A 57,671-nucleotide genomic window follows, 5' to 3' on the forward strand; every position below is an offset into this window, starting at 1 on the left:
TCGAAGGGGGACACTCCAGAATAAACTCATTATTGGACCTAAAGTTATAGGTTCTAAGTTGATACCTCGTGGGCTCTGCCCCGAGGTAGTTTATTTGCACTTAATTGACCCGGCTAGTTTTAGTGCTTCTGATGGCCTTGTACCTTGGATCAAAGCAAAAAAAACCTATACATTTCAGATAATATGACGACAACAAAAAGAATACTGAGAAGCGGTGATTTACAGCCCATCAAGTGTAATCAATATAGCATCAAACATTAATCGGACAGAAGGCTCAGCTAAATTCAAGGTGCATTTAAATACCGGACGCATAAAGGTAGAACACAATCCCGGTGTTGCATCCGATGAGAAGCTGATGAATATACCGGGCCCTGTAAATATCGAAACTGACATTGCGTAACAGTCAGTTAAACAGATTTAGGATTAAAACTCCGCCTTCATTTTAAGCTTGTTTAAAAGCAGCTCTGCTAATATTTGAAGTAAGTTTTTTGGCCTGAGGTATATGGCAATAAGGGTTAACAGAACTTTGGGAGGTAAAATGTTTTACAATCATCACTTTATTGGAGTACATTGAATCGGGAGGATTGGTGTAGGGCTGATCACACTGTTGATTGTATTCAATCTGCATGCCAGTCGCACCTCCTCTTATTTCTGTGAAGATCTATTGGATATCTTAAAAAAAGAGACTTACCCGGGGAGAAATTGAAAGGGAAGGGCACCAGGAATGAAAAGTTATTATTGAGAACGAACAAAACCGGTAGTGGTTTCTGTAATTTTTTAATCTGTTTATGGCTCAACGAGGAAAAGAACATACGCGCAGCCGGTACGATTTATGGGCACCTATCTATAATATTACGGAGTGGCCGATAGAGCGTCTTCTTTTCAGGGGCTGGCGAAAAGAAATTTGGGATCAGGTAACGGGCCCAAAAGTGCTTGAAATCGGTGTAGGGACGGGCAAAAATATCCCCTTTTATCCAAGGGATATTGATTTAAAGGGAATTGACCTTTCCCCGGGCATGCTCAAACGGGCCAAGCAATTGCTCGATAAAAAACAGCAGGATCGTGTGTCACTAAAAGAGATGGATGCCCAAGACCTTGATTTTCCAGACAACCATTTTGACGAAGCGGTTGCTACCTTCGTATTCTGTTCTGTTCCAGATCCGGTTCTTGGATTAAAAGAAGCCCTGCGCGTCACAAAGCCGGGCGGCAAACTTCACCTGCTGGAACACATGCGCGCTGATCAATCTTCGTTAGCATCTATAATGGATAAGCTGGATCCTCCTATCCATTACCTAATTGGCGTACATATTGCTCGTAGAACGGTTTCAAACGTTAAAAAGGTCGGGTGGGACATTGACACCGTCCGTGACTTAACATCCGCTGGAATTGTCAAAAAGATTGAAGCCACAAAGCCCGATTAACTGTTCAAATCTTCAGACAGCGGCAATTCACCCTAAAATGTACTTCCCTTTCCCGGACCATTGCTATATGTCAGAATTTTTCCATCGTTAGCTCTGCAATCGCTTTCACCAATGGCAATCCCAGTCCGTTGCCTGGTCTTTATTGGACATCTGTCTGATTAGCACAATAAAGGAAGGGATCTAAAATATTCAACTCCATATCTTCTTATGCTACACAATTGAGAAGAGGCTCAATTCATTTAATGCATGGTGACTGACGTCTTCTAAAGCAAGTAACCGAAATCCGAGAACATTGAGAGTAATAGTTGATGTAGGTGGGATTGAGTTTTTCAGTACGGATATATCCAGACAAATATAAAACCGCCCAATTTAAGCTTAGGCGGTGTTATCTGGTCGATTATTTTACCAACTTCAAATTTCGGACGTTCTATTTAGGGTGATTTATTTTCAAACTGTGCAAGTAACGCCGGTATTACAACCATGTTCAGTAAGGTTGAACTCAGTAATCCGCCGAGAATGACCTGTGCCATTGGTGACTGTATCTCGTTTCCCGGTTCTCCGGCGGCAAGTGCCAGCGGGATGAGGGCGAGTCCGGCTGTGAGGGCCGTCATCAGAATAGGATTCAGCCGCTCCATAGCTCCCTGTCGGATGGCCTGGATAAATTCCTTTCCTTCTTTCCTGAGCTGCTGATAGTGCGATACCATCAAAATACCGTTACGGGTGGCGATACCAAACAGCGTGATGAAGCCAACTAAAGAGGCAATGGAGATTATACCGCTGGTAAACAGCACGGTGTAAATGCCACCAATCAGGGCAAACGGAAGATTCACCATGACAAGCAAAGCTGTTTTCAGTGATCCAAACTCCAGGTATAAAAGCAGATAAATAGCTGCTATGGCCACAATACTCAGCAGTGAGATGGTCCGCGTTGCCTGGGCTTCGCTTTCAAACTGACCGCCATATTCCACAAAGTATCCCTGTGGGAAACTGACGTTTTGAGACACATTCTCTCGAATGTTATCGACGGTTCCCCTCAGATCTCTTCCCGCTACGTTGGCACTTACAACAATCTTACGCTGTACGTTTTCCCGGCTGATCGTATTGGGTCCGCTTCGTGATTGAACCGAGGCAAGTTCTGCAAGTGGTACAATTGTTCCATCGTCCAGGTTGAACGTGGCGTTTTGTACCGACTCAATACTGCCGCGATGGTCTTCATCAAAACGAACGAGCAGATCAAACATCTTGTCGCCCTCCAGAATTTGAGAAACTACCTCACCGGCAAATGCAACATCCACCATCTCAGCAAGCTGCTGCATGGTAATTCCATAACGGGCCAGCGTCCTGCGGTCGGGACGGATTTGAATCTGCGGCACATTTTGCTGTTGTTCTACCGAGAGATCCACCACACCGTTTACCGTTTCCATTTGTCCGCGGACTTCCTCAGCTAAAGCCCGAAGCCTGAACAGGTCGGTTCCAAAAATCTTCACCGCGATATTGGCACGGGTTCCTGAAAGCATATGATCAATCCGGTGACCAATTGGCTGGCCTATGGTAATGTTGGTACCGGGCACGATGCTTAGGTCTTCTCTTATCTCGGCCAGCACACCTTCTTTGGTCCGTCCCTCAGGTATACTCAGCTTAGCGTCAATTTCAGAAGCATTAACACCCTGGGCATGCTCATCGAGTTCTGCCCGACCGGTGCGGCGTGATGTCGACTCTATTGCCGGATGATCGAGCAGGATCTCTTCAATCCTTTTCCCGATTGCGTTTGATTCTGTAAGCGATGTGCCCGGAATAGTCACTGCACTTATCACCAAGGTACCTTCATTGAATTCCGGAAGAAATGATCGCCCCAGAAAAGGTAATATGACCAGTGTCCCGAGAAAAAGCACAAGCGTGGTGATAAGAACGGTTTTCTTAAATCGAAGCACCACGTTTAAAACATGATCGTAACCGGATTTAAGCTTCTTGGTAAACCAGCTCTCCTCCAATTTGCCTTTCGACGCCTGCCCTGGAAGCAGGTAATAACAGAGTGCCGGTGTGACCGTCATGGCAATGACCAGGGATGCTCCAATTGAAATGATATAGGCGAGTCCCAGGGGCTGCAGCATGCGCCCTTCAATACCACTCAAAAAGAAGAGCGGGATAAATACGATCATGATGATGAGCGTGGCATTGATAATGGACGACCGAATTTCCTTCGAGCCTTCAAACACGACATCTATGGCTTCTTTCTGCTCTGATGCAGGCAGTTTTGAATTTTCCCTAAGCCGCTTGAACACGTTTTCAACATCAATAATAGCATCATCCACAATCACCCCGATGGCAATGGCCATACCCCCAAGCGTCATCGTATTTATCGTGATATCAAAGAATTCAAGGACAAAGATTGAGAAGATTAATGCGAGCGGAATCGCGGTCAGAGAGATCAGGGTCGTGCGAAAGTTGCCCAGGAACAAAAACAGAATAATGACAACCAGGATAGCGCCATCGCGCAGCGCTTCAATTACATTCTCTATCGCCAGGTCAATAAAATCCGCCTGTCGGAACAGATGCGTGTTGATTTCAAACCCAGCCGGCAGACTGGATTCAATCTGAGCCAACGTTTCATCCACGCGGGAGGTGAGCTCAAGCGTATTGGCACCGGGCTGTTTTTGGATGGAGATTATGACGGCCGGTTCTGCATCCACAGACGCATCTCCAATCTTTTGAGCCGCCGCAATTTCTATGCTCGCCACATCACCTAAGGTGATTGGAATGTTATTGCGCTGGGTGATGACGGACTCTTCTAAATCTTCAACGGAATAAGCCCGTCCAATCCCACGAATAGTGTATTCCTGGCTATACTCCCTGAAAAAACCACCTGAGAAGTTCTCATTGGCCTGTTCCGTCGCCTGAAGCACCTGGTGTAGTGTGATATTGTACTGCTTGAGCTTGTCGGGACTGACGCGCACCTGGTACTGTTTCTGTCCGCCCCCAATGGGAATAACCTGTGCAACGCCGGGAATGGCCAGAAGTCGTCTTCTGATTTCCCAGTCGGCCGCCGATCTTACATCCAGTTCTGAATGAGAATCGCTATTTACACTCACAAGCATGATTTCACCCATAATCGACGAGATGGGCGCCATGATGGGTGGCGGCACCTCTTCCGGCAGACTTGTTGCCACCAGTTGCAATTTCTCGTTTACAATTTGGCGGGCCCTGAAAATATCGGTGTCCCATTCAAACTCAACCCAAACGATGGATATCCCCTTGGCCGTGGATGACCGAACCCGTCGAACACCGGTCGCCCCATTGACGGATGTCTCAACAGGTATCGTAACCAGCCGCTCTACTTCTTCCGGGGCCAGGCCGTGTGCTTCCGTCATGACGGTCACCGTGGGGGCGGTCAAGTCCGGAAATACATCTACCGGCATCCGGTCTACGATATAAATTCCGGCCGCCAGTATAACCACCGAACTGACCAATACGATCAGCCGGTACTTTAATGATCCTCTGATAATTGCATCTAACATCGTGTCATTCCTGGTCTTATAATTAATGGGAGTGTCCGTGAGAAGGTGCTTCAGAAGACAGTGACGCCAGTTTTACCTGGTATGCATTGGTTGTGACGATATGCTCGTCCTCATCGAGACCAGATGTGACTTCTACCCATCCACGGTTCCTGATGCCGGTCGTTATGGCACGCTTTTCAAAGGATTCACCTGCTACATGCACATACACGACGTAATTTCCTTCTTCTTCAATCAAAGCTGATTCAGGGATAGCAATCACGTTTTCTTTCTGTTCAGTATCAATCTCGGCTGTGACAAATAAACCGCTGTGCAACCCTTCCTGATTGTCGATTTCATAGACATATGACAGGGTTCTCGTTTGCGGATCTACCTGTTTGCCAGCACTTAGAAAGCGTCCGTTTACGTCATCCATCCCGTACATTCTATCACTCCCCTGCACATAAAAAACAGAGGCACCGGGATCCTGAATTGCCTGTCGCTCCGCAGCCGGAATGTGGACGCTCAGCCACATACTGCTCATATCTGCAATTTTCAGAAGCGGTTCACCGGCCTTAACCTGCATGCCCGGCTGAATGTATGATTCAAGTATTGTTCCTGAAATCGGGGCTTTCATTTGAAAACGGTAGGATGATTCAGAATCACCCATGGCATCGACTGTTGCTGTATCGATTTGCGCTATTTCATTAATAGTCTGAAACCGGGTCAGAGCCTGTCGAAATTCAATTCGGGCTTTCTCAAGTTCTATTTCCGGTATCGCTTCTTTTTCAAAAAGCCGCTGAGACCGTTCAAGGTTCTTCCTGGCTAACGAAAGCTGTGATTGAGCGTTGATAAACTGCTGGGCATAGTTTTCACCATCACTTGACTGAATGGATGGATTCAGCTGAATCAAAGACATTCCACGACGAACATCCTGTCCCTCCACCGGAAGACTTCGATTGGCACTGCTCAAGATGATCCCCGAAAACGGTGCAGAAACAACTACTTCCCTGCTTTGAACCGGCGTCAGTTCACCGTGGGCGTTTACCGTTTCTGAGAGCGTGTACCTGCTCACCTTCTGAGTTCCAAAAGGAATCGTCCACTGCTGTTCCTTTAGAAAAGAGATCAGGTTTGGATCTTCTTCTTCGTGGCCATGAGGCACCTCATCCGCAGACCTATAAACAGGGATACCCTCTACCTGCAGCGTATCTTCCACCATTCCCCGGATGATCATTGTGAGGTCGTACCGTCCCGCACGTTCAAAAATCACATCGGGTCCGTAAATTCCGGGTATTTGAACTTCCGTTTCTGTAAGTGATCCTTCAACACCGCGAGCGGAGCTAAAAACAAACTCCACTTCTGAATCTGATATAGGGCTGAAATCAGACAGACGGGTCAAATGAACAGCAAAGGTTGCCTCCCGGCCAACAATCAGCTCCGGATACTCCATGAACAGTTCGGTTTTATCTGTCCATTTAGTGATGACTCCTGCCCCTTCTAACTGAGACTCAGCATCATCGTGCTGATGAGCAGATTCACCGTCATGCGCGTGACCTTGATCCTGCTCCGTTTGTTGTGCCGTCTCTTCATGACTGTGATCACCATCATCACCATGACTGTGGCCATCAGGATCGGATCCACCGCCACACCCAGCCAGGAACAGGGATGTGCCAAGAAAGATAAATGTTATAAGCTGTTTCATTGCTTCAGAATTATTTAAAAGTGATTTTTACTATAGAGTGCTTGAGGCTGACCAAAAAGTGCGTCATCCCGCACTCGATTCGGGATCTCCATCCGTTGATATTGGCAGGAGATACCGGATCGGGGTCCGGTATGACTAAATGGATAACGTAATAGCACTATTAAAGTCATCGGATGAGTTTTTCGAAAAATCGAGTAATGACGGATCAATCTAGTATTCAAGGATGACTCATCCGATGACTCCCATTCGACAACTTACCGTTGACACGACACTAGTGGTCGTGATCATCATCCCCGTGAGAATGTGTCGAATCTTCATCATGGCTGTGCTCTTCTTCGTGGGTGTGATCGCCATCATCATCATGTGAATGTTCGGAGTCGGCATCCAGAGAATCGGCAGCACCACCGATTCGAATTGCATCACTATCACCGGATGTTGATTGCTGTGCGGGTGCCTCATGGGTGTGGTCGCCATCTTCTCCGTGGCTATGATCGTCCTGTTCAGATCCGCAACCGGCGATGAGAAATGACATGCTTATAAAAAGTGCTATAATTGATTTTTTCATTGGTCTGAGTTGTTTTGAGTTGAAAATATTTTTCCTGACGTAGCGGTATCGAGTGTGAAAAGAGCCTGGTGGTAATCAGCGTTGATGCGATACTGAAAACTTCGTCCATCAACATAGGCTTTGGTGGCATCCAGAAGTTCTACCAGGGTAAACCGGCCCTCCTGGTATGCGGCTCGTGACGTTTCCAACATATCCGGACTGAGCGGATCGCGCTGCATTTCCTGCCACTGCTCGTACAAATTCTGAACCCTCAGGTGGGCGATATCTACCTGGTTCCGAACTGTTTTTCTTTTAAGCTGAAGGGATGTTTCAACACTCCGATGTTCAGCCTCAGCCACAGCCACATTACCGCTATTCCTGTTGAAGATCGGAAGCTGTATGCCACCGCCAATCACAAAGCCTTCTGAGCCATCTGACTGATTTTTGTATCCAACATTTAGTTTCAGGTCCGGCAGGCGGTCCCGTTTTTCCACTTTAAACCTGAGTCCGAGTGCTTCAGCCTGCAACTGCATGGCCCGAAGGTCATACCGGTGCTCAAGGGCATACTGTCGTAGCATGCCGGGATCTTCCATAATAGGTTCGACGGGAAAATCTGGGTCAGCCTGAAATTCAATACCGGCATCATCTGATGAGGTTATCATGGAGGCAAGCTCCCTTCCAGCCTGCATCTTCTCCAGCTCCACCTCATTTCGCAAGCGCAGATAACGGTTTTTTTCAATGCTAAAACGCTGCACCTGGAGTCCTGATTCGGTGCCTTCTGAACGGCGGTCTCTGGCTGATTCCAGTACTTGGTTGATAACAACCAGTGCCTGGTCATAGACCTCGAGTTTATGCTGCAGGAACCAGTACTCGGTATAGAGGGATTTCACTTTTTGAATCAGTAGCGACCGATCATATTGATAGCTTAACCCTGCCGCTTCACTACTTTTGCCAGCGCTTTTATTTCTGAGAAACGGCTGGCCCAGCAGTTCGATTTGCTGCGAAATCTGGTAGGTTTTTTCCTCATAGTCGAGAGTACCGGCGTTGAGTTGTTCGCTGAAAATACTGATCTCAGGATTCATGTACGATTTGTACTGCTGAGCTGCTCCCTGTTTTCGGAGTTCTTCAAACTTAGCCAATTTCTGCTGGAGGCTGTTTTGTTCAAACTGCTCAACAACGTCCTCTAACGAAAGAGTTTGATTTTGGGAGTGACCTTGCAACGGTATCCAAAGAACTACCAGGTACAGTATCCACCACTTGGATGAAGTCATATGTAGGATGTATTAATAGTTATAAAGAACAAGTGAGATAGCTGAAAAGGATGGGCTATCTATCAGCGGGACAAAGTTATCCCAGGGGAGGGCCGCGAAGGGAGTTAGAAGAGACATGCCAGGACTTATATAAATCATCCGGCGGGGGTAAATCTAAGAAAAGTGGAATCGGGGTTTCTGAAATAGAAAGGCTGCTTAAACCTCCGGCAGCAGAAATAACGTCGCTGTAATCGAAAGACGTAATTGTGGTTTTTTGACTCATCGTGCCTACCAAATCAACCGATGCCGTTGGATGATGATGAGTGCCTATATCGTCAAAATTGCTGGTGTGATTATGGCCCTGAGAGTGATCACCAGAATGAGAATGCACGAATACATGGACATCACTATGGTCAGAAATATGATCAAAAACAGTGTGAATATGGGTGCCATTCCCAAACAGCACGCAAAGCATACTGGCTAAAATGAGTAGCTTGGCGGTAAGTTTAAATAATATGTTTTTTAGTTTTATGATCACTTCAAGAAAATACGTTTTGATTAAACCAGTACCAAAAAGTTAATAATGGATAATTTTTTTACGAATAGTTCGACACAGAATTTGAAGTGTAGATGTGTTATTTGATGACGGGGCTTAAGAACCGCGTCGTTTTTCAAGATGCATCGATCTCTTTGCCGAAAAGTTTCCTGCTTTTTTCTTAAATTTTTACTCGAAATCCTGTAGTTCTCTCAGAAAAACATTTCAAGCATATCTTGTCGGAATCATGTATAATCGATGAAGACTCGCGCGTCAAAAGCCCATTTAATTAATGACTTATGCACGGCTGCAGACTGCATTAAGCGTCACCAATAATGGAAGGAGGGATTACGCCACTGCAGAATAGTCTTGGCTGGCCTGTTACTCATTTTTAGCACTCTGATGAAAAGAGGTCACAGGTTGTTATTCTCCTTTTTTTATTCACTCCTCAATGCTAACTAACTATCTAAAAACTCGCACATGATGAAATCTCGAAAAAACTTTATTAAAGGATTAGCCGGAGCCCTCACGTTTGGCTGGTTATTTAGAGGCAGTGACACAACACAGGCCAACGATCTCAATAATGAATCTTCAGTGCTTAATAGTGATTCTAATAGCAACAGGATGTTCACAGAACCACTGCTGGGATCTGTTATGCTATTTGCCGGTAATTTTGCACCCCGTGGATGGGCATTTTGCAACGGTCAGCTGCTGTCGATATCTCAAAACCAGGCTCTGTTTTCACTATTAGGCACTCAATATGGTGGTGATGGGCGCATAACGTTTGGGCTTCCTGACCTTAGGGGGCGAGCACCTGTTGGAGCCGGACAAGGACCAGGATTAAGTAACTATCCGATAGGTAGTAAGGTCGGGAGTGAAACAACAACTCTAACTGTAAATAATTTACCGTCTCACACCCACAGCATCGTTTACTCATCGTCGCCAGGCACAAGCAGTTCACCCGTCGGTAATGTGCCGGCTGTAAACAGGGATGGAATTTTACATTATGGATCACTCGCTGATGCTGATATGAGCAGTTCCGGCGTCACAGATACCGGTGGTGATCAGTCGGTAAATAATATGCAGCCTGTTTTGGCTATGCATTACTGTATCGCGCTTCAGGGGGTTTATCCTTCCAGAAGCTAAAAATAAATTTCTTCCGCAATACCCTCATTCAGGTGACGAATTTGCAATTCCTGAGTTTTGAACGGTGTCACGGCGGAATAACCACAATTCATAACCGATTCGTTATGGCAAAAAGGTCTCTGCTAATCAGTTTATTCCTCCTATGTTTCGCATACGTTGATGTACGGGCACAATTTGAGATTCAGTTGTGGACCAGCAATGGTGATAACAAAATACAGCAGCTGGTTGAAGGCACTGCGTCGGGTTTGATTACGGACGGAACTATAACTCCATGGGGATTAGCTGTAGATCAGGCAGCCGGGAAGCTATATTGGAGCAGTGTCTTCGAAGGCACCATCAGCCGGGCAGATTTGGATGGGGGAAATATCGAAACGATCCTCTCCGGCCTGGACCTCCCGAGGGGTATTGCCCTGGATGAAATAACTAACACGCTGTTTTGGGCTGAAGGCGGAAGCTCGAGTCCCGGGATTAAAAGTGTAAACCTTGGTGAATCCCCGCTTGTAGTAACGGACATTAATACCTCTGATGTTGTCTCTCCTTACCATATGGCTGTGGATACAGAGCGCCAATATGTGTACTGGGTTGATAATGCATCAAACGTAAAACAGATCAACAGGATTAAATATGATGGGTCCGGTTTAGAGACGATTATCACCGATGTGTATGTAAAACAGGTGGCTGGTATTACACTGAATGCATCTGGCAGTACGCTCTACTGGAGCGATTTTGAGGATGATCTGATTTACAGTGCCAATGCGTCTTCCGAAGATCAAAACGTGCAAATAGTGCATGAGATTTCAGATGCCGCTACACCGTGGGCTATGGATGTTGATGCAGAGTCGGAATCTCTCTACTGGACCGACTATCTGAACAGCGCGATTTATCGAATCAACCTAAGCACGTCTGTTCAAACTGAACTTGCGAGTGGAATTTCTACCCCCTCAGGCTTTGTTTCATACTCAGATCAGGCGATTACGCCCGGTAGTGAAGAAAACTTTATAACCACCTGGATTTCAAATAATGTTGGGCAGTCTGAGGACGATGAAATCGTAATTCCAACAGATCCAGGTAGCAACTATTATTACGAAGTGTTTTGGGAAGATGTGAATGACTCCACCAGAAAGGACACTATTCATAACGTTAAAGGAAATCTTACTATCGACTTTGACGAACCCGGTACATACAAGGTTGAAATTGCGGGAAACTTTCCACGGATACTATTTTTTGATCCCAACGCTTCCATAGAAAATCAATCAATCGATCCGTTAAAGATTATAAGTGTTGACCAATGGGGCAACATACAATGGACGTCTATGAACCACGCCTTTCATGGTACATCAAATCTCAGGCTATCGGCTTCAGATGCACCGGAACTCTCAGGTGTAGAAGATATGAGCTTTATGTTTTTTGGTGCCAGCTCTCTTGAACAAATAGGTGATGGTGCCCTGAATAATTGGGATGTAAGTACAATCAGGAATTTTGATGAGATGTTTAGTGGCGCAACTGAATTTAACGACGATATAAGTGATTGGGAAACCGGCAATGCAGTTCAGATGAACGGCATGTTTAAAAATAATCAGTTTTTTAATAGCGACCTGAGCGGGTGGAACGTGTCAAAAGTCGAACGTTTCGATGAAATATTCTTGAATGCCAAGGCATTTAACAGCGATATCTCAGGTTGGCAAACAGGAAGTGCAACATTGATGGAGGCAATGTTCCAAAATGCTGAATCATTTGATCAAGATTTAGGGGCATGGGACGTTGGCAAGGTTACCAAAATGGAAAATATGCTCAATAATTCCGGCTTGTCAGTGGGAAATTACGATAAGACTCTCATTGGATGGAATAATCAGTCCGTACAATCTGATGTCAATCTTTATGCAAACGGGCTTCAGTATTGCAGGGGAGAAGGAGCAGAAGCCCGCCAAAGCCTGATAGATAATTATATGTGGAGTATTGTTGATGCCGGCCTTGCAGACAGTTGTATACCCACAGATGTGGAACGTGTCAACGATTTGCCGACAGACTTCAGCCTCAATCAAAACTATCCGAATCCGTTCAACCCTACCACTCAAATAAACTTTGATCTGCCAGAAGCGGGCGAGGTAAAGGTTGTGATTTTTGATCTGACCGGCCGGGCCGTTCGAACATTGGTTAACAGAAATTTGTCAGCCGGCAGCCACCAGGTAATGTTTGATGCGAGTCAGCTTTCAAGTGGGGTCTACCTGTATCGGCTATTAGCTCCAGGTTTTACATCTACACGCAAGATGATGCTGGTGAAATAGCTGTGTTTAGGTTGACATGGGGATGTATAGAGGGAATTCCTTCGGGGCGAGAGGGGGAAAGTTTAAACGAAACGGCAACGCCGGACGAGTTTAACGATGGGTGTGTTCAGCCGTCTTGGACTGGTTAGAATCTGACTCTCTGCCGTGCTACACCGAACAGACCTCTGATGGATGCGGCTTCCAATCCGGAAGTACCATGCGTTTTGCGGGTGAAGGAAAGTGTGCGGTGTTCCGGGTAAATTTAATTTTCAAAAGCACCTCTTCAGCTCGTGATGCATCCACGGTTTATATCATTTGAGAGATAATGGCATCAAAGTCCCTTCTTCCCCAATCATCATGGCGATGCCCAAAAAAAGAACGTTTATTTACTTCGTTATCGTGACATTGAAATTTCAGATGATAATTCCGGGTTAAGAGTGTACCTTTCAGGCAGTGTTACTTAACCCATTAAATAGATTAAAAAATATAATGCGTTTCGAAACTAAAGCGATTCACACCGGTCTTGATATTGGAAATCCGTCCAGCTCTATTGTTCCGCCCATCTCACCCAGCACCATTTTTGAAATTGATAAACAGGGCAGGAAGTCGGGTGATCTGCATTATACCCGTCTTGACAATCCGAATCGCAGCCAGTTTGAAACACTGATTGCTTCGCTTGAAGGCGGTGAAGTAGCGGCTGCTTTTTCGTCTGGCATCGCCGCAGCCACTGCCATTTTACAGTCACTTGAGCCTGGTGATCACCTATTAATTCCCGATGATGTGTATGCCGGCAATCGAAAAATGGTGAACAGCATCATGATTCGCTGGGGGCTTGATGTTGACTTTATCAAGATGACGGATCCCGAAGAGGTTAAGAAGCATATCAAACCGGAGACCAAAATAATTTGGGTGGAAACGCCATCGAATCCGCTGATGCAAGTTACAGATATCAGGACAACTGCTACCATCGCTGAAAAAAATGACATCCGGCTTGTAGTAGATAATACCTGGCCAACACCCGTGAACCAGCGCCCGCTTGAGCATGGTGCTGATTTGGTTCTGCATTCCACGTCTAAATACTTCGGCGGTCACAGCGATCTGTTGGGTGGAGCTGTAGTAAGTAAAGAGTCAGATTCATTTTTTGAGCAGATTCGTCTGACCCAGCAAATGGGTGGAGCTGTTCCATCACCCCAGGATTGCTGGATGCTGAGCCGCAGTACCCGAACGCTTGCCTACCGGATGAAAGGTCACAACGAGCATGCGCTTGAAGTAGCCCGGTTTCTGGAAGGTCATCCAAAAGTTGATAAGGTGTATTATCCCGGACTGGAGTCTCATCCACAGCACGACATTGCAAAAGGGCAGATGCACGGATTTGGCGGAATGATTAGCTTCTTCTTGAATGGTACACTTGAGGAGTCGATTGCCGTGGTGGGCCGGTCACATCTCATAAAACGAGCCACGAGCCTTGGCGGCGTAGAGAGCACATGGGAGCACCGTGGCAGCAGTGAGGGCCAGGGTTCTGTATCACCTGACAATCTCATTCGCATGAGTGTAGGGCTGGAACACCCTGAAGACTTGAAAGAAGATCTGGAACGGGCGCTGGGATAACCCTCGTCTGCATGCTGTTTCTGCAGGCTCACGAGTGGATGTGTCCCGAACCCAGTTCAGAAGATCTCATCAACAAACTAAAAGCACTTAACCTACCCGACAGACGAAAAAGACAATCGTCAGCCGGGTCTATCCTCGTCTGCAGGCTGGCGAGTGAATGTGCCCGAACCCAGTTCAGAAGATCTCATCAACAAACTAAAAGCCCATAACCTACCCGACAGACGGCAAAGACAGCCGTCAGCCGGGTCTCATCTTCGTCTGCATGCTGCATTCGCAGGCTCACGAGTGAATGTACCCCGAACCCAGTTCAGAAGATCTCATCAATAAACTAAAAGCCCTTAACCTACCCGACAGACGGCAAAGACAGCCGTCAGCCGGGTCTCATCCTCGTCTGCATGCTGCATTCGCAGGCTGACGAGTGAATGTACCTCGAACCCAGTTCAGAAGATCTCATCAACAAACTAAAAGCCCTTAACCTACCCGACAGACGGCAACAGCAGCCGTCAGCCGGGCTTCGTCAGCCAGAGTTGTTATGACTTTTCAAGATCATCGATTCTGGACTCAATAGTATCCAGCCGATTTTCAATTTTACTGAGCAGATGGAGGATGATAATGTGGGTCTTCTTAGCATCTATCCCCACTACACTCTCCTCGCTGCTTATTGCCTGTTCGATCTGCTTATAGTCTGTGTCAGAAATGTTAAAAGAGTCCATTTTATCCAATTTAAACTGTTACAGGTGTTGTTAAGGCTTAAGTGGACGCGGTCGCCTTCGTTAAATGCGGATATTTGTCAGCTTCCCGGATAATCTGCTATTCCGTTTCAAACCCTTCATCGGCAAGTTCTTTAAATCCACCCACGTTATAGACGTTTTCAAAACCGTTCTTTTTCATGAGGCGTGCCGCCTGGCCGCTACGGTTTCCGGTGCGGCAGTAGAGGTAATACGTTTTGTCCTTGTTTAAAGAATCCAGTTTGCTTTCGAACTCTCCGTCCATAAGGTTGTATTGGTGATCTGCGATTGCAAGGTGTCCGTTTTGATACTCCCCATCGGTACGTACGTCAATAACGATACCAGGATCGTCTTGTACTTTTTCTTTGAATTCGGATGGGCTGATGTTAATCGATTGTTCCATTTTTTGGTTTGAGTTTGATAGAAAGTTATAGACTAAAAATGCTGTTATCAAAAGTACTATAAGAGTTATGATCATCGATTGCATAAGTGAAAAAGTTTTCTGAAGATACATGTTAATGATTTGAAACTGGAGCTTCTATCGAATCCATTCGCACCGCAATATATAAACCGGATATAAGAGTTATCATCCCGGTTGCAGTTATTGCAAGTGAGAGATCATAGAAGTCGGCTATCAAACCTGTTAGAACGGCTCCAACAGCATACCCGAGATCTCTCCAAAGCCTGAAAGCACCGATGCTTTCGGCACGGTCCTGCGGATGAACCAGGTCTGCCACCGTGGCGATAAATGTAGGGTAAACCATTGCCGTTCCTATTCCTAAAATTGCGGCCGTAACCAAAAACGCATAAAAATGACTTAAAAATGGAAATATCAAAAGGCTTGCGGCTTGTGTAAACATTCCGGCCACAAGCATATGTTTACGCCCGGTATAGTCCGATAACTTTCCGGTAGTTACCTGGAACAGGCCCCAAAATGCTGGATAAATAGCGGTAATCATGCCAATCTGGGCAAGATTAAGGCCGGCTGTTGATAAATACAGCGGAAAAGCTCCCCATGCCATACCATCTTTTAAATTGGTACTGAGACCGCTTTGGGTAACTGCAAACAAGTTGCGATTGCCCCAGGATGTTCTCCAGAACAGGTTTTCGCTGCTTTTCTTTGTGCCGGCACCTTTCGACTCAAGGTTTACCCATGGTTCAGTATCTTTAACTAGCACAATGGACATGGTGAGGCCAATGACCGCCAGACCTATTCCCAGGTAGAACGGATAGGGGCGCAGCCCAAATTCCGATGCCATCCAGCCGGTTAGAAACGCCAGAATACCTACTGCCAGATACCCGGCAAATTCATTGAGTCCCATGGCCAGTCCGCGGTCTTTTTTTCCGGCAATGTCGATCTTCATAATCACGTTGGCGGACCAGGCCAGGCCCTGATTAATGCCCAAGAGCACATTGGCAAAGATGATCCAGTTCCAGCTTCCGGCAATCATCAGGATGAAGGGTACGGGAAGGCCGAAAAGCCATCCGACGATCAACATATTTTTTCTCCCGTACTGCTGGGCAAAACGTCCGGCAAAGTAGTTGGCAAGCGCCTTTGTAATTCCAAAAACGACGATAAATGAGAAAATTGCCGATCGGGCAGCAATGCCAAACTCATCCTCAGCAATTTCAGGAAGGATTGTGCGCTCAAGACCAACCATACCCCCCACAAATGCATTAATAAGCACAAGGATGGAGAACTGTTTCCAGTTCTCAATCAGACCAAGTTGATGGTAGCTGCTGTAGGAGGGCATCTTCAAATATTAGTCTGGAGCGGGGAAAAACTGTGCTCAGATTCAGAGTCATCGATGTTGCGGTAGAATGCCACAGCATCGGCAACATCAAAAAAGAAGTTCTCTTCACCCATTGATTTCGTAATCCCGGATTTTTTCAACTTATCTCTAACGGGGCCAATGACTCCGGCAATATAGAATGCAATCCGGCGGGTGCGAAGGTCCTTAATCAGCTCGTTCAACGTGTGTACGCCCGTAGAGTCGATATTGGTAATGGCCGAGGCATCGAGAATAACCACTGACAGTTCCTCTCCTCGTTGATTGATTTTATCTTCAATTGACTCACGAAAATGTTCTACGTTTGCAAAATAGAGATTGGAATCAAAGCGAAAAATCAGGATTTCAGGATCCGTTTTTGCATCGGGATACCTGTCAACATTTCTGAAATTGTTTGTATTCCCAAGGCGGCCAATTTCTGTAGTATGAGGTTTTGTACTGCTATAAATTACCATAATGAGTGACATCAGCACACCTATACCAATCCCTTCTTCAATACCAAGAAACAGTGTGGCAATAAAGGTTATGCTCAGCATGGCAAGATCCTTTTTATCGGTTCTCCAAAGATGGGCCATCTCTTCGGCATCAAACAAGCCGGCAACCGCCACCATAATGATTGCAGCAAGCACTGCGTTTGGCAGGTAATAGAAAAGCGGGGTTAAAAAGAGCACCGTTATTCCAATTAAAATGGCGGTAATGATAGCAGCAAGCGTCGTTTTTGCCCCTGACTGATCGTTAACAGCCGTTCGCGAAAATCCGCCGGTGGTCGGAAACGACTGGAATAAAGCTCCTCCGAGGTTAGCACCGCCGAGTGCTATGAGCTCCTGATTTGCGTTTACTTTATATCCGTGTTTATTGGCAATTGCTTTAGCTACAGCTATTGATTCCATGTAGCTCACAAGTGAAATGACCAAAATAATCGGCAGCAGCGAGCTGTAGTCACTCCAGGAAAGACCGGGTATTTGCATGGAGGGTAAACCCCGCGGAACCTCTCCTACGATAGAAACCCCCTGGCCGTTCAGTCCAAGCAGAGCAGTTACTACGGTTCCCGCTACTACAACAACAAGAGCTGAGGGAAACGTCCGTTTCCATTTTTTGAGCAAAATAATAGAGGCAACCGATCCTACTCCGATTATTGTAGTAATGGGATCAATATTCCCAACATTTTGAATAGCACCGTATATGATATCATGAACCTGTTTGGATCGTGCGAGATCAAGTCCGAATAGACCGGATATTTGGCTTGCACCAATGATGAGTGCAGCGGCTGATGTAAATCCGCTGAGCACAGGGTGAGACAGGAAATTGACCAGGAACCCCATCCGGAATACACCCATCAGAAACTGGACCGTTCCCACGCCCAGTGCGGTCATGATGGCGAGGTGAATAAACCGGTCGCTTCCGACCTCAGCAAGTTCTCCCACACCCGCAACAATCAGCAGCGAGACCATCGCAACCGGGCCAACTGCAAGCTGACGTGATGTGCCAAGCAGTGCGTAAATGAGCAGCGGCACAATGGAAGCATAGAGCCCATATACCGGTGGCATACCCGCAAGAACAGCATAGGCCATGCCTTGTGGTATCAGCATGATGGCCACGGTAACACCGGCGCTGATATCACCTTTGAAGTCCTTTTGTTGGTAGTCACGCAGTGTGGCTAACAGCGGTATGAACTTATAGATAGTTGATTTGTTGGTTTTCACAATAATTTATTTTGGCTTCTGGACTGGGCCTTTGCTAATGATAATCGATTACGCCATTATCACTACGCTTTCCCCTTCGAGAATGGGGTTTCGAAAAAGGCTTTTGGCCTTAAATTCTCAACTCAATTTACAATGATGGAAAAATCCCCCCTCAGCAGAGAGGGGTAGCCTGGTGTGTCCACCCAAATGTAGAAACCCAACACATTCAATCTTGACAGGTGTGAACACCCTTCTTTATCTTTCCGCAGGCGAAAGACTATCATTACTTGATATTTATGCCAGTGCCTTTCGTTTATAATTGGCAAACTCATCGTCGATCAGCACTACATCGAAGCCTTCCCGCTTGAGCAATGCTGAGGCAACAGCTGACCGCCCGCCGGACTGGCAGTGCACATAATATTTTGTCTCTTTATCGAGTTCATCCTTACGCGGAAGCAGTCGTGTGTGAGCAATATTTGATGCGCCTTCCACATGGCCTTCCTCGTATTCAGAAGCTTTTCGTACATCAAGTACGTTTCCGTCAGATCGATTCTCTAATGTTTCAAACGTGCCTGAATCAAGCGAAGCCATTTCACCACCTTTCTCTTTGTAGATTTGAAGGTCTTTCAAGGTGATGTAGCCGGTTACCTTATCCAGACCAATTCGGAAGAGATCGCGCACGGCCTCATTAAGCCTGTGTTCGTCTACGACCAGAATAATCTCCTCATCTTCCGTGATGTAGGATCCCGCAACTGTATTGAATTGCTTGTTCAGAGGTGAAAGAAGCGAACCGGGCAAGTGCTCGGCTGAAAATTCGTTTCGCTCGCGTGTATCCAGAATCACAGTATTGCTTTGCGATAATGCACTCTCTACCTGTTTAAGGGTGAGGCGTTCAGGGTTCGGCAGCCCATCGGTCAGGGCAGGGCCCATCTTATTATCGCGCTTCATGCGGGCAAAATAGAGTGGCGGCTCTGGCTGTCCTTCGAGAATAAATTTTACAAAATTATCTTCTGAGGAAGCTGACTTAAGTGAATTGTTGTACCTAAGTTCGTACCCTACAGTTGATTCAGGAATGGCACCCAGTGCTTTTCCACAGGCGCTTCCTGCACCGTGTCCCGGCCAGATCTGCATGTATTCCGGCATTTTTTTGAACTCCTCCACAGACCCAAATAGCGTTCGAGCAGAGGGCTCCATAACGTTCTCCTGGCCCGCTGCAGATTCCAGGAGGTCGGGTCGGCCCACATCACCCACAAACACAAAATCTCCGGTGGCTATACCCATCGGTTCGTCTGCAGCTGCGCCATCGGTAATAAAGTAGCTCAGGTGCTCTGGAGTGTGGCCGGGCGTGTGCCATGCTTTTATAGTGATATTGCCGATGTAGAATTCATCGCCATCATTCATCAATTCAAAGTCGTAGTTACTCCCTCTCAGCCATTCGTATTTCCAGTCTTTATCGCCCTCATCAGATGCATAAACTTTCACACCTCTGTCGGCAAACTCTCGCAGCCCGGAGATGTAATCGGCGTGAATATGAGTATCTGCGGCGGCTACAATGGTAAGGTTCTGTTTTGCAGCGTGGTCAATATACTGATCAATATCCCGCATTGGGTCGATCACAATCGCGGTTCCATTTGCCTGGCAGCCGACCATGTAGGCATACTGTGCCAGTTTTTCGTCAAAGAATTGTTTGAAATACATAAGATTTCTCCTATTTGTTGTTCTGTTGTTTTAAAGTCTTAGTTAATATCTCGTCAGTCATCCCCAATTGCCCAATGTCAGCTGGCAGAGTGACACTCCCTGGTGTTTCGCTCAGTGTTCAACAAGTTGGCCCTCTCAAGAGGCTGTGACAGAATTACCAATCAAATTAGTGAGTCAGTTAGTAATGCCACGAAGCCACAAAGACTCGAATTTGCACTAAATTCAATATAATCACATAAATACAATTCTTAATTCTTCGTGGCTGATATCATGACATTTTGATTACTGTTTATTAATTATTTTCTCACAGTCTCTCAATTGGGGATTTTTAAATTGAGTCTTTCACTCCGTTAATGTGGCAATTTGTCCCGCAAAACGCCATACGTATAAGTACCTGCAACTGCCGCCAGTATAGGCACAATCATAATGGTTAACCCTGTTCCAAGCAGCGCAAACATGGGGCCCGGACAAGCGCCGAGAAGAGCCCAGCCAAGGCCGAACATGCTGCCGCCGATAATGTATCGCTTTACCTGTGATGGATCCTTCGGCGGTATTGTAATGGGGTTGCCTTGCGAATCTTTCATGTTGAACCGTTTAATAATCTGCACCGAAATGATTCCCACGATCACAGCAAGGCCAATAATGCCGTACATGTGTATGGCGTCAAAGCGAAACATCTCCTGGATTCTGAACCAGGATACGACTTCTGATTTTACCAGCACAAAGCCAAATGCCGTGCCGATGAGTAAATATTTGATGTATTCTGAAAATTTCATGTGTAATTAACTGTTGAGAACCTTCCTGGAAGAGTTCGGATGAAATAACTTGAGTTCGGTTTTCGACGCTGACAGGACCTTCGGACGCTGTCAGGTCTGAGTTTCGCGGCAACTCTGCCAGTGTCCAGCGAAATACACGCTGGAGCTCTGACAGGTCGCTTACCCTAAAATGATCGGATATATAAAGAATGTCATAATCAGTCCGCCGATAAAGAATCCGATTACAGCAATTAGTGATGCAAGCTGTAAATCGGACAGGCCCGAGATGGCATGGCCTGAGGTGCACCCGCCTGCGTACCTCGCTCCAAATCCCACTAAAAAGCCACCAAGTACCAATACGGTCAGCCCAACTCCGGTTCCAAGCATTTCCCAGGCAAACAGATCATTTGGTACTAACCCGTTGAAGTCTTGGATTCCAAGCGCCTGAAGATCAGTAATGGTAGACTGTGCGAGTGCAATCGGTTCGGGATTTGCAAATATGTATCCGCCTAACAGCCCGCCCAAAATGGTGCCGACAAGGAACGTCAGATTCCATTTACCGGCTGACTTCCAGTCGTAGTTAAAGAATTCAACATTACCGAAATTGCATGCAGCGCAGGCATGGCGAAGGTTGGATGACACGCCAAACATTTTACCGCCAATAAGCAGCAAAATGGGTACAGTGAGTCCGATGACAGGACCGGCCAGGTACCATGGCCAGGGTTGATATAATATGTCGAACATGATTAAAGTTTGTTTTTAATTTATTCTGAAGAAAGTTAATTAATTTGTATGCACTTGTCAATACAAGTTAGTTCACTTCTTGAATAAGGGGCGTCCGGTTTGTCTATTTCCTGGGGCTCCGGCTGATGGTTATTTTATCACTGGTAATCCAAACTCTCCAAAACAAGCTGTAGGGATGGACTCTATCTGTTTCACCGTAATCATCTATGATGAGCCGATTCTGATTGACCCATGCAAATATTCCACCGTGCAGATTTTTAACATTTCTATAGCCCGCCTGCAGTAATTGCTCCCCGATTTTTTCGCTTCTGTATCCAACAGAGCAGTAAACCACAATCTGCTCGTCTTTAGGGATATGTTTTATCGCGGCAATGTTAAATTCATCGTATCCTGCGTGCACAGAGCCAGGAATTCGACTCACATTGTACTCTTCTGGTGCACGTGCATCCAGGATTGTAACCTCTTGCCGGATACTGCTCAATTCGTCTACTGTTATCAGCGGTACTGATTCCGATAGCAACACTTGTAGCAATGAATCAAAGGCTGTGCTTTCTGAACTATCTGACTTAGTGCATGATGTTGCCATGAGCAATAGTATTAAGGTTATGGGGAATAAATTTTCCAACTAATCGAATTATCTGATGGTTATTCAGCGGTTATAAACCAATAAAACTGTAAATGCGTACTTGGGAAAAAGCTTAAAATTGCACATGTATTAACAAGTATTGATGTTATGATTAATAAAATGTAAGTTAAAATAAAAAAGATTACTCTATGAAACTCAAAGATGGAATACCAAGGCACGTACAAATCAGCCAGTGGCTGCGTGACCAGATAGAGAGTGGTGGGTTTGCACCAGATGGTAAGTTGCCGTCTGAAAATGAGCTGGCCAATAAGTTTGATGTCAGTCGGGTAACGATCAGGCGAGCCCTTCAATCTCTTGAAAATGAAGAAATAATCTACCGTTGCCAGGGTTTAGGTTCATTTGTGAAAGACGACCGAACCCCGCACAGCCTCGTACGACTCACTGACTTTAACGAGGATATGGCTGAAGCCGGCCTGGAAGCTTCATCCAGGGTGCTTATGTTTGAGTCGGTTGACGCCCCCCAATGGTTAAGTGATATTTTGAATGTGGCGCAGGGCATCAAAGTCATTCGCATCGACCGATTGCGGCTGGGCAATGGCGAACCAATTGCGTTCGACAGTACCTGGCTGCCCATTTTGTACGGACAGCTTTTGGATAAAGACGGCCTGCAGGATACAACTATCTATAAGCAGCTTGAAGAAAACTACGAGATTCCTGTAGTCCGTGGATGCTACAGGATGTCGGCTGAACTGGCGGATCAAGACTTGGCGGGCCACCTCAATGTACCGGAGAATTCGGCTTTGTTTCTAATCGACAGAATTACATACACAATTGGTGAAAAGCCGGTCTACTACCAAAAGAGATACTACAGAAACGACAAGGTAAAGTATCAAATGACGCTTGAAAGGGAGCAGTCAAAAAGAGTTAATTCGCCTGAAATGCCACTGAAAGAATTTGCACCTGTATTTATATCCTGATGATGCTGGAAGATAAACCAACCTGGGTTAAGCTGATGGCCGTGTGCATAACCTGCCTGGTGTTTGTTTCTGCTATTGTAATCATTTTCAAATAATTGCACAAATATCAATTAAAAATCACTGACATGAAAAAAAATATGGGTACTATTGACCGACTGATTCGAATCTTTATAGCGCTCGTTATAGCTATACTTTATTTTACCGGTATTCTTTCCGGTACAGCAGCTACTATACTGGGTGTATTAGCAATTGTTTTTGTGCTGACAAGTTTTGTGGGCATTTGCCCGCTTTATATGCCTGTCGGGTTATCAACCAATAAAGAGTAACTGGGTTACACTGCCGCTTATGGCTAAAAAGCTCATTATTGTCGGCGGGGGACATGCATCACTTCCTGTTATAAAAATGGCGGAGAAATGGAAAAGGTATGATCTTGAGATCATTCTGATATCAGAGAATCCATACCTGATTTACTCCGGGGCGCTGCCACAATTTATGGGCGGCTTTTACGAGTGGAATCAAACCACGGTTAACCTCAAAAAACTTTGTGAAAGGTATAGCGTCAGATTTGTGGAGTCTTTCGTGGAATCGATAAGCAAAGATCAGTCAACAGTATGGACCACTGGCGGCGAAAGGTATGCATATGATTATCTCTTAATAAACATTGGTGCCAGTACTGCTGACTTTAAAGATCTTCAGAACGCGGTTCCGGTTAAGCCGATGGACGAACTCCTTTCTCTAAGAAAAAATCTTAAACGCGGTGAGATTGAAAAGCTGCTTATTGCAGGTGGCGGGGCGGCCGGCACTGAGCTGGCCCTCAACCTGTCACATCCCCGGTCGTTTACCAGTACGGATATAACGCTCCTGGAGAATAATGAAAGTTTGCTGTCATCATTTCCGGCGAAAATGTCAGACCGCGTTACCCAAATTTTACAACAAAGGTCCGTAAATGTTCAAACGAGTAAGAAATTCCAGCCGGCGATGTCGAAAGAGTATGATGCCGTACTAATTGCCGTAGGAAACCGTCCCGGATCATTGTCAATCACTCACGATTTTGAGACGGGAGCCGGTGAGCGGATTCTCACGGATGAGACGCTTCGGGTAAAAGGAGAGCAAACGGTTTTTGCCGCCGGTGATACGGCTGACGTAAATGGCCGGGATTACCAGGCAATCGGGGTGCATGCCGTGAAGCAGGGCGTTTTGCTTCGCCATAATATTGAGTCGCTTCTCACCGGCGGGAAACTAAAAAGATACAAGCCATACGCAGTCAACCCGCTGATATTATCTGATGGCCCGGACAACGCATTTTATGTGGTAAACAATTTTGCATGGGAAGGCAGATGGGCAGCAATCCTCAAGTATGTCCTGGATATGAACTGGCTGGAAAAGTATTCAAAAAAACCAGGGTACCGCCGGTCATATATAGAACTGTTGCGCGATGGAGTAAAGCGGTCCGGTTAGTATAATGTGTAACTGAAAAAGCAGAGTGTCCAACTCATTTTTTTGAATGGATTAGGGGCCTTTCTCAACTGCTTGGTAGCAGATATATTCAACTAATTGTTATGTTCGTTGAGAAAAGTTCGAATCTTTTTTTAAACTCTCACGTAATAACACCCGCTAATTCATCAACTAACTAATCATCACATCTTATGAAAAGACCAATTCAGTTCATGATGGGACTTATCTGCGCGTTACTACTGGTACCTGCAGTCGGTTTGTCCCAAAACCTTGACGCATTTGAAGAGAAGGTGACAGAGTTCACCCTCGATAACGGATTACATTTCATTATTGTGGAGCGAGAGGTAGCCCCCGTCGCCCACTTCTTCACCTATGTAGATGTTGGCGCTGCTAATGAGCCGGTCGGAGCCACCGGTATTGCGCATATATTTGAGCACATGGTGTTCAAGGGAAGCCATAATATCGGCACTACCAACTATGAGGAAGAAGTACAGTACATTAACCAGATGGATGATGCTTATACCGCATGGCTTAATGAGTACAATAAATTTGAATCAGATTCGACCCTGCTCGACAGCCTCTACGCTGATTTTGAGCAGCTCCAGGAGCAGGCCGGCGAGTATGTAGTGAATAATGAATTTACCCAGATTGTTGAGAAAGAGGGAGCGGTAGGCGTAAATGCCTTTACATCGGCCGATGGAACTGGCTATTTTTTCAGTCTTCCTCAGAATAAAGCAGAGCTTTGGTTTATGCTTGAAGCAGATCGTTTCAAAAACCCGGTAATGCGTGAATTCTACGTTGAAAAAGATGTGATTTATGAGGAGCGTCGCTCACGTGTGGACTCAAGTCCGTTTGGACGCCTCCTCGAAGAGTTTTCAGCCACAGCATTTTCGGCGCATCCATACAAAAACCCGATCATTGGCTGGCCATCGGATATACGAAATACAACGATCGCCGATGCGCGTGAATTTCGGGATAAATATTATGCACCCGGCAGCTTTACAATTGCTATTGCAGGTGATGTGGATGCCTCAGAGATGCGGCAGCTTGCTGATAAGTATTTTTCAGATATGGAATACCAGGAGCCCGCACCTGAACTTCTTGTTGAAGAGCCTGAGCAGAGAGGAGAGCGCCGGTTCGTTATTGAAGAGCAGTCGCAACCTATTTATGTGGAAGGATATCACACAGTCAATAATCAGCATCCCGATTTCCAGGCGCTGAACCTGCTTGGCAGCATTATGTCGGGTGGCCGTACATCACGCCTATACCGGCGAATGGTGGTGGAAGATCAGACAGCTCTTCAGGTTGGCGCTCAAAACGGGTATCCGGGTACCAAATACCCTGGATTATATCTCAACTTTGTGATTCCCAACCAAGATATAGATATGGCTGATGTTGAGCAGACGCTAAGGGAAGAGTATCAAAAGGTTATTGATGAAGGTGTAACACAGGAAGAGTTGGACAGGGTTCGGACCAACACCCGGGCAAGTCTAGTCAGAACGCTGACATCAAACAGCGGAATTGCACAAACCATGGCATCAGCTCACGTTAATGGCGGAAGCTGGAAAACAGCATTCACAAATATCGACAGACTCAATAATGTGACTGTTGAAGACATTCAGCGGGTAGCAGAAAACTACATCAAGAAAAATAACCGTACCGTCGGGATGATCAAGAATGTAGATCCGGAATCTGATGATGAAATGGCAAATAATGAAGAGGAGAACTAACTGATGCTATCTAAGACTATGAAAAAATTACTGATTACCACATTTGTACTGGGATTTATGCTGTCTTGCGCATCCCAGGAATCGACAATGATGCAGCAGGGGATCAGTTCTGACGCTGTAGATGTTGAAGGACTGGATTATCCGGAACTGAATGCCTATCAATCACCTGAAGTTGAAACATTTGAGCTCGATAACGGGATTAAATTCTACCTGGTGGAGGATAGGGAAGTACCCCTGATTGATCTGAGTATGATCATAAAAGCCGGTTCGTTTATGGTTCCGAACGAAAAGACAGGCCTGAACTCCATCCTGACTAGCGCCATGCGGAACGGCGGATCGGAAGCGTATCCCGAAAATGAACTCAATCAGCTGCTTGAAGACAAAGCGGCACGAATAGAGTTTGGGATGGGGCAAAACAGCGGCTCTGCTTCACTCAATGTTCTAAAGGAGGATTTTGAGGAGCTGCTGCCTGTATTGGTGGACGTGATGATGAATCCACTGATGCCGCAGGAAAAAATTGACCTTGCGATCCGGCAGCAGAAGTCAGGAATTTCACGCAGAAATGATAATGCCCAGCAGGTTGGCTTCAGAGAATTCAGCAAGCTTATTTACGGAGAGAATTCTGTGCAGGCACGGACCACAGAGCTCTACACCCTCGATAATATTACGCGTGAAGACCTGATTGAATTTCATCAAAACGCTTACAAAGGTGAAAATATGATGGTTGGGCTTGTTGGTGATTTTGATGTTGAAGAGATCAAGCCAATCCTGGAAGAAGCGTTTGCCGGTATTCCCGCGGGAGAAGAGAATGAATTTACGTTCAATGAAATCGACTATGAATACGAGTCATCTATTCATTTTGTTGACAAAAGCGACGTAAACCAGTCTGTTGTCTTGATGGGTCACATCGGTGGATTCCGGGACAACCCAGATTATGCAGCGCTTCAAGCGATGAACGAGGTGCTTAGCGGCGGCTTCTCCGGGCGCTTATTTCAAAATGTGCGGTCTGATCAGGGGTTGGCTTACCAAGTATTCGGCAACTACGGAAGCAGTACTCTTTATCGGGGGCAATTTTATGCCGGTCTCTTTACGAGAAGTGCCGCAACCGCTGAGGCGATCAGAGCTGTCAGGGCAGAAATGGTGAAGCTTCAGGAAGAACCCGTTAGCGAACAAGAGCTTGAGGACACTAAGGACCGTATATTTAACTCCCTAATATTCAGAAACGCCAGTTTGAGTAGTGTGTTAAACCAGCGCATTAACAATGAGTATTATGGCCGACCGGCTGATTCGTTTGAACAATATATCGAAGAACTTCGTCAGGTGACGGCAGCCGATATTCAGCGGGTGGCACAGGAGTACATGCAACCTGACCAAATGAAAATTCTCGTTGTCGGTAACGCAGACGAACTCGGCGATCAGCTGGAGCAATTCGGCGATGTTCAGGAGATTGACATCACCATTCGTGAATCTGCGGAAGTTGAAGAGGTGATGGCCGGCGATGCCACAGAAGGCCGAAAGTGGTTGACACAGATGGCATCGGCTATTCTTCCAAATGCTGGTTTAACAGGCAGCGTAACGATGGAGGCTGAAAATAAAGTCTCAACTCCACAGGGAGAAATGAACCTGGGAATTACGCAAACAATGGATTTTGAGTCTGAACGTATAGAAGCTAATGTGAGAATGCCACAGGGACAGGTGAGTATGCTGATTGAAGATGGCCAGGGAAGTATGCAAATGGGCGGCCAGTCAATGCCTATGCAGCCGGCGCAAAAAGACCAGATGCTTTCTGAGCTCTATCGAAGCCCGATCTACCTTGCACTTAACAAAGATGAGCTGGACGTGGAATTTATGGGAATGGAGGAGATGCATGGAGATATGTACGCCCATGTTCGGGTAAATGACGAGATTACACTAAATCTCTACCTGGATCCGGATACATCACTTCCGATGATCACTACTTACCGTACATTTAATCCGCAGGTAGGCGGCACTGTTACGGTACAGCTCAACTCTACGGACTGGCGTGAAAGTGGTGGGTTACTGATGCCGTACCAGATGGTGAGTTATGCCGATGGTGAACAAGTATCGACGACGACAATATCAACGCATGGAGTAGAGTAGATTTAGCAACTTTATTGAGTTCAATTTAATTAATTTTTAAAATGAGCCGTGCAGATTGTACGGCTCTTTTTTTTATGATTGGGTTTTATCTCAAAAATGAAACATATTCATCATAACTGGTTTGGTCATATGTTTTGAATTAAAAAAAATTTCACATGATCCATGAAGAGATGAGTACTTTGTTAAGTGGCAACGATTTAAGCCCGGAAGAGTACGGAGAGTTTTATGGCCGATATATCAGAAAGAGTATTGGTGAAAACCTTTTTACACGCTTGAAAGCTGGCTATAGAGATGTGACAGAGGTGTTGCAGTCTCTGGACGATGAGGTAGCACTTTTCAAGTACGCAGAAGGAAAATGGACGATCAAGGAAACGGTTGGCCACATGATAGATACAGAGCGCATCATGAATTTCAGAGCCCTGACATTTGCCAGGGGCGATACTCATCCGCTGCCGGGATTTGACCAGGATGATTACGTAACCGCCGCAAATTTTAATCAGACACCGCTCGATGATCTGATGCAGCAGTACAGGGGCGTTCGTTCAGCAACGTTGCAGCTTTTTTCCTCCTTTGATGATGAGATGCTCATGTCGACGGGGATGGCAAGCGACAGTAAGTTTACAGTCCGTGCGCTGGGATTTATCATCGCCGGCCACGAGATTCATCACCTGGACATCTTCAATGAAAAATATCTGCCGAAGATTTAAGCGAGATGGTAAAAAATTGTTCCAATTTATTACGAATAGCAAATGCAAGATTATGGCTTAAACGCTGTTTTCAGCCATTTGTCGATCCTGCCGGTTTGTTTGCCGTTCCGCAAATCGAAGCAGTTTTTTAGTGATGCGTCTGGCATCAGCAATTTCAGGAATCCGGTGCCGCTGAGTTGAGGAGAGCATGTCAAGAATTTTATCAGGAAAGTCAGTATCCGTTACCTGAGCAACAGGAACGCCCATTTTCTTCAAGGCTTCTGCATTGCAAAGCTGTTCGTATTGGTTTTTGATGGGGACCGCCATCAATTTCTTGCCAAGGTAAATAGATTCGGCACACGTCTCAAAACCGGCGCTTGTGATAACGCCTGCACACGATTCGAGGCTTTTCAAAAATGTCTCATTGCCAACAGGCTGAATTGTCATGTTATTCTTGGTGTAGGCTGATTCGCAGAGAGGGGAGAATATCTCCCAGCGAATCTGCTTAAAATCGGAAAAAATTGCCGTGAGTGTTTCATGATCGAACGCCGGCAGGTAAACGGTGATATGATCACTTTCGGTAGGAGTTAGCTGCCGGATCTCAGAGCGGATGACCGGCCCTTCGATAAAACGATCGTATCGTAAAAAGTGAAATCCAATCGGTCGGTGACAGGGAGCAAATCGCTTGAGAATATGCTCCGAAACGGTTGAGACAGCGGGTGGCCGTGGCGTGCGATCAGACAGAAAAGCAGCCTGGTGGCTCAATCCAATGCATGTAATCCCTTCTTTAATAGCCGCCCATGAACTGATGGGTTCGTAATCGGAAATGACAAGATCGTATTGCCGGACATCAAGTGACTGCACATCTTTCAAAAATCGAATGGGGTTTAGCTCAAGTGCTGTTTTGAGGTAGCTGACGCCGCCATTTGAGTCATAAGCGAGCGTGAGTCCACGGCGCTGCGACACGTCAAGTCCCTGCAGAGTCATTTTGCAGTTTGTACCGCTCATCAAAACGTCAACTTCAGCCGATTTTGTCAGCTCTGGTAAAATCTCACGTGCACGGCTTATATGACCGTGGCCTGTTCCCTGAATGCCATATAATACTTTCATCCTATAACTGTCCTCGACTGTCTTGATTTCGGTCTGATAATCTTTTCAATTCGCTGTTCTGCGATAAACTGATCGTCACTGTAGCGATACATCGTCCACTCATCGCCATCAAATTCGAGGGCAGTCAGGTTTTCAACCCAGTCGCCCGAATTCATGTAAATGACAGACCCGTTTTCGTTTTGGAAGCCCCGAATTTTTGGCTGATGGATGTGGCCGCAAATCACATAATCATAACCCTGGTCGATGGCCAGCTCAATAGCTGTATTTTCGAAGTTGTCGATAAACTGCACGGCTTTTTTTACACTGTCTTTGATACGTTTGGATAGCGATATTTTACCCCGCCCCATTTTAACAGACACCCAGTTGATGAGCTTGTTTAGCATGATGAGCAGGTCATACCCTTTTCCGCCAATTCGGGCAATCCACTTGGAATGTTTCATCGTTACATCAAAAATGTCTCCGTGAAATATCCAGACTTTTTCTCCATTCAGATTGAGAACTAACTTATCACGGATAAAAAGGGGGCCAAGCTGGAGGCTGGAAACCTTCCGAAGGACTTCATCGTGGTTTCCCGTCAGGTAATAGATATCGGTACCGTTGGCCATTTTTGCAAGCAGGGTCCGGAGAACCATCATGTGAGATTCAGGCCAGTAATATTTTCTGAAATTCCAGACATCGATAAAATCTCCGTTGAGTATGATCCGTTTTGCATCAATAGAATTGAGATATTGTAATAGCTCAAGAGCGTGGCACCCAACGGTGCCAAGATGGATATCGGAAAGTACAACTGTATCAACCGTTCGAATCGGCATAGATCGTATTTTTTTGTATGAGCGGCTGAACAGGTTTTATAATTTTTACAGATTCAGCTCCAATTGTATCTAAAGAAACGAGCTGCCTGTTAACAAATCATTGCCTTTAGATTAGATTATCGTGAAACATCAAGCTAAAAGTCCTGTAGAAAGGCCTGTGCAGGAGCTGATTGGTTTTTAAAAAGTGAGCAGATGATAAAATTGAAACTGGCTCTATCGGAAACGGTGTTCTGACGCAACACTAGTGCCGTGTCAATGCTCATCTGTCGAATACAGCCCTGAGCATTCCAGGCGCTTTACCGGGTTTTTGTCAGCGTCGCGTGGCGGCCTCCCAAAGACATGGCATGTCTATTCGACTCCAGCACGCAGAATTTTTTGTTGGCAAGTTACGATCCTGAACCTCGAATAGTGAGTGATAGACATGCCATATCTCTCCCTTCACCACAAAATCTCATGCTCCAACGCTGTCAGTTCCAGTGGGTTTACCGCTGTGGAGGCACCTTCGGCAGACAGGTTGTGAAACTACTACATTTGACTTAACACTATTTGCTTTACCCTTAGCTGGTTTTATTTCAATAAGGAAACCGCTTGAGAAGCTGTATTTACAGAATTGTATTAGCGTCTCTCAACAAATGCGGAAAAAAATAAAATAAAATGAAATGATATGTCAGACGTTAACCGCCGAATTTATAAAAAGGACGGAATTCCTTAGATACAGACTATTGATCATTATAGTTTATTTGTTAGTTGCTTTATGTTTTACATTAAGTCAGAAAAAGCAGATGACGATAAATCTGTTAACTGTGGATAATTGGCAAAGTAAAACAATAACAAAACTTTAAAAGTGGTTGATACTTTAAAATTATAAAGTATTTTTGATTTAATATTATGTGACGGCTATCAGGGCAAAAGACAGATTCTCAGCGATGATTTACGATTCAAATTCTAAGTACAGGTTGTTAGTTATAGAAGATAATGCCGGTGATTTTGTGCTCATTGAAGATTACCTAAGCGCAAACAGTTTTGTGGGGAAGTTAGATCATGCCTCAACCTTCTCAGAGGCAGAAGAATACCTTGGTAATGGAAAGCAGGAGTATCACGCTGTTTTACTTGATCTGAGTTTGCCTGATAAAGAAGGCGAAGATCTCATCGAAAAAACAGTGAAGCTGGCTTCTCCCGCGGCCGTCATTGTCCTGACCGGCTATGCCGATATGCATTTTAGCGTGCGCTCTCTTAGCATGGGGATTTCAGACTATATCATAAAAGACAATTTAAACCCTTACGCGCTTTGGAAAAGTATTCGATATAGTATCGAGCGTAACTCAATGTTCAAAAAGCTGCGAAATTCTGAGGCGAGATACCGAGAGCTGTTCCAGAATAATCCGTCGCCTATGCTGATTTGGAATCCCGATTCGCGCAGCATCATTGATTCGAATAAAGAGGCTGAAATTAAATATGGTTACTCCCAAGGCGAATTTTTAACACTCACCGTTGATGATATTCAGCTTGATAAATTCGAACGCCCAATAAGCATCGAGAAAAACGGCAGTCCCGACTATTCTCATTATCCACCACGGCAGGTATGGCGCCATCAAAAGAAGGATGGTGAGGTCTTTTTTGTTGAAGTAAACGGACATCTGCTCGAATACAAGGGCGAGATATCCTCTCTGATGTTGATGAACGACGTGACTGACAAGATTGACATGCAGGAGCGGATGATTGAAAACGTACTGCAGGCGGAAGAAAAAGAACGCAACCGGGTAGCAAGGGAACTGCACGATGGTATTGTTCAGCAACTTGTGGCCTGCGGCATGTTTACACAAAATTTGCTGGATGAAATAAATAATCCGGATATACTGGAAAAGAAGATCAATAAGTTATACAATCTTCTGAAGCAGATAACACTACAAACCAGAGATTTATCACATAATCTGCATTCGGCCGAGTTTGATATCATGTCTCTTTCGGAACTAATGAAACAACTCATTCGCCAGCTCTCAGCCACCTCCAAAATTTCGTTTACGTTGAAAGATCATTTACCGGAATCAACAGAGCTTCCCTCGAAGGTAAAAGTGAATATCTACCGTATTCTGCAGGAGCTATGCGCAAATATTATTAAACATTCTGATGCAAAAACAGCAGAGGTAATTACGGAAATTGCAGGCGACTTTCTGAGCATCTCCATCAGAGATGATGGTAAATCCTTCGACCCGGATGAAAATGGAACGCAGGGTGCCGGTTTGATTAACGTAAACAGCAGAGTCTTCAAGCTGGGTGGCCAAATCACATTTAACAAGCATCACGAGTCAGGTATGTTTGTGCATTTAGAAATACCGTTGCCAAAGGACCATTAAGAAGGTCCTTATTTATTTCTATCTTCTGTATACACACTCTGTAGCAAATTACTTGTTGATTTCACTCATCGACTATGGCAGATAAAGAAGACACGCCCGATCTATTTGGAGATTTAGAAATGTATCGGGCCATTTTTGAGAATTCACTCACTGCAAACCTTATCCTATCTATAGATGGTGAGATTAAAAAAGCTAATCCAAAGGCATGCAGTCTGTTTGGATACGAGAACGAAGATTTAATCGGCACATCAGTAAGCAAACTGCTTGAATCAAATGATATTTCAAATATTCAAAAGGGATCTGAATCCTTTAGTGGACACGCTATTGGATTGAAAGCTAACGGATCGCGAGTTGTTTGTAATATTCTCTATTCGATGTTTGAATCGCAATCAGGTGAGGAACTAGCCACGCTGCAGATCAGCGAAAATTCAGAGCGGACTGAAGAGATTGAGAATTTGAAGCTGTTCGAGTCGGTTGTAAAGGATGCGAATGATGCGGTTGTAATCATCAAGTCCAGGTCATCGGGTCGAAGTAATGCAGCTGATATCGTTTTTGTAAACGATGCGTACACTGAACTGACCGGGTATGGCCATGATGAATTGATTGGTCAGGAAGCAAAGTTCCTGAATGCTCCCAAGTCATCGATGAGAGAACTGGCCCGTTTGCGACTTGCGATTGAGCATAACCAGCAGCTGGAAACGGAACTGCTGAACTATCGGAAAAACGGGGAAGAATTCTGGGCTCAGGTTTCGCTCAGCCCGGTATTTGATGGCGAGGTCTGCACTCATTTTATTGTAATAGCCAAAGATGTTACAATCCGCAAAAACAGGGAGCAGCTAAAGTCCCTGGAATCGGATATTAGCAAGGCGTTCAACACGTTTCAGACGCTCACAAGTGCAGTCGAAAAAACGCTGAATCTTATTGTATCAATAGATGACCTCAGCCTTGCAGAGTTATGGCTCGTGGATAATGATAAGCAGACAATTCAGCTTACTGGAGTAACATCTTCGAACGAGCAATCAACGCTGTTTTACGAGGAAACCCCTGATGTAAGAGTTTTTGAAAAAGGGGAAGGTCTACCGGGCATTACCTGGTCGTCGTGTCAAACTCAATTCTGGCGAAACCTTGGAGAACGGGAAGATTTTATACGTCACAAAGCCGCAGAAACTGCCGGTATAATAACGGCTTATGGTATTCCTGTCCTCCATGATAAAAAGGTGGTTGGTGTTCTTGTGGCGGGGGTGCTGAGCGATCATCCCAGAAAGAGATATTACACGCCGCTGTTACAAAGTATCGGAGAAGCCCTTGGCTCTGAAATTGACAGAAAAAAGAAAGAAGAAGAGCTGGAACGGATTTTCAGCTTTGCCCCCGATGTCATCTGCATTGCGGGAATGGACGGATATTTTAAGCAGGTGAATCCCGCTATGAGCAGGCTGCTGGGGTTTACAAAGGACGAACTGCTCAGCCACCCCATCTCTTCATTTACTCACCCGGATGACCGGTTAAAAACAGAGAAAGAGATTGATGCACTTAATATCAACGAGGGTGCCACATCGTTCAAAAACAGGTATATCACCAAATCAGGTAAGGTAGTCTGGCTTGAGTGGACAACCAGAACCTTTTATGAAGAAGGCAGAATTTACAGTATTGCGCGGGATATAACGGAGCAAAAAGAGCTTGAGATTCTGCTGCGCCAGGCGAATGAAATGGCAAAAATTGGGGCCTGGGAATATGATGTAGTGGAAGAAAATGTAACATGGTCTGAGGTCGTTTGTCAAATTCATGAAATGCCTTCTGACTATCAACCTTCACTTGAAGAGGGAATCAACTTTTACAAAGAAGGATTTAGCCGCGATATAATCACAAAAAAAATCGGGGAAGCTGTTGAAACCGGTCAGTCATTTGATGTGGAGCTCCAGCTGGTTACAGGTAAAGGGAACGTAAAATGGGTTAGGGTAATCGGCGAAACTGAAGTTGTTCAGGGTCGCGTGAAAAAAATGTATGGAAGCTTTCAGGATATCCATGACCGTAAAAGTTTTGAAGAACGGTTAAAAAATACGACAAATAACCTGCCCGGGATTATTTTTCAATACATTCTTGACCAGGATGGAAATGACAGCCTGAAGTATTTGAGTGAAGGATCCTATGAAATCTGGGGGATTTCATCCGAAGAGGCTATGGAAAATACCGGCTTAATATGGGACAGAATAGATGCCAGAGATGTAGAGGGGATGAAAGAGTCGATCGTTAAATCGGCTGAAACACTCACAAAATGGCACTACGAGTGGCGATACCATCACCCTGATGGAACCTTGCGCTGGCAGGATGGATATGGTACTCCAAAAAAACTCGTAAATGAATCGGTGCAGTGGGATTCTATCATCTTCGATATTACTGAGAAGAAAGAGATCGAGCATCTTCTTGAGCAGGCGAGTCAACTTGCTAAAATAGGCAGCTGGGAGGTTAACTTGCGAAGCAGCGATAATGAGATGTACTGGTCAGACATGACGAGGGAAATTCTTGAGGTCGAAAATGGTGATAAGGTGACGCTTGAAGGCATGCTTAAATATTACAAGCCCGAGAGTAAACAAAAAGCCAGAAAAGCTGTCTCAAAAATATTAGACAATGGCGGAAGCTTTGACCTTGAGTTGCAGATTATTACGGGTAGAGGCAGAGAAAAATGGATCAGAAGCATTGGACAGGTTGAATTCGAAGATGGAGATGCGGTACGGATGTATGGCAGCTACCAGGATATTGATTCGAGAAAAAAAATAGAAGAAAAGCTAAAGGAGAAAACCCGTCATCTGGAAGCAATATCAAAACTCAACAGCGCATTGTTGAATTACGAGGCCTGGGTGCAGGCAATCGATGAAAATCTGGAAGTTGTTGGCAGAGCCATCAATGCAGACAGAGCATACTATTTTGAAAACTATTATGATCCCGAGACGGGTGAAAGATTTACAACTGAAAAGCTGGAGTGGAACCGGGAGGGAATTACGCCTCAGTTAGATAATCCCGAAATGGAATCTGTCCCTTTTTCTGCAGTTCCGGAACTGATTAATCCGATGCTCAGCCATAAGCCAAGTGGCGGTATCATATCCGACATAGACGAAGACAATATGACCCGCCAGGTGATGACTGACCAGGATATTAAAGCATTTATGGCTGTTCCGGTCATCGTTAATGGAAATTTCCACGGCTTTCTGGGCTTTGATAACTGCACGAATGAGCGGTATTGGAGTCGTGAAGAGGAAAAAATGGTGAAAACCATCGCTTCAAACTTAGCGACAGCTATCGAGAGAGATAAAATCGATAAAGAGATTGAGAAGTTGCTCAATGAAAAAAACTCAATACTTGAAAGCATCTCTGACGCTTTCTATACAATAGACACTAATTGGAATATTACTTACTTCAACCAGGAGGCAAGAAAACTACTTTCCGATAAAAACGATGTTGTGCTGGGGAAAAAAGTGTGGGATGTTTTTTCTCATGAGTCTGGAACTGAGCTCTTTGAGAAATATCATCACGTAAAGAATTCAGGTCAGGCACTTAATTTTGAATATTATTCCGCTGAACTTGAGACGTGGTTCGATATTTCAGCTTACCCATCAGCAGAAGGGATTTCAGTTTATCTTAAAAATATTGACGAGCGTAAAAAAGCTCAGGCCAACATCCTGAAAAAAACAAGCCAGCTGGATGCAATTGCATCGTTTAACGGGCTATTGATTAATTCAGAAAACTGGAAGGAAGCAGTCAGCCAAAGCCTAAAAACATTTGGTGAGGTTGTTGATACCAATCATGCCTATTTCCTTCAGGTTGAGAATTCCGGTGCAGACGGCGAAACAAGAGTGGACCTCAGTTTTGAGTGGTCGGATGAGCCGGATGAAAGTGATGAGCCGCATGGGGAATCTCTGCCGGTGTCACTTAGCAGACTCGATGGGTTTGTTGATACCTTGAGAGAAAATAAAAGCTTCTCAAGGCTGACCGGAGAGATAAACGACTCATCGATTAAAGAAACATTTGAGAGGAAGGGGGTAAAATCGATTCTGGGCATTCCCGTCTTTGTTAATGATGAGCTGCACAGTTGTCTTGGATTCAGTGACAGGAGGGAGAAACGGGATTGGACGGATGAAGAGATCTCGTTCCTGCAAACACTGTCGCTGAATTTGTCGTCAGCCATAGAGAATGAGATGGCTAAAAAAGCCGTACAGCGGGTATTTGAGGAGCGAAATGAAATTCTTGAGAGTATCGGCGATGCTTTTTTTGCAGTAGATAAAAACTGGATCGTCACATACTGGAATAATGTGGCTGAAGAGGTGCTCAGAACGCCAAGAGAAACGATTGTCGGCGAGAATTTATGGGATATTTTTAAAGATGCGATTGATCTGAAATTTTATGAGCAGTATCACATCGCAATGGAAGAGAATAAAACCGTGTCGTTCGAAGAGTACTACCCCACGCTTGAAGCCTGGTTTGAAGTTAGTGCCTATCCGTCAAAAGACGGCTTATCCGTGTTTTTTAGGGATATAACTGAGAGAAAGGAGACCGAAAAACAACTTCTTGAGCTGAATAAAGAACTGGTAAAACAGAAACGACAGCTCGAGGTCTCAAACAAGGAGCTGGAACAGTTTGCTTTTGTGGCATCGCACGATCTGCAGGAGCCGCTTCGAATGGTTACCAGCTTTTTAACCCAACTCGAAAATAAATACGGCGATGAACTGGATGAAAGGGCAAAGAAATATATTTGGTTTGCAACGGATGGCGCTAAACGAATGCGCCAAATTATACTGGATCTTCTGAATTACTCCAGAGTTGGCCGTGCCGAAATCAATTTAGTATCTGTTGATCTTAATGCCGTAATGGATGGAATCCGGAGGGATTTCAAAAAGAAAATTGAGGAAAATAACGCAACCCTTACCTGGAGCGGGTTGCCTAATATAACTGCAGACAGAACGTCTGTCTACAGCCTGCTTAGCAACCTGGTGAGCAACGCGCTTAAGTACCAGTCAGAGTCGAGCCGTCCTCATATAACGGTCACTGCAGATGAATCAGATGACCACTGGAAAATATCGGTTTCAGATAACGGGATAGGAATTAACCCCGAATACAGTGAGAAAATTTTCAGCATTTTTCAACGCCTCCACACAAATGACGAGTACTCCGGAACCGGAATTGGCCTGGCCGTTTGCAGGAAGATTGCAGAAAGTCACAAGGGAAAAATATGGGTAGAATCTGAAGAGGGTAGCGGCAGTACTTTCGTATTTACTATCCCTAAATAGTATTGAGAAGAAACGGTTCAGGTCATTCGTATTAAAAATTGTTGTAAAACCCTGAATCACAATAAGATACAATTTGTTGTATAAACAGCTCGTTTGATAATTACTAAAAACGCAAGTTATAAATAACGGCAAATACCGAAGAACTAAACATTACCAGTGCTTATAACTGGTTATTTCTACCACTTCTAAAGAGAGAAAAATAGCTATCAGAGCATCAGTACAATGAATAATTTATTAAATATACTATTAGTTGAAGATAACGCAGGCGATATAATGCTTATAAAGGATGCACTGGAGGATACAGATTCATCAGTACAAGTTAACGTTGTGAATAATGGCGAAAAGGCAATTCATTATTTGAACAAAGAGGGTGAGTTCAAGCATTCTAATAAGCCGGATTTGGTCATATTAGATATCAATCTGCCCCGGATAAATGGGCACGAGGTCCTGCGGTTTATCAAGAATAATGATGAGATTAAAGAGTTGCCTGTGGTCATGCTGTCAAGCTCATCGGCAGATACAGACATAAACATGTCATATAAAGAGTATGCAAATTGTTATGTCACAAAACCTATTGGTGTAGATGAGTTTACAGATACTATCCATGCCATAAAAAATTTCTGGCTCAGTCTCGCTCAGCTTCCGGACAAGAATAAATAGGCGTGATTTTACTTTATATTGCGTCGTTGGTTTTTGATTAATTTTTTTAAAAAGTTAGGACACGGTAATGCGAAAATGCTTTAGGAGTCCTTCTGCACTATAATACAGAATCCGCCATTTTTTAAAAGAGATAGAGCAATGCTTGATTATTAGTTTTTGGCAAAAAACAGTTTTGCAAAGCCCTTGAAGGGTATGGATGATAAAATAGTATAGTGACACAATGGAAAGGCCTGGCTGGCTGAAGAAGGGAATTATAAGATTCTATACAAAACTCCATCTATGCTATGTTATATTAAATTCTTGCGAGTAAGGCAAGATCCCTTTAAAGACGAATCTATGGCTGTTCGCCTTATATAGTTCCAAAAAGTACAATTTTGGCGAATCTCCTTTTGAGTGTGATGGACAACCATTCTGGAATTTTAACGATGGCAAATAAGGGGCAAGAATTAATTTTTTAGTTTCAGATTAGGATTTGATCATCTAATGCTTTGATATCTTAAATTTTTTGGTATACTATTTTGAGTTTGTGGCTATAAAGTGTTGCAAAATTTTTAGAATAAATCTTATTGAATGAAAAAGTTGGCTTTAACATTCAATTCACTGTTTTGATATATCTCTTTCAGCTACAATGCTTTAGGTTGGAGATTATATATCTGGTTCGGGAATAAAAAAAATGCTTTAGGTAAAAATGCAGGATCACCTAACCAATACATGGCTTGGGTATGTCTTGTATAGCCGTGGCAGTATAAAACCACTGAATGGAACCGATTCATATTTTACTTGTCGAAGACAATGCGGGCGATGTCATGCTTATCAAAGAGGCTTTTAAAGAAGCCAGGGTCATGAATGATATCAATACAGTACAAGACGGTGAAAAGGCGATCATGTTTTTAGATAAAAAATCGCCATATGAGGATGTATTTACACCGGATCTGATACTGCTTGATGTGAATTTGCCACGAATAAATGGTCTTGAAGTTTTAAGCCATATTAAGGAGAGCGATGCTCTGAAAAAGATTCCGGTCATTATGCTCACCACATCTTCAGACGAAAAAGATATACTTGAATCGTACAAGAACTATGCAAACTGCTATATCACAAAGCCGGTAGATGCCGACAATTTTATGAATACAATTTCCAGGATTGACCAGTTCTGGATTCAGATTGTAAAACTTCCCCCCAATAAAGGAGAAGTCTATGGATGACAGAGAAAAACGGTACGCTTTTTTTGTGATTGAAGACAGCAGGGGAGATTTTGTGCTGATTGAAGATTATCTGAATGAGCAGTTTAAGCTCCCTTCAATTACACGTGCGCGAACATATAAAGAAGCTGAAACGATATTTAGTTCTGAGGGTCTCTTTAATTACGACTGTATTTTACTTGATCTTTCATTGCCAGATTTAAGTGGTAAGGCTCTTATTGATGAAGTTGTGGCCCGCTCGGGTGATACCCCTGTTATTGTGCTGACGGGATATACAGACCTCTCTTTCAGCGTACAATCACTGGCCAAAGGCGTTTCCGATTATCTTCTCAAAGACGAATTATCTCCATCCCTGCTCCATAAAAGTATCATTTATAGTCTTAAACGATATGAGTTTTCGAGGCAGGTAAAATCATCAGAACAGAAGTACCGCACACTTTTTGAGCTGAGTCCCGAACCAATGTGGCTTACGGATATTGAAACCGGGGCCTTTCTTGACGTTAACCGTGCAGCAGTAGAGCATTATGGCTACAGCAAGGATGAATTTCTTTCGATGACGGCAGATGATCTTTTGACTGCTGAACAACCCATGCTCACCAACCAAAGCGGAAATGGTGTAATTGTTGGTGAAGTAGATATTGATGGCGAATACCTGAACCACCGCAAGAAAAACGGTGACGTGATCAAGGTTGAAATTGAATCAAACGAAATAGAGTATGAGGACCGCGCAGCAAGTCTTGTGCTGGTCAGTGACGTTACTAAAAAGCTCAGGGAGGAGAAGCGCCGCAGGCTTCTCGAATCTGTTGTTACAACCACAACGGAATCTGTAGCTATTTTAGATGTTTCTCCGCAGGCGGTCCACCCCCGTATTGTGTATGTAAACGGCGGGTTCCAGGAAATGACGGGCTACAGTGAAGATGAGGTAATTAACCGGTCTCTTACTTTTCTGGCGGGCGAGAAAACGGACCCGCAGAATATGCAGGAGCTTGAAGATGCCATTCATGAAAAGAAACCAGCCGACGTTGAGCTAATTAACTATAGAAAAGATGGCCGTACCTTCTGGACGCAGATTACAGTTGAACCCGTTGAGGATGAAGGCGGTAATTACAAACACATGGTTGCTATTGGAAGAGACATTACCGAGCGCAAACAGTCTGAAGAAAAACTTAAGGCGTCGCTGAAGGAGAAAGAGGTCTTGCTCTCTGAAATCCATCACCGTGTAAAAAATAACCTGGCGCTGGTATCGGGTATGCTGCAAATGCAGGTGTTTGATGAAGATAATGAAGAAGTTATAAATAAGCTGAACAACAGCATGCTCCGTGTTGAAACCATGGCGAGTATACATCAGCTATTGTATGAATCAAGCAGTTTTTCCAGGCTGGAGTTTTCCAAGATTATCAATAAGCTTATTAATGCCACCCACGACTCATTCAGTTCCGGTAAAAAAATTGACATAGAAATTGAAACCGAACCATTTGAACTGAATATAAACCAAGCTGTGCCTTGTTCACTGATTATTAACGAAGCCATTACAAACGTATATAAACATGCGTTTAAAAACAGACAGAAAGGTTGGATAAAAGCTGTCTTGCGTTGTGACGATGATCTCGTTACGTTTATACTTGAAGATAACGGAATCGGGCTTCCGGAAGATTTTGATATGTCTGATCTCTCTTCGCTGGGCACAAAGATTATCACCGCTTTAGTGAAACAGCTGAATGGTACGTTCGAGCTTGTTCCGCGTGAGGGGGGAGGCACGGTTTTCAAGCTTGTTTTTCCGGTAAAAGAGAAAAGAGCCCGGCCAACTCAATGAACTAATTGCAATACGGGTCGAAAAAAATCACTTATGACAACATCGGACAAAAAAAAGATTGTTCATATACACATTGGAACGCAGAACTATAAAACATCGCTTACAGCCGGCAATCATGAACTCACAGCAGATGAACCGCAGAGTGTAGGCGGGCAGGATACTGGCCCGGATCCTTATGATTACCTGCTAATGTCTCTTGGTTCATGTACGGCTATAACCCTGCGTATGTACATCGAGCGTAAAAAGTGGAAGGTAGATGATATTTATGTTGAGCTCCGTCATTTTAAAGATCATGCCGAAGACTGTGAGGATTGCGACGAAGAATCAGCAAAAATTGATAAGATTGAAGAGGAGATCATTGTTAAAGGGGATTTAAGTGACGAGCAACTCGATAAATTACTTGAGATTTCGCATAAGTGTCCCGTCTATAAAACGTTACAAGGGTCAGTAGATGCAAAAGCATCAATAACCATGCACTAATATACGGTTTGTTGCTGGTATTACAGCGATACGAGCTGTATATTTGAACTCATTTTTACGAACCCCCACAACGACAGTTTTCGTTGTAAATAAAGCATTTTAATGCCACTTAGCTACATTTTTTTTGATCTTGATAACACCCTTCTAGATCATAACAAAGCAGAGTCAAGGTCCCATCAAGCCGTTTACAATTCATTTCCGGTCCTGCAAAAATTAGCGCTGGAGGATTGGCTTACGACATATCAGGAGGTTAACCACAACCTGTGGGTAAAATACCAGGACGGAGAAATAGACAGACATAAGCTGCATTTTTCCCGGTTTCACGATTCCATGGTGAAGTTGAACCTGCCAACGGAAAACAGTCGTGAAATAGGTGTAACTTATATGAATAAGTACAGAGAGTACTGGGATTGGGTTGATCAGGCTGAAGAAACACTTGCACTGGCGAGCAAACATTTCAACGTTGGCATTATAACCAATGGTTTCAAAGAGACGCAGCTCAAAAAATTTGAAAAGCTTTCAATGCATAAATATACTAGCCAGATGGTGATATCTGAAGAGCTGGGCGTTCTTAAGCCGGATCCAAAGGTGTTCGATCATGCAACTGAACTGGCAGGTGTTCCGAGGGAAGATATTCTGTACGTGGGCGACTCATACTCATCTGACGTTGTCGGTGGTTTAAATGCGGGATGGAAAACAGCCTGGTTCACCGGGGTAGTGGGGGAAGAGGAAACAGAACTCACACCGCATCTTACATTCAGCGATTTTGCCGATCTTAAGTCCTATTTGAAGATTGGTTGATTTTAACTCTCCTCCGCGGAGGAGACAGCCTCCAAAGCGACTGCCGCAGGCACACAGCAGCGACGGGGCAGAGGTGGATAGGTGAGGTCACCTGTCACCACGGACCCACCCCTGACCGTGAAAAGCCTCGCTGCGCGATCTTTTTCAGGTCTGTCCCGATAGGGGAGTTTTATTCCTCTCCTCTTGGGAGGAGACAGGCTCCAAAGCGGCTGCCACAGGCAGAGCAGCGACGAGGCAGAGGTGGGTTGATAGGGCTCGGGCATTTCGAGGCACCACGAGTCCCACCTTTGTTTAATCACTATAAGACTTGATTTAGCAATGGATCTTAGCTTAAAAGCTTATCGAAATCACATCAGAAATGGTTCTGATCTTTTCGTATTTTTAAGCCCATCTTTTTTTCACATATATAAATTAACACATGTCAACCACAGCTGTCAGCGAACCCCAGGTTACTCTTGAACTTGCAATTGAACACGGACTGAGCGAAGAAGAGTTTGAGATGATCAAAAATTATCTCGGCCGTACACCTACTTTTTCTGAACTCGGCGTTTATTCTGTAATGTGGAGCGAGCACTGCTCTTATAAAAACTCCATTCTTGAAATCAAAAAACTTCCCAGGTCAGGTCCTCAGCTGCTGGTTGATGCGGGTGAGGAGAATGCAGGTCTTGTTGATATAGGAGACGGGCTCGCCTGTGCTTTTAAAATTGAAAGCCATAATCACCCCTCAGCTATTGAGCCCTATCAAGGGGCAGCAACTGGTGTAGGCGGTATTCACCGCGATATCTTTACGATGGGAGCGCGGCCAATAGCATCACTGAACTCGCTGCGGTTTGGATCCATGGATCAGCCCCGGGTACGTTACCTGCTTGATGGCGTAGTTCGGGGAATCTCGGACTATGGAAATTCATTTGGCGTGCCTGTTGTCGGCGGCGAAGTTGTGTTTGATGAAGCCTACGAGGGAAACCCACTGGTTAACGCCATGAGCGTGGGTATTGTAAAAGTGGGCGAAACTGCCTCGGCCATTGCAAAAGGTATTGGAAACTCCGTCATTATCGTTGGTGCGAGTACAGGGCGTGATGGCATTCATGGCGCCACGTTTGCATCCGAAGAGATCAGTGAAGAGAGTGAAGCTAAACGGCCAAGTGTACAGGTAGGTGATCCTTTTACCGAAAAGCTTCTGCTGGAAGCAAGCCTGGAAGTTTTGAAAACCGGTGCAGTAGTGGGCATGCAGGATATGGGAGCTGCAGGAATCGCGTGTTCATCATCAGAAATGGCGGCAAAAGGCGGCGAAGGCATGAGGCTTGATCTCGATAAAGTACCCATGCGCGAAGAAGGAATGACCGCCTATGAGCTGTTGCTCAGCGAAAGCCAGGAGCGTATGCTGGTTGTTGCTGAAAAAGGCCGTGAGCAAGAGATTATCGATGTATATGAAAAATGGGACCTGAATGCCGTTGTGATTGGTGAGGTGGTAGACGGTGAAAATGTCACGTATATCAAGGATGGAGAAGTGAAAGCAGATATTCCGGCTGATTCCCTTGTGCTGGGCGGCGGTGCTCCTCAATATGAGAGGGAGGTTAAAAAACCAGCATATCTTGATGATGTTCAGGGGTTTGACTTTAAGACGATCAAGCATCCGAAAGATCAGAATGAAACACTGAAAAAATTACTCGGATCTCCAAACATTGCATCAAAACGGTGGGTGCACGAGCAGTACGACACTATGGTGCGCACGAACACGGTAAATGCACCCGGCGCGTCCGATTCGGGAGTGATTCGTATTAAAGGCACGAACAAAGGGCTTGCCGTAAAAACGGACTGTAACGGGCGATATGTATACCTCAATCCCCGGCGCGGCGGACAAATTGCCGTAGCTGAAGCTGCTCGGAATGTGGTGTGCAGCGGTGCTAAACCGGTGGCAATTACCAACTGTCTCAACTTTGGAAATCCCTATAAACCGGAAGTGTACTGGACATTCCGTGAGGCTGTGGGCGGGATGGGTGATGCCTGCCGTGTGCTCAATACACCGGTTACAGGCGGTAACGTGAGTCTCTATAATGAAAATCCCAACGGGGCAATCTTCCCGACGCCGGTAGTAGGTATGCTGGGTGTGATTGAAGACGTAGAGAACCACGTGATGACGCCTGGCTTTAAGCAGAATCACGATATTGTTTATTATATCGGCGCTTTGCGTCGGGGCCTTGGAGGAAGCGAGTACCTGAAAACTATTCATGGACTAACCACTGGTGATGCTCCTGAGCTTGACCTCGAGTTTGAGCTGAAGTTTCAGCAGGTGCTCCTGGAGGCAATTCAAAACAATTTGGTCAATGCCGCACACGATATTTCAGACGGTGGAATTGCCGTTACCCTGGCCGAAATGGCGATCTTTTCGGGACAAGGTGCAAATGTTTCAGTGAAGAATCTGAATGGATCTTACATTGACGTGCTTTATAGTGAGGCGCAATCCGGAGTGGTAGTCACGGTTCCGAATGCAAATGCTCGTGCTTTGGAACGTTACTTAGAGAAAAATGGAATCTTTTACGATGAAATCGGCATTGTTGGCGGGCCAAAACTAATTATAGATGAGTTCGTTGATCAGAATGTAGCCGATTTGAAAGAGATTTACGAATCAGCCATTCCAAAAGCGATTAATCGGTAGGGTTGTTATTGGATTATGGGTGAATTGGAAAAATTTGTCGCTCAGACAAATTCCCCAATTCCCCAATTCCCCAATTCCCCAATTCCCCAATTCCCCAATTCCCCTGAAACGCAGACTCTGCCAGGAGCTCTCTGACGTTCGCACTCTTGCAGGTCTTTGTTCAGAAGTATTCCCCAAATACTGAACGATTTTTTCACCTGATACCTTTCATAATCAGAAAAATGAACCCTTAAATACATTTAAATAAAGATTATGGAAGATCAAGTAGTACTTATTGTTGGCGGCTCAGGCGGAATAGGACAGGCATCAGCGGACCTTTTTGCGAAGGCGGGTGCAAAAGTTGTTTTAGCTGCACGTAACAAAGAAAAGGCAGAAGAGAAGGCAAAGGAAATTAACGATTCAGGCGGCGAAGCTTATGTTATTGAGGTAGATGTAACTGATTTGGCATCTGTATCTGCCATGGCCCGGGAAGTAAACGATGACCTCGGCCAGATTGATGTTCTGGTAAATGCATTTGGTACCGGCTTGATTCAGCCCATTCTTGATATCAAACCCGATCACGCCAAGGAGCTGTTTGATGTAAATGTTTACGGCACGTTTCTGGTCACGCAGGCGGTGATGCGCTACATGGCTACCAACAAGAAAGGACGTGTGATTATGTTTCCTGGTATTCTGGGGAAAGCTGTGATGAAGAACACATCCGTCTACTCTGCATCGAAATATGCGGTGACCGGATTTACAAAAGCCCTCGTCGAAGAACAGCGACGCGGCGATGTGAAGTTTTCATTGCTCTATCTCGGTGGTGTGGATACGGAGTTCTGGGACAATCCCAACGTAGATATGCGCGTTCAGAAAGACAAAATGCTTACAACCGAAGAGGTCGCAAAAGCTGTTTATTACGCTGCTTCACAACCTGGCCAATCTGTTCTGAATGAGATTGTGATTCAGCCGGAATCGCATCAGATGGTGTAAAATATCGACTCCCGTCTGACGATTGTTTTTTCGTCTGACGGGTATGTGAGGCCCGTAAGTTTGATGAAGGGTACCACCTGAACTTGGTTTCAGGAACATCCACTCGTCAGCCTTCAAAAGCAGAATGCAGACGAGGCTTGGAACCAAACATGCCATGTTTTTGAAAAGCCATGGGTTTGATGAAGGAGACTCCTGAACTGGGCTCGAGCTAAATCCACTCGTCAGCCTTCAAAAGCAGAATGCAGACGAGGCCTGGAACCAAACATGGCATGTTTTTGAAAAGCCATGGGTTTGGTTCCAGAGATCCCCTGAACTTAGATCAAGCGTAATCCACTCGTCAGCCCGCAACTGCAGCGTGCAGACGAGATTCATCCTGCAACCGGGCACTTCCCCAGTGCAGTTTTGTAACTTTTCTTAAGTATGTTGATGCCCTCTTCAAGCTGATCTTTTTGAATGGTGAGCGGAGGTCTGAACCGAATTGTTTTTGTGCCGCAGCCAAGGATCATCAGGCCATTGCCAAGCGCTTCTTTGATGACGGCATCCCTTGCGTGAGTGTCGGGAAGATCAATGGCACAGAAAAGTCCTTTTCCGCGCGGGTTACTAAGGTATTCCGACTCGTCTGCCCAGTCAGTAATCAATGACTGAAGGTGGGCTCCGGCATCGGCTGCATGATCGACAAGATTGTCCTCTTCAATAACTTCAAGAATACGGTCAAACCGAACCATATCCACAAGATTTCCACCCCAGGTAGAATTGATGCGCGAAGACACATGAAAACAGTTTGTGTCGATATCATCCACACGGTTGGTTGCAAGAATCCCACACACCTGGGCTTTTTTTCCAAATGCGAGAATATCGGGTACTACGTAATGTTCGTGTGCCCAAAATTTACCGGTGAGACCCACGCCGGTTTGTACTTCATCATAAACCAGTAGCGCATCAAATTCATCGGCGAGGTCACGGAGTCCCTGGTGGAACTCTTTTCTAAAGTGGTTGTCGCCGCCTTCGCCCTGGATGGGTTCGAGGAGGATGCAGGCAATATCATCTTTGTATGTCTCCAGGTACTGCCGTGCCTGGGCAAGTGCAATTTCTTCTTCACTGATAACCTGGTCAAGACTTTCGGTATCAAGTGGGAAATGAATAGCGGGGTTATGAATTCGGGGCCAGTCGAATTTCGGGAAATAGCGCGTTTTTTTCGGGTCGGTATTTGTTAACGACATCGTGTAGCCGCTTCGGCCATGAAATGCCCGGTCTAAGTGCAGAACTTTGTGCCCCAGTTCTTTCCGGTATCCTTTTTCAAAGTTCTTTTGAACTTTCCAGTCGAATGCGACTTTCAGAGCATTTTCTACGGCTAATGCGCCGCCAGATACAAAAAATGTGTAAGGCATATAGTCGGGCATTCCAACGCGTGAAAAAGTGTCAACAAAATGAGCCATCTCCTCAGTATACACATCCGAATTAGATGGCTTATTGATAGCCGTTTTTCCAAGGTGGGTCACAAAATCAGGATCGCCGGCAAGGCGGTCGTGATTCATTCCCAGCGGATTTGAAGCAAAGAAGGTGAAAAAGTCAAGATAGTCCCGTCCGCTTGTAGAGTCGTGCAGGTAGGCACCCTTACTTTTTTCAAGATCAAGTACCATTTCATAACCGTCGGCAAGAATGTGTTTCTGAAGTGTAGGTCGTACGTCTTTTGGGGATATCACGTTGTAAAGCTCCTATTTTTTCTGGATGATCTGCTACTCTAATGAATCATGATAACAAAGTGATGCGACAAAAATCAACCAGTTAATAAAATAGGTCAGATAGGGAGCGATACCACTGAAATTCGGCGACCATATGAAGCTGGAAACAGAGCTATTGCAACCAAATTAAATGAATGTTATGTTTTCTTTTGATTTCTCTCCTTAGTCCCTGCATTTCTTTTCTATAACCAAGAAAAAATATTTGCTAATGTTCGCATATATGCTAACTGCTAATGCATGCGAATTATCAAAATTTACCGAACAGAAACAGGAAATTGCCCCGTTGAAGACTTTTTGCAGGATCTTCCGGATAAGCAAGCAAAAAAGTAGCTTGGACACTTCGAGTCGTCCGTGATTTAGAACAGGTTCCAAGCCAATATCTAAAAAAGCTTAAAGGCACAGATGATATTTGGGAAGTACGTGCGACCCTTGGTAACAATACATTTCGCCTATTGGGTTTTTACGATGGCCCATAATTGATTGTGTTGACCAGTGGATTTGCCAAGAAAACTAATAAAGTTACAAAGCAGGAAATTGAAACTGCTGAAGAACGTAAACGCGATTGTTACCAGAGGAAAGGACTATGAGAAAAGATGATTTAGAAATTTTTATCGACCAGAAAAAGGCAGAAAGCTCAGAGTTTGCAGTGAATTTCGAAGAAGGGTATTTGAATTTCAAAATTGGAGCAATTTTACGTCAGGCTCGTGAAAATATGGGTACAACCCAAGCGGATGTTGCCGAAAAGTTAAACACAACGAAATCCGTAATTTCTCGCATGGAGAATCATGCTGAAGATATTAAGCTCAGCACACTTGCAAAGTACGCGAAGGCATTGGGTAAGAAGGTCAAACTCGACATTCAGTAATCAGAAAACATAACAATGGACTCGTGCTTATCAGTATTGGCTTAGGAGTCGACAACTTACAAACTGGCTGGCAGCACAAGCCAAGAGCCGTTAGCTAACCTGCGAAGGATAGCATAAGCATGTGAACTTCGTAAATAAATAAATGAAGTTATTCGTCTTTTGCCGGGCTATTTATCGATAACAAAATCCAGAACCGTTTTGCGAATAATGCCCACGCACTCCAGCAATTGGTCTTCAGTCATTACAAGGGGTGGGGCAAAACGAATGATATTGCCGTGTGTTGGTTTCGCAAGCAGACCGTTTTCTTTAAGCTTCACGCATATATCCCATGCTGTGGAGCTATCCGGGCTATCGTTGATCTCGACTGCATTTAGTAACCCTTTCCCTCTCACTTTATTAATGAGGGGGCTCTCTTTTTTTAGTTTTTCCATTTCATTCCGAAAGATTTCACCCAGCTTTCGCGCATTCTGTGCCAGGTGTTCGTCACGGACAACATCAAGTGCAGCGATTGCTACCTTAGCAGCCAGTGGATTACCACCGAATGTTGATCCGTGCTGACCGGGCTGAATCACATCCATCACCTCGCTGTCTGCTAATACGGCCGACACCGGGTAGACGCCGCCTGAGAGCGCTTTGCCGAGTATAAGAATGTCAGGCTTTGCGTAGGTTGCGGGCTGGCGCTCACAGTGTCCTTCGCAGCTGCAGTTACCACAAACGGCTAACAGGCTGCCCGTTCGTGCAATCCCTGTTTGGATCTCATCAGCAATAAACAGCGCGTTATGTTTTTCACAGAGAGATTTTGCCTGGCGCATATAATTGTCATCGGGCACCATCACCCCGGCCTCGCCCTGGATGGGCTCCACCAGAAAACCTGCTACGTTCTCTTCTTTGAGGGCAGATTCCAGCTGATCAATACTATCATATTCTACTTTAATGAACCCCGGTGTGTATGGCCCGAAATTTCGCTGGGCACCAGGGTCGTTAGAAAATGAGATTATGGTGGTTGTACGTCCGTGAAAGTTGTTGGTGCAAACAATAATCTTCGCTTCATTCTCGGGAATTCCTTTTCGCTCATAGGCCCATTTTCGGCATATCTTAATGGCAGTTTCAACACCTTCCGCCCCCGTGTTCATGGGCAAAACCTTATCAAACCCAAAATACTCAGTAATATATTTTTCAAAGGACCCGAGTACATCGTTATAGAACGCCCGCGAGGTGAGAGTTAGAGTTTCGGCCTGCTCTCTCAAAGCGCTGATTATTTTGGGATGACAGTGTCCCTGGTTTACAGCGGAGTAGGCTGACAAAAAATCGTAATACCGATTGCCCTCAGGATCCCACACGAACACACCATCACCTTTTGAAAGCACGACGGGAAGCGGATGATAATTGTGGGCGCCATATTGATTCTCAAGGTTAATTGCTTCTTTTGTCGTGGTCATTATAATAAGTTAGTATGTGTGACGGTTTTGAACTCTGAAGATAACGAATAGCAGCTGCAGGAGCGAAAGAGATGTGAAAAGAAATATTTTTCGGTGCTTATACGTTCATTAGTTGTAAGCTGGTAAAAAAAAATAATTACCCGTTGACATGAGGTACAGTAAATGCTTATATTATGAATCTATTAACATCGCGGGGTGGAGCAGCTGGTAGCTCGTCGGGCTCATAACCCGAAGGTCGTAGGTTCGAATCCTACCCCCGCCACTACTTAAAGGCCCAATTGCTCTAAAAAGCATTTGGGCTTTTCTATTTTAAGGCATCTCTGCTATTGAAAATTTCATAGCGCTTAGCTCATTAGATAGTATATCCGACCCGAAGCATCAAAACAGCGATTCTCTCAAAGGGTTGAGCCAAATCCTGAACCACGATATTTAAAAAAAGATCTGCTCAATTTATTTTTGACAGAGTTTTTTATTTATCCTGGCTAATTACAAAGAGAGAAATAACATGCATCACGTACACGTGCTTTATTCAGCGTTATGCAATAAAATATACATCGAAGAGTCATCCGATTTAAGCGTACAATTTATTTATCACTATCAAAGCACTAAGAAAGACTGGACAAGTTGGTATAGGCTCTGGAGATCCGTTTTTTATATGGAAGAATGCGAAAACAGATCAGATGTACAAAAATGCGAAATGCAGCTCAAAAGGGCAGCAGGTCGCAGATGGATTTGGGAAGGGATAATTAAACGTCAACTCAAAAAGTGACATTCAAGGTATTTCCCTGCACATGGGAATAATTGACAAGAGCGTCAGATTCATATCTATTCTAAAACGAACGAAAGCTTATCGTAGCAATGTTTCGATGCTCAATTATATAAACGGTCCTATTTAAACCGGGAACTCTTTGTCCGACTCTCTGCTATTCCTCTCTGTTGCCATTGCAGGGTTTTTTCTTATCTACGGCATACAGTGCCTGCGCTCTCCCTTCATGAAGAAAGAATTTCATCGATATGGAATGAATGATGGTTTACGGAGGGTGACGGGCATCTCCCAGCTTGTAGGCGCCATCGGCCTGCTTACCGGAATTTATTTCAGCCTGCTGGGCTTTCTTTCGGCCTCCGGTTTGTGCCTGATGATGGCAGTCGCTTTCGGTACGCGCCTGAAGATCAGAGATCCCCTGAATCAAACGCTGCCCTCATTTTTCTTTATGATGTTAAACGGCTACCTGGCCTACAAATATTTGCTGCTGGTTCTTAAAAATCTACAATAGACCGATCGCAACCGACAAAACCAGGAAGGTGAAGGCCGGAAGAGCTTTTTTAATCGGATCCTTTACCTTGATGTGCATACTTACGGCTCCCAACATCAAAACTGCGATGCCATATGCTGAATAGGTTTCCAGCGCCGGATATCCCGTAAGAAAAATAGAGGCGAGAAGACCCAAAGCAAAAACGATCTTTAGTCCCCCAATAGTCCACATAAACCATACGGGCAGACCATAGGCTTTAAATTCCTCTTGCAGGTTACCTGCATTTCCTCCCCTCCATTGCGTCTCTTTGCCCGATCTTAACAGCCAGACATTTAATATGCTGAGCCCGACGATTACTTTTAATGCGATGATTAGATATTCCAAAATTTCCCCTTTCTAAATTTTAAACTCTGTTATTAAGCGATGTTCATCTACCTACCATTAATAAAACCAAAAAATGAGCCTATTGCTAAGACTATATTTGATGAGCGTTGATGGGTCGAACTAATATCATCGAATGAGTTTTTTGGAAAATCGAGTCATGCCTGAATAATAATGGTCTATGGATGACTCATCCGGCTACTTCGACTATTGATAGTAGATTTGAAAAGCTATCGTTGATATCACACTAAGAGAAATAATACTTATCACCTCAACTCAACTTCCGTAAAATCTTTAAAAAAATAACCTCAGTTACCTTTAAATAACTCTATGTAGTGCCACATCTGTTATTTTTCATACTGGATAAGCTTCCCATTCAGCCTTCCATTCCAGTCCGCATCTGAAGGCATTTACGTACATAAGGATACTAAAAGCAATTATACCAACTACCACATATAACCAAAGCACCAGGGGTGCGACATATCCGTAGCCCAAAGTCAATGCGCAGCGGCGGCTTTGGGTTAAGAGCAAGTATAAAATTTGGGAGCGCCGTAGGTGCGGTATATCCGGGCCCTTGCAAAACTACCATACCCTCTTTACCCATAGATTATTTTATTGAATCCGATTCAGATGATCTGTTCGAATTTTATGACTGAGGTTGAATTCAGAGGTCGAATGATGCCGCACCTACGGTACTTCTTATCATTCTGGCTTCTTTATACCCCACGGAAATGCTGCGCATTCCCATAGGGCTACGGCTATGCCACCCCGAAACGGGGCTGGTTTCATCCCTGAAGAGTTGATTCCATTCTTTTTGCCTGTGGTCTACAGTTTTAAATGAAATTTATTTTGTAGCCACTACATCCCCATTTTGCGGAAGTTGAGTTAATCATTAAGAGCTCACATTCCTGATTAGCAACAATAGGCTCGAATCATTCGAATGTTGATTTATGAAGTTAAACTTGTAGCGAATTAAATAGCTGAGCTGCCTTCACGCACATCAGGTACTGAATAAAACGAAAAACATTTTCTTCAAAAAAAGTGAAATTCTTTGATCATTCAGCTACTGAATCCTATTTAACCAGCGTCATTTTACGCTCCTGAGTAAAGTTGTCGGTCTGCAGTCGATACAGATATACACCGCTTGCCATACCTTGAGCTTGAAATGTGGTTTCGTAATGTCCCGCTTTTTGGCGTGTATTGACCAGGACCCGGACCTGCTGACCCAGCATATTGTATACCGTCAGCTTTACGTGAGAAGCTTCAGGCAGTTCGTAGCTGATCTGGGTTGAAGGGTTAAAGGGGTTGGGATATGCGTGTTGTAGTTTGAATTCTCCAGGAATGTTGTTGGAAAGTGGCTCTTCTGGCTCAATGTCAGTAATAAGATCAGTAGAATAGAACGAGGACCAAAGTCCGGGAAACGATTGAACATTGTTGCCCGCACTGGATGTGGTCGCAATCTGACCAATACTCCCTTCCAACTGAATGTTACCGGAGCTACTTGGGATTCCTCCGGAGGTGACTGCGTCCAGTTGCAGCTGAACCTGGGCCTGCACGTAATCTGTGGATGTAAACAACATTGTGCCAAGGGTTAAAAATCCTATCAATAGTGCCAGTATGTTATTTTTAGAAGTACGCATCACAATTCTCTTGTTAAAATGGGAGATTTACCTGCAAATAATTTCCTGTTCTAAAGAAAATACCGCTATCAAAAGCATTCTATTCAGAAACCGCAGACCTCTCGTTAGTTTCTTGTTCATTATCTTGAATCTCACTGGCTAACTGATTGATCTGTGCCTGCAAATTTTCCAGCTTGGCAGTTTGTAACGATTCACTTTGCCGGAGCTTTTGCTGAAGGGTCTGAATGTGTTCTTGCTGTTCCTGAATGGCTTGTATGAGTACCGGTACCAGTTCGGAGTAGTTCATGCCCAAATAACCGTCATCTTTTGGTTCCTTAACTACCTCACTGATGACTTTTTCAACGTCCTGAGCTAAAAGTCCCAGGTGTTGTTCTGTCTCACCGGGTGCGTCATTATTTTCATTCGTCCAGGTGTAACCCACTGGTTTAAGTTTAAGTATGTCCTGAAGCCCGTAATCCAGTTCTTCAATATTGCTTTTTAACCTGCGGTCAGAGGTTTGTATGGTGCCATTGGCCGCATATACAGCTGACCATCTCTGAGAAGATGAGCCGAGCATGAGGTCACCGTCACCGCCGGGCTTAAGGCCATCTGCATCTGCAACTATACGGTGCCGGGGACTGAGGAAATCAAACTCAAGAATCCATTCTTCGTTTTCAAAATCAAAATAATGCCAGGCATGGCTTTCACCACCGGTTGCATATCCATAGAAAGGCCATGAATTTGTACCCTCAGTATTAGTATACATTCCTCCAAAGGTATCGTCGAATTCGACTGACGAATGTACCACAAATTTGTCACTCCCGGTAATTGGGGCACTGCGATTGATACCGACAAAGTTATCTTGTAGGTCAAATGCGAGGGTTGGCCTCAATGTTTTGAACACCGCATCAGGATCAATTGATGCGCTGTCTACGGCCCCATAGTCAAGTTTTTCAGACGTGATTGCACGTCTTTGAATGTTGCTGGATGAAACGGCATCTTCGGTTAGCTTGGAAGTGGTTATAGTACCATCATCGATTGAATGGGCGCGCTGTGCATAAGGAACGGTGGTCAGCATGGTCCGTGGCGACAGTTCCTCGCTGCCGTCCACCTGGATTCCCAGGTAAAATGGCCGGTTAAACGTAAGTGTATCAATTGAGTTAACTGCTCCCAGTGTTGACGAAAATACGCCGTTGTCGGTTTCTATATTTTGAGTTTCTTGCCATAAGGCTGTTCCGCCGGATTCCTGATCATACAGACTGAATACCAGTGTATGATTGCCGTCCACAACCGGAGAGCCGTCAGAATTGGTAAGCCGGCCCTGGTAGCTTATCAGCAGTGAATGACTAGACTGAACTTGTAGACTCTTTTCATTTTGTTGTGCTGCCACCTTAGGCACAGAAACTGACTGAATTAAAAATATGATCCCAAGAAATATGAATAGACGTGATAAGGAATTTGTAGAAAATGACATGGATCTGCTCCTGCTCTCTTTATAATTGCAGAACTCCAAAAAATGGGAAAATGCCTGTCTTTTTCATGAACAGTATCATCGAAGAACTTTCACCTGTAAATTCTCTTCACTAAGGTGACCTGCAATCCCATTTGCAGAGTTCTTTTAATTCTAATGTCCATTTAACTTAGTAATAAGGATGCATAAGTTCAATATTATTAGATAGATATGACTACCACGCAAAAAGATAAATGTATATCTGTTGATCAGAATTTTTTATGTTTGAATGTGTCGAAATCAGGAAGATTAGTCTTCAATAAATGAAAGATGTGCCGTTCCTTCCACGGACTTCTGATTTTGGGTCATTTCTTGATTTCTCACGTTGCCCAAGGGATGGTATTATGAAAAAGGACACCCTAATATTCAATGATAGAGCATCTAAGGCATTGTTTTTTTTGGCCTCGATTTTCCAAGTGGCAGCTGTCTGAAAAGCAGGATGAACCCTGAAAGCTTTCCTGCTGAAAATTGGGATCGCTTTCTGGTCCGGTATAAAAGCCAAAGTAAAATTGAAGCAAGCTCTTTAAGGTGTTCAGAATCAAATGAGTCTTATTTGGATTGGCCTGCCAACCACTCCATGATTGTTGCGGGTCGTCCATGCAGTTTTACCAGGCTTCCATCGACATCCCGTCTGGCTTCATTGGCATGAGAGTAAATCCAACTCCAGTGATCCGGATAGCGATAGTCATCTCCACCAAAAAAACCTGTAATATCAACCACGTGATCATAAAAACTGAAGTGCACATTGGGCGCCCCTGCTTTCATCAATTTGTTATAAACCGGCACGACAGTTTGATCCGGTACGGTTGTTCCATCTTCTTTAGCATGAATAAACCAAATCGGTATGTTTTTAATCCGTTCAGCTTGCGAATCTGAGAAGTATGCACCCTGATAAGCCAAAGCGCTTGGGAAAGCAGCAGCAAAAAAGTCGGGATATTCAATAATAAGCTTAAGCACTAAATAAGCGCCATTCGAAGCCCCTCCTAAATAAATGCGATCCCGATCTACATCCCGGTGCCGGGACATATAATTATCAATAAGAGCCTTTACCGCTTTATAGTAAATATCATCTGTCTCACCGCTTGTCGTTGCACCTCCACTATCCATCCAGCGTGTGGGGCTTTGTGGTACGAGAACATGGGCACCTTCAAAAATGGCTTGTATTTCGTCAGAGGCATAATTCGCAGCCCGGTTCGCAACAAGTGGAATAGAAGGATCAACACCTCCTTCACCACCACCATGTAACCAGATAATCAACGGGTGTTCCTCATTATCACTTTCGGGGCTATAGGAGGCATATGACATGGTTACACCATTTTCGTGTGAAAACCTTCCCGAAAGATCAAATTGATCAATAATCGGCATCACCCGATTTACTTCTTCGTTCCACAGCATACCCTTCGCCTCATCACGAATCGTCATCTCATAGTTGATCCAATTGTTGCCACTACAGCCTTCTGTCTGTGAATATTGAATGGGTGAACCGATCGGCTGATTTGGAGCCACGGCCAGCACCAGCGTTATGTGATTGCCTTCTTCCAGTCTTGATCCCTCAGCATCAGATACGTAGCCGTTAACAATTCTTCGACTCCCAAGCACTTGCCCATCAGGGATGGCTGAACAATCTGATGATCGCCGGACCATCACTTGATAATCATTCCAGTTGGCGGAGGTTACCGGCTCTTCTAAAGATAGAATGACCTTGCTTACAGCGGGTCCCCAGTCGTAGCCTTCAATAACAACACCGTACTCGCCATTTGTTGGAGGCGATGTGGCAAAAACACCATTTAGTGATACAAATAGTGCAGCA

Annotated in this window: 43 protein-coding genes and 1 tRNA gene (1 of these 44 running past the window's edge); 23 read left to right on the forward strand and 21 right to left on the reverse strand. The window is 44.8% G+C overall.

Annotation, left to right across the window (positions count from 1 at the left end):
* Nucleotides 1–788 precede the first annotated feature (788 nt).
* Nucleotides 789–1,421: a class I SAM-dependent methyltransferase gene (locus tag AABW11_RS16260; protein ID WP_340106190.1), complete on the forward strand. Its 633-nt coding sequence runs from the start codon at nt 789–791 to the stop codon at nt 1,419–1,421.
* 431 nt (nt 1,422–1,852) lie between these two features.
* Here the strand turns inward: AABW11_RS16260 and AABW11_RS16265 are convergent, their stop codons facing one another.
* The 5 genes from AABW11_RS16265 to AABW11_RS16285 all read right to left on the reverse strand — a co-directional run bounded on the left by AABW11_RS16265 (nt 1,853) and on the right by AABW11_RS16285 (nt 8,946).
* The gene (locus AABW11_RS16265) at nt 1,853–4,936 is read right to left on the reverse strand and encodes an efflux RND transporter permease subunit (protein ID WP_340106191.1); all 3,084 of its coding nucleotides are present in this window, start codon (nt 4,934–4,936) and stop codon (nt 1,853–1,855) included.
* A gap of 22 nt (nt 4,937–4,958) precedes the next feature.
* Nucleotides 4,959–6,614 carry an efflux RND transporter periplasmic adaptor subunit gene (locus tag AABW11_RS16270; protein ID WP_340106192.1) on the reverse strand — a complete coding sequence of 552 codons (1,656 nt, stop codon included), beginning with the start codon at nt 6,612–6,614 and terminating at the stop codon, nt 4,959–4,961.
* Nucleotides 6,615–6,885: 271 nt separating this feature from the next.
* Nucleotides 6,886–7,179, reverse strand: a complete 294-nt coding sequence (locus AABW11_RS16275) for a hypothetical protein (RefSeq protein ID WP_340106193.1) — start codon at nt 7,177–7,179, stop codon at nt 6,886–6,888.
* Nucleotides 7,176–8,429 carry a TolC family protein gene (locus AABW11_RS16280; protein ID WP_340106194.1) on the reverse strand — a complete coding sequence of 418 codons (1,254 nt, stop codon included), beginning with the start codon at nt 8,427–8,429 and terminating at the stop codon, nt 7,176–7,178. Before AABW11_RS16280 ends, AABW11_RS16275 begins: the two co-directional genes overlap by 4 nt.
* A 76-nt stretch (nt 8,430–8,505) precedes the next feature.
* Nucleotides 8,506–8,946 carry a hypothetical protein gene (locus AABW11_RS16285; protein WP_340106195.1) on the reverse strand — a complete coding sequence of 147 codons (441 nt, stop codon included), beginning with the start codon at nt 8,944–8,946 and terminating at the stop codon, nt 8,506–8,508.
* A 477-nt stretch (nt 8,947–9,423) separates the two neighbouring features.
* Here AABW11_RS16285 and AABW11_RS16290 point away from each other — a divergent pair, with 477 nt between their 5' ends.
* From AABW11_RS16290 to AABW11_RS16300, 3 genes are all read left to right on the forward strand, one after another.
* Nucleotides 9,424–10,089 carry a phage tail protein gene (locus AABW11_RS16290; RefSeq protein ID WP_340106196.1) on the forward strand — a complete coding sequence of 222 codons (666 nt, stop codon included), beginning with the start codon at nt 9,424–9,426 and terminating at the stop codon, nt 10,087–10,089.
* 104 nt (nt 10,090–10,193) lie between these two features.
* The gene (locus tag AABW11_RS16295; protein WP_340106197.1) at nt 10,194–12,374 is read left to right on the forward strand and encodes a BspA family leucine-rich repeat surface protein; all 2,181 of its coding nucleotides are present in this window, start codon (nt 10,194–10,196) and stop codon (nt 12,372–12,374) included.
* A 468-nt stretch (nt 12,375–12,842) separates the two neighbouring features.
* Nucleotides 12,843–13,961, forward strand: coding sequence for a trans-sulfuration enzyme family protein (locus tag AABW11_RS16300; protein ID WP_340106198.1), 1,119 nt, complete (start codon nt 12,843–12,845; stop codon nt 13,959–13,961).
* A 530-nt stretch (nt 13,962–14,491) separates the two neighbouring features.
* Here the strand turns inward: AABW11_RS16300 and AABW11_RS16305 are convergent.
* The 8 genes from AABW11_RS16305 to AABW11_RS16340 form a co-directional block, all read right to left on the reverse strand.
* Nucleotides 14,492–14,674, reverse strand: coding sequence for a hypothetical protein (locus AABW11_RS16305; RefSeq protein ID WP_340106199.1), 183 nt, complete (start codon nt 14,672–14,674; stop codon nt 14,492–14,494).
* A 97-nt stretch (nt 14,675–14,771) separates the two neighbouring features.
* Nucleotides 14,772–15,092, reverse strand: a complete 321-nt coding sequence (locus tag AABW11_RS16310) for a rhodanese-like domain-containing protein (protein WP_340106200.1) — start codon at nt 15,090–15,092, stop codon at nt 14,772–14,774.
* Between the two features lie 112 nt (nt 15,093–15,204).
* The gene (locus AABW11_RS16315) at nt 15,205–16,443 is read right to left on the reverse strand and encodes an MFS transporter (protein ID WP_340106201.1); all 1,239 of its coding nucleotides are present in this window, start codon (nt 16,441–16,443) and stop codon (nt 15,205–15,207) included.
* Between the two features lie 2 nt (nt 16,444–16,445).
* Nucleotides 16,446–18,182 (reverse strand): SulP family inorganic anion transporter, encoded by a 1,737-nt coding sequence (locus AABW11_RS16320; protein ID WP_340106202.1) that lies wholly within the window; start codon nt 18,180–18,182, stop codon nt 16,446–16,448.
* A gap of 273 nt (nt 18,183–18,455) precedes the next feature.
* Complete coding sequence (locus tag AABW11_RS16325; protein WP_340106203.1) at nt 18,456–19,859, reverse strand: MBL fold metallo-hydrolase; 1,404 nt, start codon at nt 19,857–19,859, stop codon at nt 18,456–18,458.
* Nucleotides 19,860–20,209: 350 nt separating this feature from the next.
* Nucleotides 20,210–20,635 (reverse strand): DUF6691 family protein, encoded by a 426-nt coding sequence (locus tag AABW11_RS16330; protein WP_340106204.1) that lies wholly within the window; start codon nt 20,633–20,635, stop codon nt 20,210–20,212.
* Nucleotides 20,636–20,794: 159 nt separating this feature from the next.
* A complete protein-coding gene (locus AABW11_RS16335) occupies nt 20,795–21,358 on the reverse strand; it encodes a YeeE/YedE family protein (protein ID WP_340106205.1) in 564 nt (187 codons plus the stop codon).
* Nucleotides 21,359–21,461: 103 nt separating this feature from the next.
* On the reverse strand, nt 21,462–21,944 hold the full coding sequence (locus AABW11_RS16340; RefSeq protein ID WP_340106206.1) for a rhodanese-like domain-containing protein: 483 nt from the start codon (nt 21,942–21,944) through the stop codon (nt 21,462–21,464).
* Between the two features lie 188 nt (nt 21,945–22,132).
* Between AABW11_RS16340 and AABW11_RS16345 the strand changes: the two genes are divergently transcribed.
* The 6 genes from AABW11_RS16345 (at nt 22,133) to AABW11_RS16370 (ending at nt 28,934) form a co-directional block, all read left to right on the forward strand.
* Complete coding sequence (locus tag AABW11_RS16345) at nt 22,133–22,921, forward strand: GntR family transcriptional regulator (protein WP_340106207.1); 789 nt, start codon at nt 22,133–22,135, stop codon at nt 22,919–22,921.
* A gap of 125 nt (nt 22,922–23,046) precedes the next feature.
* Nucleotides 23,047–23,247, forward strand: a complete 201-nt coding sequence (locus AABW11_RS16350) for a YgaP family membrane protein (RefSeq protein WP_340106208.1) — start codon at nt 23,047–23,049, stop codon at nt 23,245–23,247.
* A gap of 19 nt (nt 23,248–23,266) precedes the next feature.
* Complete coding sequence (locus tag AABW11_RS16355; RefSeq protein ID WP_340106209.1) at nt 23,267–24,379, forward strand: NAD(P)/FAD-dependent oxidoreductase; 1,113 nt, start codon at nt 23,267–23,269, stop codon at nt 24,377–24,379.
* Between the two features lie 188 nt (nt 24,380–24,567).
* Nucleotides 24,568–26,106 carry a M16 family metallopeptidase gene (locus tag AABW11_RS16360; RefSeq protein WP_340106210.1) on the forward strand — a complete coding sequence of 513 codons (1,539 nt, stop codon included), beginning with the start codon at nt 24,568–24,570 and terminating at the stop codon, nt 26,104–26,106.
* Between the two features lie 18 nt (nt 26,107–26,124).
* Entirely contained in the window at nt 26,125–28,227 is a 2,103-nt protein-coding gene (locus tag AABW11_RS16365) for a M16 family metallopeptidase (RefSeq protein WP_340106211.1), read from the forward strand.
* Nucleotides 28,228–28,382: 155 nt separating this feature from the next.
* Nucleotides 28,383–28,934: a DinB family protein gene (locus AABW11_RS16370; RefSeq protein WP_340106212.1), complete on the forward strand. Its 552-nt coding sequence runs from the start codon at nt 28,383–28,385 to the stop codon at nt 28,932–28,934.
* 57 nt (nt 28,935–28,991) lie between these two features.
* On the opposite strand, the gene AABW11_RS16375 is transcribed toward AABW11_RS16370, so the two are convergent.
* Both AABW11_RS16375 and AABW11_RS16380 read right to left on the reverse strand, forming a co-directional pair.
* A complete protein-coding gene (locus AABW11_RS16375) occupies nt 28,992–30,023 on the reverse strand; it encodes a glycosyltransferase family protein (protein ID WP_340106213.1) in 1,032 nt (343 codons plus the stop codon).
* The gene (locus tag AABW11_RS16380) at nt 30,020–30,835 is read right to left on the reverse strand and encodes a UDP-2,3-diacylglucosamine diphosphatase (protein ID WP_340106214.1); all 816 of its coding nucleotides are present in this window, start codon (nt 30,833–30,835) and stop codon (nt 30,020–30,022) included. Before AABW11_RS16380 ends, AABW11_RS16375 begins: the two co-directional genes overlap by 4 nt.
* Nucleotides 30,836–31,761: 926 nt before the next feature.
* On the opposite strand from AABW11_RS16380, the gene AABW11_RS16385 reads away from it, so the two are divergent.
* The 9 genes from AABW11_RS16385 to AABW11_RS16425 all read left to right on the forward strand — a co-directional run bounded on the left by AABW11_RS16385 (nt 31,762) and on the right by AABW11_RS16425 (nt 47,052).
* Entirely contained in the window at nt 31,762–33,189 is a 1,428-nt protein-coding gene (locus tag AABW11_RS16385; RefSeq protein WP_340106215.1) for a PAS domain S-box protein, read from the forward strand.
* A gap of 74 nt (nt 33,190–33,263) precedes the next feature.
* Nucleotides 33,264–38,468 (forward strand): PAS domain S-box protein, encoded by a 5,205-nt coding sequence (locus tag AABW11_RS16390; protein WP_340106216.1) that lies wholly within the window; start codon nt 33,264–33,266, stop codon nt 38,466–38,468.
* A gap of 222 nt (nt 38,469–38,690) precedes the next feature.
* Nucleotides 38,691–39,128: a response regulator gene (locus AABW11_RS16395; protein ID WP_340106217.1), complete on the forward strand. Its 438-nt coding sequence runs from the start codon at nt 38,691–38,693 to the stop codon at nt 39,126–39,128.
* Nucleotides 39,129–39,886: 758 nt separating this feature from the next.
* Nucleotides 39,887–40,333 (forward strand): response regulator, encoded by a 447-nt coding sequence (locus tag AABW11_RS16400; RefSeq protein ID WP_340106218.1) that lies wholly within the window; start codon nt 39,887–39,889, stop codon nt 40,331–40,333.
* Entirely contained in the window at nt 40,326–42,143 is a 1,818-nt protein-coding gene (locus tag AABW11_RS16405) for a PAS domain S-box protein (protein ID WP_340106219.1), read from the forward strand. The genes AABW11_RS16400 and AABW11_RS16405 overlap by 8 nt, the downstream gene beginning before the upstream one ends.
* Before the next feature lie 33 nt (nt 42,144–42,176).
* Nucleotides 42,177–42,623: an OsmC family protein gene (locus tag AABW11_RS16410; RefSeq protein WP_340106220.1), complete on the forward strand. Its 447-nt coding sequence runs from the start codon at nt 42,177–42,179 to the stop codon at nt 42,621–42,623.
* A gap of 102 nt (nt 42,624–42,725) precedes the next feature.
* Nucleotides 42,726–43,424 carry a YjjG family noncanonical pyrimidine nucleotidase gene (locus tag AABW11_RS16415; protein ID WP_340106221.1) on the forward strand — a complete coding sequence of 233 codons (699 nt, stop codon included), beginning with the start codon at nt 42,726–42,728 and terminating at the stop codon, nt 43,422–43,424.
* A 418-nt stretch (nt 43,425–43,842) separates the two neighbouring features.
* Nucleotides 43,843–46,080 carry a phosphoribosylformylglycinamidine synthase subunit PurL gene (gene purL / locus AABW11_RS16420; protein ID WP_340106222.1) on the forward strand — a complete coding sequence of 746 codons (2,238 nt, stop codon included), beginning with the start codon at nt 43,843–43,845 and terminating at the stop codon, nt 46,078–46,080.
* 252 nt (nt 46,081–46,332) lie between these two features.
* Nucleotides 46,333–47,052: an SDR family oxidoreductase gene (locus tag AABW11_RS16425; protein WP_340106223.1), complete on the forward strand. Its 720-nt coding sequence runs from the start codon at nt 46,333–46,335 to the stop codon at nt 47,050–47,052.
* A gap of 368 nt (nt 47,053–47,420) precedes the next feature.
* Here the strand turns inward: AABW11_RS16425 and lat are convergent, their stop codons facing one another.
* The gene (gene lat, locus AABW11_RS16430) at nt 47,421–48,755 is read right to left on the reverse strand and encodes an L-lysine 6-transaminase (RefSeq protein WP_340106224.1); all 1,335 of its coding nucleotides are present in this window, start codon (nt 48,753–48,755) and stop codon (nt 47,421–47,423) included.
* Between the two features lie 521 nt (nt 48,756–49,276).
* On the opposite strand from lat, the gene AABW11_RS20200 reads away from it, so the two are divergent.
* Both AABW11_RS20200 and AABW11_RS16435 read left to right on the forward strand, forming a co-directional pair.
* Complete coding sequence (locus AABW11_RS20200) at nt 49,277–49,381, forward strand: hypothetical protein (RefSeq protein ID WP_445263792.1); 105 nt, start codon at nt 49,277–49,279, stop codon at nt 49,379–49,381.
* Nucleotides 49,378–49,659: a helix-turn-helix domain-containing protein gene (locus AABW11_RS16435; RefSeq protein ID WP_340106225.1), complete on the forward strand. Its 282-nt coding sequence runs from the start codon at nt 49,378–49,380 to the stop codon at nt 49,657–49,659. The genes AABW11_RS20200 and AABW11_RS16435 overlap by 4 nt, the downstream gene beginning before the upstream one ends.
* Before the next feature lie 167 nt (nt 49,660–49,826).
* Here the strand turns inward: AABW11_RS16435 and rocD are convergent, their stop codons facing one another.
* A complete protein-coding gene (gene rocD / locus AABW11_RS16440; RefSeq protein WP_340106226.1) occupies nt 49,827–51,098 on the reverse strand; it encodes an ornithine--oxo-acid transaminase in 1,272 nt (423 codons plus the stop codon).
* Nucleotides 51,099–51,287: 189 nt separating this feature from the next.
* Between rocD and AABW11_RS16445 the strand changes: the two genes are divergently transcribed.
* Nucleotides 51,288–51,360 (forward strand) — tRNA-Met (locus AABW11_RS16445).
* A 646-nt stretch (nt 51,361–52,006) separates the two neighbouring features.
* Nucleotides 52,007–52,372, forward strand: a complete 366-nt coding sequence (locus AABW11_RS16450) for a DoxX family protein (protein ID WP_340106227.1) — start codon at nt 52,007–52,009, stop codon at nt 52,370–52,372.
* Here the strand turns inward: AABW11_RS16450 and AABW11_RS16455 are convergent.
* The 4 genes from AABW11_RS16455 to AABW11_RS16470 all read right to left on the reverse strand — a co-directional run.
* Nucleotides 52,364–52,735, reverse strand: a complete 372-nt coding sequence (locus AABW11_RS16455; protein ID WP_340106228.1) for a DoxX family protein — start codon at nt 52,733–52,735, stop codon at nt 52,364–52,366. The genes AABW11_RS16450 and AABW11_RS16455 overlap by 9 nt on opposite strands.
* A gap of 1,070 nt (nt 52,736–53,805) precedes the next feature.
* Nucleotides 53,806–54,372, reverse strand: a complete 567-nt coding sequence (locus AABW11_RS16460; RefSeq protein ID WP_340106229.1) for a T9SS type A sorting domain-containing protein — start codon at nt 54,370–54,372, stop codon at nt 53,806–53,808.
* Nucleotides 54,373–54,451: 79 nt separating this feature from the next.
* Nucleotides 54,452–55,750 (reverse strand): tail fiber domain-containing protein, encoded by a 1,299-nt coding sequence (locus AABW11_RS16465; protein ID WP_340106230.1) that lies wholly within the window; start codon nt 55,748–55,750, stop codon nt 54,452–54,454.
* Between the two features lie 660 nt (nt 55,751–56,410).
* Nucleotides 56,411–57,671: the 3' portion of a PHB depolymerase family esterase gene (locus AABW11_RS16470; RefSeq protein ID WP_340106231.1), read on the reverse strand. 29 nt of this gene lie beyond the right edge of the window; 1,261 of the gene's 1,290 nt are visible here — the last part of the coding sequence; the start codon falls outside the window, past its right edge — the gene reads right to left on this strand; it ends in the stop codon at nt 56,411–56,413.

The sequence above is a fragment of the Rhodohalobacter sp. 8-1 genome (assembly GCF_038150125.1).
Lineage (GTDB): Bacteria > Bacteroidota > Rhodothermia > Balneolales > Balneolaceae > SW132.

Bases quoted from the DNA above. Each gene is read 5' to 3' on its own strand.
- AABW11_RS16345 (WP_340106207.1), top strand. From the start codon at position 22,133: ATGAAACTCAAAGATGGAATACCAAGGCACGTACAAATCAGCCAGTGG.
- AABW11_RS16335 (WP_340106205.1), bottom strand. From the start codon at position 21,358: ATGTTCGACATATTATATCAACCCTGGCCATGGTACCTGGCCGGTCCT.
- AABW11_RS16365 (WP_340106211.1), top strand. From the start codon at position 26,125: ATGAAAAAATTACTGATTACCACATTTGTACTGGGATTTATGCTGTCT.
- AABW11_RS16400 (WP_340106218.1), top strand. From the start codon at position 39,887: ATGGAACCGATTCATATTTTACTTGTCGAAGACAATGCGGGCGATGTC.
- AABW11_RS16460 (WP_340106229.1), bottom strand. From the start codon at position 54,372: ATGCGTACTTCTAAAAATAACATACTGGCACTATTGATAGGATTTTTA.
- AABW11_RS16290 (WP_340106196.1), top strand. From the start codon at position 9,424: ATGATGAAATCTCGAAAAAACTTTATTAAAGGATTAGCCGGAGCCCTC.
- AABW11_RS16325 (WP_340106203.1), bottom strand. From the start codon at position 19,859: ATGTATTTCAAACAATTCTTTGACGAAAAACTGGCACAGTATGCCTAC.
- AABW11_RS16395 (WP_340106217.1), top strand. From the start codon at position 38,691: ATGAATAATTTATTAAATATACTATTAGTTGAAGATAACGCAGGCGAT.
- AABW11_RS16270 (WP_340106192.1), bottom strand. From the start codon at position 6,614: ATGAAACAGCTTATAACATTTATCTTTCTTGGCACATCCCTGTTCCTG.
- AABW11_RS16435 (WP_340106225.1), top strand. From the start codon at position 49,378: ATGAGAAAAGATGATTTAGAAATTTTTATCGACCAGAAAAAGGCAGAA.
- AABW11_RS16390 (WP_340106216.1), top strand. From the start codon at position 33,264: ATGGCAGATAAAGAAGACACGCCCGATCTATTTGGAGATTTAGAAATG.
- AABW11_RS16355 (WP_340106209.1), top strand. From the start codon at position 23,267: ATGGCTAAAAAGCTCATTATTGTCGGCGGGGGACATGCATCACTTCCT.
- AABW11_RS16310 (WP_340106200.1), bottom strand. From the start codon at position 15,092: ATGGAACAATCGATTAACATCAGCCCATCCGAATTCAAAGAAAAAGTA.
- AABW11_RS16265 (WP_340106191.1), bottom strand. From the start codon at position 4,936: ATGTTAGATGCAATTATCAGAGGATCATTAAAGTACCGGCTGATCGTA.
- AABW11_RS16425 (WP_340106223.1), top strand. From the start codon at position 46,333: ATGGAAGATCAAGTAGTACTTATTGTTGGCGGCTCAGGCGGAATAGGA.
- AABW11_RS16415 (WP_340106221.1), top strand. From the start codon at position 42,726: ATGCCACTTAGCTACATTTTTTTTGATCTTGATAACACCCTTCTAGAT.
- AABW11_RS16300 (WP_340106198.1), top strand. From the start codon at position 12,843: ATGCGTTTCGAAACTAAAGCGATTCACACCGGTCTTGATATTGGAAAT.
- AABW11_RS16330 (WP_340106204.1), bottom strand. From the start codon at position 20,635: ATGAAATTTTCAGAATACATCAAATATTTACTCATCGGCACGGCATTT.
- AABW11_RS16410 (WP_340106220.1), top strand. From the start codon at position 42,177: ATGACAACATCGGACAAAAAAAAGATTGTTCATATACACATTGGAACG.
- purL (WP_340106222.1), top strand. From the start codon at position 43,843: ATGTCAACCACAGCTGTCAGCGAACCCCAGGTTACTCTTGAACTTGCA.
- rocD (WP_340106226.1), bottom strand. From the start codon at position 51,098: ATGACCACGACAAAAGAAGCAATTAACCTTGAGAATCAATATGGCGCC.
- AABW11_RS16315 (WP_340106201.1), bottom strand. From the start codon at position 16,443: ATGCCCTCCTACAGCAGCTACCATCAACTTGGTCTGATTGAGAACTGG.
- AABW11_RS16260 (WP_340106190.1), top strand. From the start codon at position 789: ATGGCTCAACGAGGAAAAGAACATACGCGCAGCCGGTACGATTTATGG.
- AABW11_RS16305 (WP_340106199.1), bottom strand. From the start codon at position 14,674: ATGGACTCTTTTAACATTTCTGACACAGACTATAAGCAGATCGAACAG.
- AABW11_RS16275 (WP_340106193.1), bottom strand. From the start codon at position 7,179: ATGAAAAAATCAATTATAGCACTTTTTATAAGCATGTCATTTCTCATC.
- AABW11_RS16280 (WP_340106194.1), bottom strand. From the start codon at position 8,429: ATGACTTCATCCAAGTGGTGGATACTGTACCTGGTAGTTCTTTGGATA.
- AABW11_RS16370 (WP_340106212.1), top strand. From the start codon at position 28,383: ATGATCCATGAAGAGATGAGTACTTTGTTAAGTGGCAACGATTTAAGC.
- AABW11_RS16385 (WP_340106215.1), top strand. From the start codon at position 31,762: ATGATTTACGATTCAAATTCTAAGTACAGGTTGTTAGTTATAGAAGAT.
- AABW11_RS16380 (WP_340106214.1), bottom strand. From the start codon at position 30,835: ATGCCGATTCGAACGGTTGATACAGTTGTACTTTCCGATATCCATCTT.
- AABW11_RS16340 (WP_340106206.1), bottom strand. From the start codon at position 21,944: ATGGCAACATCATGCACTAAGTCAGATAGTTCAGAAAGCACAGCCTTT.
- AABW11_RS16405 (WP_340106219.1), top strand. From the start codon at position 40,326: ATGGATGACAGAGAAAAACGGTACGCTTTTTTTGTGATTGAAGACAGC.
- AABW11_RS16350 (WP_340106208.1), top strand. From the start codon at position 23,047: ATGAAAAAAAATATGGGTACTATTGACCGACTGATTCGAATCTTTATA.
- AABW11_RS16360 (WP_340106210.1), top strand. From the start codon at position 24,568: ATGAAAAGACCAATTCAGTTCATGATGGGACTTATCTGCGCGTTACTA.
- AABW11_RS16295 (WP_340106197.1), top strand. From the start codon at position 10,194: ATGGCAAAAAGGTCTCTGCTAATCAGTTTATTCCTCCTATGTTTCGCA.
- AABW11_RS16375 (WP_340106213.1), bottom strand. From the start codon at position 30,023: ATGAAAGTATTATATGGCATTCAGGGAACAGGCCACGGTCATATAAGC.